The organism is Streptomyces neyagawaensis, from assembly GCF_023516595.1.
GTDB classification, from domain to species: Bacteria; Actinomycetota; Actinomycetes; order Streptomycetales; family Streptomycetaceae; genus Streptomyces; species Streptomyces neyagawaensis.
Genome location: NZ_JAMGBG010000019.1, coordinates 229,218 through 282,842, shown reverse-complemented (window position 1 = coordinate 282,842; position 53,625 = coordinate 229,218). Strand labels below are relative to the sequence as shown.

Below are 53,625 nucleotides of genomic sequence, written 5' to 3'. Positions count from 1 at the left end.
CGCAGGTCGGAGCGGCGATGGCGGAACGTCTCGCCTCGGATCTCGCGGCGCGTACGGGAACGCCCACGCCGTACGGCGTGCCCCCGGGCGCCTATCTCGCGGCCGTGGTGCACGAGCGCCAGACGCGTGAGGCACGCCGCGCCTTCGGCGGTGCGACGGGCCCCGGCGTGACGCCGAGCGGTCAGGCTCCGGGGGCCGGGTGGTCCGCCGCACCACCGGCCGCCCCCGCCACCATGCCTGGCGTTCCGGTGGCTTCCCCTCCTGCCTCGCCTACGGCGCCTGGTGCCTCCGCTCCCGTCGAGGCACCGCGGCAACCGCCGGCCGAGCGGCCGAGCACCGGGTTCGCGCCACCCGCCTAGGTACGCGTCACCCGGCCGAGCTTTGCCATCGGCCCGGTGCCGTCGCCACCGGCATCGGCACCGGCACCGGCACCGGCACCGGCACCGGGCGCATGACTGCCCCATCGGCACCCGCCGTTGCCGTGGCGCCGCCCCCGCCTCTCAGCCGAGCCCCCGGCCGAACCCCGCCGGCCGATCTCCGTCAGTCGAACGTCGACGGCGGTGATTCCAGATGTTCCAGCTCCACCCCGGGAGCCGCGAGGACCACGTCGCCCGCGATGTGAACGGTGTGCTGTTCGCCGGTGTCCAGGGCTGTGACCTGGTATTCGTCCACGGTCAGGGGGCCGTTGTCAGTGGCGTGTGCTTCTCTTGCGATCAAGGCCCAGGACTGGTCCACGGTGCGCGGGGCGAGGACCGGGTCGGTGAAGGCGACGAGGCGTACTCGGGTCGCGGGCTCGGAAGGGGTGAGGCGCAGGAGACGGGCGGTGGCGATGAGGAACGCCGGGGAGGTGCCGGTGAAGGCATGCGCGCGGACATTGCCTTCGGTGGCATGCGTGCCGGTGGGGTCGGTGCGGACCCAGGTGACGCCGTCGAGGGCGGCGCCGCGGACCTGCCAGCTCGCGGCGTGGAGTTCGAGGCGTAGGGGGCGGCCGAGTTCGTCGAGGGCGAGGTCGACGGAGCCGGTGTGGTCGCCGGAAGGAGCGGTCAGTTGGGACACATAGCGCCAGCCGGAGGGACCCGGCGCGCAGTGGAAGTGTTCTTCGGCGAGGAGGGTGTGGTCGTGCGGGTCATGAAGCGAATACCGGCCGCGGGGCATGGGCGTCCTGAGTCGTGACGGGCTGATCCGGCCGACGGGCGTACCACGGGCCGAACGGGCAGGCCCCCGGCACGGGGGTGCGGGGGCCTGCCTGTGAGCTGCCGCGGGAGTGCGTCAGCGGAGGTGCGTGATCAGTACCTGATCAGTAGCGGTAGTGGTCCGACTTGTACGGGCCCTCGACCTCTACGCCGATGTACGCGGCCTGCTCCGGGCGGAGCGTCGTGAGCTTCACGCCGAGCGCGTCGAGGTGAAGGCGGGCGACCTTCTCGTCGAGGTGCTTGGGCAGCGTGTAGACGCCGGTCGGGTACGCGTCGGGCTTGGTGAACAGCTCGATCTGGGCCAGGGTCTGGTCCGCGAACGAGTTGGACATCACGAACGACGGGTGGCCGGTGGCGTTGCCCAGGTTCAGCAGACGGCCCTCGGACAGGATGATGATCACCTTGCCGTCGGGGAAGGTCCAGGTGTGGACCTGCGGCTTGACCTCGTCCTTGACGATGCCGGGGACCTTGGCGAGGCCGGCCATGTCGATCTCGTTGTCGAAGTGGCCGATGTTGCCGACGATGGCCTGGTGCTTCATCTTGGCCATGTCGGAGGCCATGATGATGTCCTTGTTGCCGGTCGTGGTGATGAAGATGTCGGCCTTGTCGACGACCTCGTCGAGGGTCGTGACCTGGTAGCCGTCCATGGCGGCCTGGAGCGCGCAGATCGGGTCGATCTCGGTGACGATGACGCGGGCGCCCTGTCCGCGCAGGGACTCCGCGCAGCCCTTGCCCACGTCGCCGTAGCCGCAGACGACGGCGGTCTTGCCGCCGATGAGGACGTCGGTGGCGCGGTTGATGCCGTCGATCAGGGAGTGGCGGCAGCCGTACTTGTTGTCGAACTTCGACTTGGTGACGGCGTCGTTCACGTTGATCGCCGGGAAGAGGAGGATGCCGTCGCGCTGCATCTCGTACAGGCGGTGGACGCCGGTGGTGGTCTCCTCGGTGACGCCGCGGATCTCCGAGGCGAGCTGGGTCCACTTCTGGGAGCCCTCGGTGATGGTGCGGTGGAGGAGCTCCAGGATGACGCGGTGCTCGTCGTTCTCGGCGGTGTCGACGGAGGGGACCTCGCCGGCCTTCTCGTACTCGACGCCCTTGTGGACGAGGAGGGTGGCGTCACCGCCGTCGTCGAGGATCATGTTGGGGCCGCCGGTGGGGCTGTCCGGCCAGGTCAGCGCCTGCTCGGTGCACCACCAGTACTCCTCCAGGGTCTCGCCCTTCCAGGCGAAGACCGGGACGCCCTGCGGGTTGTCCACGGTGCCGTTCGGGCCGACGGCGATGGCCGCGGCGGCGTGGTCCTGGGTGGAGAAGATGTTGCAGGAGGCCCAGCGGACCTGGGCGCCGAGGGCGACCAGCGTCTCGATGAGGACGGCGGTCTGCACGGTCATGTGCAGGGAGCCGGTGACGCGGGCGCCGGCGAGGGGCTGGGCCTCGGCGTATTCCTTGCGGATCGCCATCAGGCCGGGCATCTCGTGCTCGGCGAGGGTGATCTCCTTGCGGCCGAACTCGGCCAGGGAGAGGTCGGCGACCTTGAAGTCCTGTCGCTGATCGACAGTCGTCATTAGGAGCTGCTCCTCGGTGTCGGGTCGAGGGTGGGTAGGGCTGGTCTGCGCGGCGGCGGACACAGGGGTGCCCGAAGAGGACACAGGCATGCCCGCGTGCGCGCAGCGCAGTCCGTCGGAGGCCCTCTCTCCCTCGGTCGGTCCTCGCTGGGACCGCCCGACCGCCATCAGCAGCGACGTCTGGCTCGGTCCCAAGCTACACCGGTCGACCCATGCGGCCCCAGTCCGCCCGGAGAAGGATCAAGACCTCACCGAGGGGCGGCGGGGGCTCGTAGGGCCCTGGCCTGGGGTGTCGGCGGTGCGGCGGTGCGTGGCCTGTGACGGGAAAGGGCCCGCCGTGTGATGCGGCGGGCCCGGTCCTGTGGGTGCGTGGGTCAGTGCTCGGCGGTAGGGGCGGGGCCGCCGGGGGTGGCCTCGGTGTCGGGGCCCTTGGCGGCCTCGGCCTCGCTGTAGATGTCGGGCTCGAGGTAGATGACGCGGGCGATCGGGACGGCCTCGCGGATGCGGGCCTCGGCGGCGTTGATGGCGTTCGCCACCTCGGCGGCGGTGTCGTCGTGCTGGACGGCGATCTTGGCGGCGACGAGGAGTTCCTCGGGGCCGAGGTGGAGGGTGCGCATGTGGATGACGCGGGTGACGGTGTCGCCGTCGACGACGGCCGCGGCGATCTTCTCGACCTCCTCGGCGCCGGCGGACTCGCCGAGGAGGAGGGACTTGGTCTCGGCGGCGAGGATGATCGCGATGAGGATGAGCAGGGCGCCGATGCAGAGGGTGCCGATGCCGTCCCAGACGCCGTCGCCGGTGAGCAGGGCCAGGCCGACGCCGCCGAGGGCGAGGATCAGGCCGACGAGCGCGCCGAGGTCCTCCAGGAGCACGACGGGCAGCTCGGGGGCCTTGGCGTGGCGGACGAACTCCGTCCAGGATTTCGTGCCGCGGAGGGTGTTGGACTCCTTGATGGCGGTCCGGAAGGAGAACGACTCGGCGATGATCGCGAAGACGAGGACGCCGACGGGCCAGTACCAGTGGTCGATCTCGTGCGGGTGCTTGATCTTCTCGTAGCCCTCGTAGAGGGCGAACATGCCGCCGACGGAGAAGAGGACGATCGAGACGAGGAAGGCGTAGATGTAGCGCTCGCGGCCGTACCCGAAGGGGTGCTGCGGGGTGGCCTCGCGCTTGGCCTGCTTGCCGCCGAGGAGGAGCAGGCCCTGGTTGCCGGAGTCGGCGAGGGAGTGCACGGACTCGGCGAGCATCGAGGACGAGCCACTGAAAAGGAACGCCACGAACTTCGCTGCCGCGATGGCGAGGTTGGCGCCGAGTGCCGCCACGATCGCCTTGGTGCCGCCTGACGCGCTCATCTGTCCGGGGTGTCCCTTCGCCTACGCATGTCTCTGTGCATGGGCATGGGTACCCACGCTTCCGTCCGTCACCGGCCGGGCTTGGGGCCTGTCGTTTGAATCACGCCTGGGCCGCGGGGCTCACCGGCAGCATCAAGGCGCCGCAGCCCGAAGCCGGCATGATCCAAACGACAGGCCCCAGCCCGCCTTTTGCAGGGGGCATTGTTGCAGCCCGGTCCGGTGTCGGTGCGCCGGGTCGCGGATCAGCAGGGGGTCACGCCGTTCACGCGACGACCGTGGCGCGGAAGACGGTGCCCGGTCCGGACACCTCGGCCTTCTCGTCCGCCGGGACGAACACGGACTCGCCGGGGGCGAGGATGTGTTCGCCCGCCCGTACGGAACCGGCCGTGCAGAGCAGGATCTGCGGGGTCGGGAGGGTGAGGTCGTGCGGGGCGGTGGCCTCGGGGAGGACATAGCGGGAGAGGCGGAACTCGTCGATGGGGGTCGCGTAGACCTCCTCGCCGTCGGGGGCCGCCTCGGGGCGCAGGACGCCCGGGTCGGTCGCCTCGAAGCGGACGATGCGCAGCAGTTCGGGGACGTCCACGTGCTTGGGGGTGAGGCCGCAGCGCAGGACGTTGTCGGAGTTGGCCATGATCTCGACGCCGAGGCCGTCGAGGTAGGCGTGCGGGATGCCGGCGCCGAGGAAGAGGGCCTCGCCGGGCTGCAGGCGTACGTGGTTGAGCAGCATGGCGGCGATGACGCCGGGGTCGCCCGGGTAGTGGTGGGCGATGTCGGCGTAGGGGGCGTAGTCGCCGCCGAGGCGTGCGCAGGCGGCCGCGGCCTGGGTGACCGTCTCGGCCATCGCCTCGGGGTCGGCGCTCAGGACGGCCGTCAACACCTCGCGGAGCGCGGCCTCTTCGGGGTGGGCGTGCAGGAGGTCGACGTACGGCTTGAGGGAGTCGACGTCGAGGCCGGCGAGCAGGTCGGCGGCGCGCAGTGGGTCGCGGAAGCCGCAGAGGCCGTCGAACTCCGTGAGGGCGCAGATCAGTTCGGGCTTGTGGTTGGCGTCCTTGTAGTTGCGGTGGCCCGCGTCGAGGGGGATGCCGCGGCGTTCCTCGTCCTCGTAGCCCTCCCTGGCCTGTTCGAGGTCGGGGTGGACCTGGAGGGAGAGGGGGGCGCCGGCGGCGAGGATCTTCAGCAGGAACGGCAGGCGGGGGCCGAACTTGGCGACGGTGCGCGGGCCCAGCTCGCTTTCGGGTGCCTCGTCGATCACCTCGGTGAGGGGGCCGCGCGCGGTGCGCGAGGGGGCGCCGGGGTGGGCCCCCATCCACATCTCCGCCTGCGGTTCGCCGGTGGGGGCCACGCCGAGGAGGTGTGGGATGGCGGTGGTCGAGCCCCAGGCGTAGGGGCGGATGGTGTTGTCGAGGCGATCCATGGTGTGTGTTCTTCTCCGTACGCCGTTCGGGGGTCTGCCGGGGCCAGGTAAGGATCAGGCTCCCGAGGCGAGCGAGAGGTAAACGGCGGCGAAATCCGTGATGGCGATCATCTCCGCGAGGGTCTCCAGGTCGCTGCCCTCCTCGGGTTCCAGCTCGCTGATCGCGGTCTCGTGGCCGAGGGCCAGCTCGCGGGCGGCCGGGGCGGCGCTGAGTCCGCCGGTGGGCCGGTCGCGCAGGAGGAGCACGCGCGCGTGGAGGGCGGGTGGCTCCTCGACGCGGTCGCGGAAGAAGGCCTCGGGGTCGGCGCTCGCGGCCAGGGGGCCGGACAGCACCACCGCGTGCGAGGCGAGGGCCTCGGGGAGCTGGGCGGCGAGGGCGGGGCGGCCCGCGAGCTCGGCGAGCGCGGAGGCGAAGCGGCGGCCCACGGGGCCCGCGGACTGGCCCTCCGTCCAGATCAGCGGGAGCGCGTCGGCGAACTCGGCGGCGAGCGTCTTGGCGGGGTTGCTGTACGTGGCGATGGCGGGGCCGCAGCGCTCCGCGACCTGGTCGAGGCGGTCGGCGACCTTCGCCAGGGCGTCCCGGTCGGCGGCGACGATCCCCATACGGTCGAGGAGCGCCAGCATCGGGGTGAGCAGGGCCCACAGGATGCCGGGAGCGGCGGCGCCGAGGGGCACCTCCAGCTCGTACGGGGCGGTCGCCATCGGTACGAACAGGCCGCGGGAGCCCGCCATCGCGTCGGCGACGGGGGTGCGGGGCGGGGCGACGGCCACGACGGTGCAGCCGCGCCGGTAGGCCTGGTCGACCAGGAGCGACAGGCCGGGTTCGGTGCCGTCGGCGGTGGCGATCAGGAGGAGGTCGACGGAGCCGGCCCAGCCGGGGAGGTCCCAGCGGAGGGCGCCCGGGGCGGGGGCCACGCCGGTGGGGTGGATGCGGGTGATCGGGCAGCTGGAGCCGGCGAGGGCGCCGAGCAGGTCGGCGACGCCGGCGGAGGCCATGCCGGGGCCCGCGATCATGAGGGCGCGGGGGCGGCCGTCGGGTTTGAGGTCGGCGATACCGGCCTCGGTGCCGAGGCGGACGGCCGTGCGGACCCGGGCGCCGGCCTCGGCGGCGCCGCGGAGCAGGCCGCCCCGGTCGGCCTCCGACAGGGCGTCGGGGGTGTCTAGCAGCGATTCGTCGAGCATGGGCGGCAGCCTCCGATTCGCCGGGTGCCCTTTTTCGCCTTCGCGCCGGGTTTCCCTACCCGCGCGGGGTTACGCCTTGCCGTGTGCCCGGAGCCGGGGCCCGGGGCGGGGGGTCACGCCGGGCGGCGGGCCTCGTCCACGAGGAGGACCGGGATGCCGTCGCGGATGGGGTAGGCGAGGCCGCAGTCCTGACCGGTGCAGGTCAGCTCGGTGTCCTCCTCGGTGAGGGGGGCGTGGCACGCCGGGCAGGCGAGGATCTCCAGGAGGCCGGCTTCGAGCGGCATGTCGGGGTCCCTTCGGGGGCGGGGTTCTGTTGTGCGGGGTGGTGCGGTGCGGCCTGGTCAGCGTACCGCCGGGAGGGGGTCGGCGCCGGGGTTGGGAGGGGCGTCCGGGCCGTGCGGGGCGGGTCCTCGCCCGGTGGGGAGCCCGGCCCGGGGGCGAGGTTCCGCCACCCGGGCTGGACCCGGGGAGGCCCCGATCGGCCGCGCGGGCGGCCCTCACCGCGCCGGGGGGCGCGGGCGGCGGCGCCGGGCGCGGCCCATCGTCCGCGAGGCCGGCGCGGTCACCCCCGGATGATCGCCAGGACCTCGTCGCGGAGCTTGGTCATCGTCGTCTCGTCGCGGGCCTCGGCGTTCAGGCGGAGGAGGGGCTCCGTGTTGGAGGGGCGGACGTTGAACCACCAGTCCGCGGAGGACACGGTGAGGCCGTCGAGCTCGTCCAGGGTCAGGCCCTCCTGGCCCTCGTAGGCGGCCCTGACGGCGGCGAGGCGGGCGGTCTGGTCGGCGACGGTGGAGTTGATCTCGCCGGAGCCCGCATAGCGGTCGTACTGGGCGACGAGGCCGGAGAGGGGGCCGTCCTGGCCGCCGAGGGCGGCCAGGACGTGGAGGGCGGCCAGCATGCCCGTGTCGGCGTTCCAGAAGTCGGCGAAGTAGTAGTGGGCGGAGTGCTCGCCGCCGAAGATCGCGCCGCTGCGGGCCATCTCGGCCTTGATGAAGGAGTGGCCCACGCGGGTGCGCACGGGGGTGCCGCCGCACTCCCGGACGACCTCGGGGACGGACCAGGAGGTGATCAGGTTGTGGATGACCGTGCCCTTGCCGCCGTTCTTGGCGAGTTCGCGGGAGGCGACCAGGGCGGTGATCGCGGACGGCGAGACGGGGTTGCCCCGCTCGTCGACCACGAAGCAGCGGTCGGCGTCGCCGTCGAAGGCGATGCCGAGGTCGGCGCCCTCCTCTCGGACGCGCTGTTGGAGATCGACGATGTTCGCCGGGTCGAGGGGGTTGGCCTCGTGGTTGGGGAACGTGCCGTCCAGTTCGAAGTACATCGGGACGAGGTCGAGGGGCAGGCCGGCGAAGACCGTGGGGACCGTGTGACCGCCCATGCCGTTGCCCGCGTCGACGACGACCTTCAGGGGCCGGATCGCGGTGAGGTCGACAAGACCTCGGAGGTACGCGGCGTAGTCCTCCAGGGTGTCGCGCCGGGTGATCGTGCCGGGGGTCGCGGCGGGCTCCGGGGCTCCGGTCTCGCTCCACTCCTCGGCGAGGGCGCGGATCTCGGCGAGGCCGGTGTCCTGGCCGACGGGGGCGGCGCCCGCGCGGCACATCTTGATGCCGTTGTACTGGGCGGGGTTGTGCGAGGCGGTGAACATCGCGCCGGGCAGGTCGAGCGCGCCGGAGGCGTAGTAGAGCTGGTCCGTCGAGCAGAGGCCGATCTCGGTCACGTGCACGCCGCGTGCCGCCGCGCCACGGGCGAAGGCGCGGGAGAGGCCGGGCGAGGAGGGCCGCATGTCGTGGCCGATCACGAGGGCGTCCGCGTCGGTGACCTGGGCGAAGGCGGCGCCGAAGAGTTCGGCCAGGGGCTCGTCCCACTGGTCCGGGACCACACCGCGCACGTCGTACGCCTTCACGATCGTCGACAGATCAGCAGCCACGGCCAAACCCTCCTGAAGTCCTCACCGGATCGCCCCAAACTACCCGGCCGGTGTTACGGCCGACTGCGTGACCTCCGAGGTCGTTGGCCCCTGCCAGGGGCCGGCGCCCGACGCGGCGGGTCGGCCGGGGAGGCGGGCGGGGAGGTGGGCGGACGCGGCGAACCGGGTGTCGGCGAGGGCGGAGCGTCGGGAGGGAGCGCCCCGGTGGGCGACGGCGAGGGACGTGGGGCACCGCGGGGGCGGCGGCAACGCCACCGAACGAGGTGTCAGTTGTCGGGTGAGCGCAGGACGCGGAGGTGACCCCGGCGGGCGACCTCCATCGGGTCGGCCGTACGGGCACCGCCGCCGGCCTCCGCGGCGCGCTGCTGCGGGCGGGCCGCCTCACGCACGGCGTTGGCGAGCGCTTCCAGGTCGTCACCGCTGGGGCGGGCGGGAGCCGAGGCGTCCAGCAGCCGGACGACCTCCCAGCCGCGCGGGGCGGTGAGGCGCTCGGAGTGCTCGGCGCACAGGTCGTAACAGTGGGGTTCGGCGTAGGTGGCGAGCGGGCCGAGGACCGCGGTCGAGTCGGCGTAGACGTACGTCAGCGTCGCGACGGCGGGACGGCCGCAAGCGGTGCGCGAACAGCGACGTACAGGGCTCACGATGTTGGACGGTACCGCACTCTTGAGCGGGCCGCGACGACTCTCCACCAGGTCACTCCACCGTGTCGTCATGTGAGACGCCCCACACGCCTCTCCGAACCCACCTCGCTGACCTGCGAGTAACTCCTCGTCCGGCATTCCGAACGACTCGAAAGGCGCTCAATTATCGCTACAAACCAGGTCATTTGATGCGAGTTCATCGGTCCGGGAGAGAACGGATTCGAGCCCAACCTTGGCTGGATTGGTCATCCGGCGTCGGGCCGTACGGCCCTGCGGCGCACCCGTGTTCGGCGCGCCGGTTGGACGTACCAGGTCAGCGGTGTCGGAGCGGGGGTGCGGCGCGGGGTGTGGAGCCGGGCGCGCGCACCTCGTGAGGACTACGCTTCACAGGTGATGGACAACCTCGTACCGCCGCCCGCCGCCTCCGCACCCGGGCCCCGCCGTCGTGATCGGCACGGCCGGGGGATGCGCGGCCCCATCGCGCCGCCGCAGGTGCCGCTCGCGGCGAGTCGCGCGGAGGTCTTCGCCGACCTCGTGCAGGACTCCGTGGAGCGGCTGGAGCGACGGTGGCCGCAGCTGGCCGACATCGACTTCCTCGTCCTTGAGGTGCCGCGGCTGGACGGGCCGGGGGACGGGGTGTGGAACGACGAGGCGGTGCCGCTCGGCGGGATCGTGCCGGCTCGGGAGGGGCGGGTCGCGCGGGTGGTGGTGTACCGGCGGCCGGTGGAGATCCGGACGAAGGGGCGGGACGAGCGGGCGGCGCTGGTGCACGAGGTGGTCGTGGAACAGGTCGCCGAGCTGCTGGGACTGAATCCGGAGACCGTGGATCCCCGGTACGGGGAGGACTGACCCGGCTGGGGCGCCCGGGAGGCCCCCAGCCCCCTAGGGCCTGTCGTTCGGATCCCGCCTGGGCCGCGGGGCTTGGCACGCACCAAGCCCCGCTCACCGGCAGCGTCAAGGCGCCGCAGCCCGAAGCCGGCGTGATCCGAACGACAGGCCCTAGTCCTGGAGTACTGCCACGTCCTCGTGGGCCTGGGGGACCGCTACCGTTCCTCGGTCGTCGGGGAGGGTCTGGATGGTGAAGGCGGGGATGGCGTCGACCTTGGACTCCAGGGTGCGGGCGGCGTAGACGGGGGTGTCGGTGAGGGGTTCCACCGTGAGGGCGTAGGGGCCCTTCAGGCCCGCCGGGACGGGGAACTCCACGTTCTGGGTGGTGCCCGCCTTGATCGTGAACGTCTTGGTCGAGGGCTCGCCGGCGGTGCCGCCCGCGGATGCCGTCACCTTGACCTCGGCCGCGCGGCCGGGGGCGGTCAGGGCGAGGGTCGTGCCCTTGGCGCGGTTGTCGGCGACCGTGGCGCGCTTGCCGACGGGGCGGGTGGCCGGGATGAACGCCGTCTCCTGGTTGGCGCCCTTGCCGCGGACGACGCGGAGGGCGGCCACCACCGGGATCGACTCGTCGGTGGGGCTCAGCAGGAGCGATCCGGCCTCGCCGCGGGTGATGGCACCGAGGTCGGCCGTGGCCGTCATCCCCGCCTTGACGTGCAGGGTCTCGCTGCCGGCCGGGGTGATCGTCCCGGAGGGCGAGGCGAGCCGGAGCTTCAGGTCGGCGTCGGTGTCACCGGGGGTGAAGGCGATCAGCTGGACGGACGTGGCGTCCTCGGGGATGCCGGGGAGGACCGCGGTGGCGGCCGGGTCGGCCACGGCGGCCAGCCAGTCGCCGCCCTGCTTGTCGTCGAGGGCCTGCACGGCGGCGCCGACGCGACCGCTGCGGACGCTGACGTGGATCGTGAGGTCCGCCTGCTTCTCCGTGGTGAGCGTCGACAGCAGAACGGGTTCGGTGGAGCGGGGCCGGACCGTGATGCCCTCCCCCACCGTCGACTTCAGCTCGCCGTCCTTGCCGTACAGCTCGATGTCGACGACGGCCGCCGCGTCGTCCGGGTTGGTGAGGTGGACGTAGTCGGTGCGACCGGCGGCCGTGCTGACGCCCGGGAACCAGAACTGCGTGTCCGGGGCGGTGCAGTTGACGCCGAGCAGGCCACGGCCGGTGCCGGCGGCGACCTCGGTGGTCTCCTGGACGGTCCAGCCGGGCGCGAACTTCCCCTCGGCGGTACCGATCAGCGCGGGCGCGTCACCGCCGTCGGTGCTCCCGGTGGCGGGCTTGCCCGGCTCCTTCGGCTCCAGGACGGGCTTGGCCTTCTTGCCCTTCTCACCGCTGTCCGCCGACTCCTCGCCCGCGGAGGCCAGTTGGGCGCCGCCCTTGCCGGAGACCCCCTTGGTGGCGGGCGTGAAGGACGTGTACGCGGTCTCGGCGACGTCCGAGGAACTCGGCCGGGGGCAGAGCAGACTCGTTCGCTCCACGGGGAGTCGGGCGGCCGCCTCGACGGCGGTGTCGCCGCCGGAGGCGTCGGGCGCGCTGAGCACGGCGAAACCGGTGACGGCGGCGAGGGCGGTCGTGCCGGCGATCAGGGACAGGGTCGTGCGGTTCACTGCTGGCTCCCGTCGGGGCGCTCGGGGTCGGCGCCGGTGCCGTGCGACGGGTCGTACGTCGCGTCGTAGCCCTGGGTGTACGTCTGGTCGTAGGAGGCCGTGTCGCCCCCGTAGGAGGCGTACGGGTCGTACTGGCCGCCCTGGTAGGGGTCCGCCTGGTAGTGCTGCTGGTCGTAGGTGCCCGCCGGGTACTGCTGGGCGGCCTGGTACTGCTGGTCGTACTGGCCGTACTCGGCGCCCGCGTAATTCGGGGTGTCCCACTCGCCGTACGCCTGCTGCTCCGGGACGGGGACGGCCACCGGGGCCTCCTCGGCGGGCGGGGGCGGGGTGCCCGTGGACTGGTCGGCCTCGGCCTCGGCCTCCGCCTGGGCGCGCAGGCGGCGGGCGCGGCGGCCGTCGCCGGTGGCGTCCTGGGAGGGAACCGCGACCGGCTCCTCGGGCAGGTCGTCGTCGACGTCCCGGCGGCGGCCCGGCAGGGCGAGGACCACGAGGACGACGGCGAGCGAGCCCTGCGCCCACAGCCAGCCGGTGTGGCTCACGGGCTCGTCGAAGGTGACGTCCAGACGGCCGCCCCCGGTGGGGAGTTGGAAGCCCTGGGCCCAGCCGTCGACCGTGGTCGGGGTGAGCGGCTTGCCGTCGAGGGTGGCGGTCCAGGACTCGTCGGCGGTGTCGGCGAGGCGCAGGACGCGGCCCGAGCCGCCGGCCGGGAGGGTGGTGTGCACGTCGACGGGGCCGGCCGCGACGGACTTCGGGTCGCCGGAGCCCGTCTCGACGGTGACGCGGGCGACCTCGCGGTCCACGCGCCACAGGGCGCTGCCGTCCTTCTGGCTGAGCCGGCTCAGGCCGGGCGTGGCGTCCAGGACGCGGCTCATCTCGCGGGGGGCGCCCGGGCGGACGAGGACGTAGCGCACGGCGAAGCCGCCGAGTTCGTCGGCCTGGTCGGCGCCGGAGCCGGCGACGAGGTTGGCGACCACCTTGTCGAGCTGCCGGTTCCGTCCGGCGGCGGCCGTGAGTTCCGCGTCGCCGAGGCGGACGCCGGAGCCGCGGACCAGGGTGTAGGAGACCTCGGCGGGCGAGTCGCTGTCGAGGACGAGGGTGCGGGCCTGGTCGCGGGTACCGCTCTCCTCGGCGACGAACGCGGGGACCTGGACGGGGTCGCGGCGCTCCAGGGGCCCGTCGGCGCCGCCGATCATCCAGCCGGCGGCGGCGAGGAGCGGGCCGACGGCGGCGGCGAGCGCGATCAGCGCGGCCACCGGCTGACGCCAGCCGAAGCTCTGCTCGGCCACACGCGCGCGTGCCCCGTCGGCGCCCAGGGTGGCGGCGGCCAGGAGGGCGATGCCGTAGACCAGGGTCGCGGGGCCCGCCCAGGTGGAGTTGTTGGACAGGACGGCGAAGACGAGTCCCACCAGAGCCGCCGTCCAGGCGGTCCCGATCGCCAGTCGGCGTTCCGAGCGCAGCAGGGCGGCCAGCGCGGCGAGGACCACGCCGACGAGGGTGAGGCCGCCGACCGTGCCGGGGCCGCCGGGGCTGATGCCGAGCAGATCGGTCGGGGAGGCCGCGCTCGCCCCGTACTCCAGACCGGCCTGCTGGAAGAAGCCGAACGGCAGCAGGGTGAGCGACCAGGGGGCCAGGATCAGCAGCGGGGTGCCCAGCTGGGCGAGGAAGCGCGGGCCGTACGCGGTGATCTCGCGGCGGCGCACACCGAGCACGGCCAGGCCGAGGAGCAGCGCGATGGGCCACACGATCGGGGTGAACGCGGTGGTGATCGTCAGCAGCAGCGCGTACGCCCAGGTCGCGCGCCAACTGCCGCGCGCCCCCGTGCTGTTCGTGAGCCCCGCTGCGGCGGCGCCCGCGCGGGCGATCAGGGGGAGCAGGATCGCGAGGACGGCGGTGCCGACGCGCCCCCCGGCGAGGGCACCGGTGACGGCGGGCAGGAAGGCATAGACGACGGCCGCCCAGGCGCGCAGCAGCCGGGACTCGACGAGGGGCCGTGAGGCGAAGTACGCGGTGAATCCGGCCAGCGGCACGGAGGCCACGAGGAGCACGGTGACGGCGAGGCCGGTCGAGCCGAGCAGCAAGGAGGCGAGCATCGCGATGATCGCCAGGTAGGGCGGGGCGGCCTCGGCGCCGCCTGCGCCGATGGGGTGCCACGCGTCCAGGTAGCGCGACCACAGCTCGGCGGAGTCGGCGGGCGCGGGCAGCAGGGCGCCGCCCGCGAGGGCGCCGCCGCCGAGGAGCGCGCGGCACGCGGCGAGTGAGGCGAGCAGCAGGACGAGGAAGAGCAGCGGGCCCGGTTTGCGCGCGACGCGCTTGAGCCGGGCGAACTGCTCGACCTCCAGGAAGTCGGCGTCGTCGTCGCCGGGCCCGGACTCGACGGCGCCGCCGTGCCGTCCGGCCGAGGAGGGCTCGGCGTCGGAGCGGCCGAACAGATCACCGGCTGCCTGCTCGACGGTGGCGCGGACGGTCGCGCCGGGCGGCGGGAACAGCGCGCGCAGTTCGCCCTTGTCGATCTGCGCCCCGCCTCTTCTGCGGCGTCCGGCGATGATCCGCTCGGGCCGCAGCAGCGCGCTCAGCAGACCGCGGATCTCGTCGACGGCCTGACCGGGGACCTTGCCGACGAGGTAGGCGACGGTCCGCAGCAGGGTGCCGAGGACGATACGGAACAGCACCCAGGGGAGCTGTGCGGTGCGGGAGTTGACGAGGAGGGTGTAGACGGCGCCCGCCTTGTCGACCATGTGCGGGGAGGCGGCGGAGCGGCCCACGCAGTCGACGGTGCGGCGCTCGCGGGAGGACGCCTCGGCGTGCCGTACGACCGCTTCGGGGGCGACGAGGACGCGGTGGCCGGCGGCGGTGGCGCGCCAGCACAGGTCGACGTCGTCCCGCATGAGGGGCAGCCGTCGGTCGAAGCCGCCGAGTTCCTCGAAGACGTCGCGGCGGATCAGCATGCCGGCGGTGGAGACGGCGAGGCTGGGCTTGACGTGGTCGTGCTGGCCCTGGTCCTGCTCGCGGCGGTCCAGGCCGGTCCAGCGGCGGCCGGAGGCCGCGATGGTGACGCCGACCTCCAGGAGCTGACGGCGGTCGTACCAGCCGCGCAGCTTGGGGCCGACGACGGCGACGTCGTCCCGGCCCAGCTCGCGTTCGTTCTCCACGACGCGCAGCAGCTGGGCGAGGGCGTCGGGCTCGGGGGCGCAGTCGTCGTGCAGCAGCCACAGCCATTGCACCGGCTCTCCGTGCGGGAGCTCGGGCATGTCGTACGCGTCGTCGCGCCAGGTACGCGTGACGGGGTCCCAGCCGCTGGGGCGGCGGAGGTAGGCCAGGTCGTCCTGGGTGAGCACGCCCGCGGTGCGGTTGGCCTCCTCGACGGCCTGGCCGAACCCGGTGCGCCGGGCGAGGTGCAGGACGCGGTCGGCGCCGAGGGCGTCGGCGAGGAGCTGGGCGGAGTCGTCCGCGCTGCCGGTGTCGGCCGCCATGGCGCTCTGCACGGGGCGCTCCTGGCCGAGCAGTCCGGCGAGCGCGTCGGGCAGCCAGCGGGCGCCGTCGTGCGCGACGAGGACCGCGGTCACCACATGACGTGGGAACTCAGGGGTGGCAGCGTCGTGGGCTGCGGTGTGGCTGTGCACGGACATCGAGGTACGGGCCCCGGTTCGATGGACTGCGGTGGACGTCTGTGTCCGGCGGGGACAGCGGGACGTCTCGGACGAGGGCCCACACTAACGGCTGAGCACCACGGCGGCCCGCCGCCTGTGGACAAGCCACCTGCGACGGGCCGTTGGTCACCCGGTTCCGCTGGGACGTGCTGCGGACTGCCGACTTCCTGTGGTGTGTGGTGTGCGGAAGGTGCGTGCGGTGAGCGCCGCGCGCGCTCAGACGGCGGCCTTCTTGAGGCGGCGGCGTTCCCGCTCGGACAGGCCGCCCCAGATGCCGAAGCGCTCGTCGTTGGCGAGGGCGTACTCGAGGCACTCGGAGCGGACCTCGCAGGCCAGACAGACCTTCTTGGCCTCGCGGGTCGAGCCGCCCTTCTCGGGGAAGAAGGACTCGGGGTCGGTCTGGGCGCACAGCGCGCGCTCCTGCCAGCCGAGTTCCTCGTCCGCGTCGTCGACCAGCAGTTGCTGCACGAGCTCGGTCATGTGCGCCCCTCGTCCGTCTTTCGCGTCCCCGTCGTGCGGCCGTTACCGATTTCGGCTGAACGACACGAGTGAAATTACAAGTGTGCTGCTACGGGCGAGTCAAGCCGAGATCTGCTATTGGGCCCCTTATTCACTCTGCGGAACCAAGGCTATGCGGAAAGTGTTCAAATCGGCATAAACCCTGACAGCAGCTTGACGGTGGGTGGAAGTCCCGTACGGTCTCCCTCTCTTACGAGGGAAGACGTCCAGGAGTTCGATCTCGTTCCGGCCCGCTCGCACTCACCCGTATCGGGTTGTGCGCCATGTGTCCCCGACTCCCCATGCACAAACCTTTCACCGGGGTGATGCACCGAAAGAGGTGAAGCGGCATCCACATACCGGACGTGAAGTTGACAGCAGAGGTGTGAACCGCTGTCCTAGTGGGCATGCTCGCGAACTTGGCACTCACCTCGACCCGCTCCGCCGGGTCCCTCGGTGCTGCCCGCGCTCGCTGTAGCTGTTGCTGTCCCAGCTGTTGAGCCCAACGCGCTCCGGCTGCCACTGAGCCCATCGCGGCTCGGCTGCTGTTCCCCTCCGCCCGCACCCGGGCATCCGCCCCGCCCGTGACCCGGGCGGACGGCACGCGACACCCAGCCATCCCCCACACTCTTCGCCGAGGACCACCTCATCCCATGAACAGCGACAGCGACCTCCAGATCGCCGGCGACATCCTCGAGGTACCCCACCTCCTGCGGACGCCGCGCCAACATCCGGTCACCGTGGCCGAGTTCGCCGGACTGGCCCGCTCCATCGCCGAGGACCGAGCCCAGTGGGAGCACCTCGTCGAGTACGACGCGACGACCCGCTGGTACCACCGGCTGCGCACCGGCCCCGGGTACGAGGTGTGGCTGCTGTCCTGGGTGCCGGGTCAGGGCACCGGGCTGCACGACCACGGCGGCTCGTCCGGGGTGCTCACCGTCCTGGACGGCACGCTGACCGAGCGCACCGACCGGGGGACGCGGGTGCTGGCCGCCGGCGCGCAGCGGGTCTTCGCGCCGGGCTACGCGCACGAGGTCGTCAACGACACGCTGGAACCGGCCATAAGCCTGCACATCTACTACCCGGGCCTGACGGACATGCCGATGCACACCAAGGCCTGCGCGACGCGGACGGCGACCGCCACGGCCTGACGCCGGGCCCGGCCGAAACCGTTCGTGGTCGGGGGCGGGCGCGCGGTCCGTTGTCATGGGCGCCTGCGAGACTGACTCCCATGCGCATTGTGGTTCTGGCGGGTGGCATCGGTGGTGCCCGGTTCCTGCGCGGCCTGAAGCGGGCCGCTCCGGAGGCGGACATCACGGTCATCGGCAACACGGGGGACGACATCCACCTCTTCGGCCTGAAGGTCTGCCCGGACCTCGACACGGTGATGTACACGCTCGGCGGCGGCATCAACGAGGAGCAGGGCTGGGGCCGGGCCGACGAGACCTTCCATCTGAAGGAGGAGCTCGCGGCGTACGGCGTCGGACCGGAGTGGTTCGGCCTGGGCGACCGGGACTTCGCCACACACATCGTGCGGACGCAGATGATCGGCGCCGGATACCCGCTGAGCGCGGTCACCGAGGCGCTGTGCGACCGGTGGAAGCCGGGGGTGCGGCTCATCCCCATGACCGACGACCGGGTCGAGACCCATGTCGCCGTCGACCTCGACGGCGAGCGCAAGGCCGTCCACTTCCAGGAGTACTGGGTGCGGCTGCGGGCCTCCGTGCCCGCCGAGGCGATCGTGCCGGTCGGCGCCGAGCAGGCCAAGCCCGCGCCGGGCGTCCTGGAGGCCATCGCGGAGGCGGACGTGATCCTCTTCCCGCCGTCCAACCCCGTCGTCTCCGTCGGCACCATCCTCGCCGTGCCCGGCATCAGGGAGGCGATCGCCGAGGCCGGGGTGCCGGTCGTCGGGCTCTCCCCCATCGTCGGGGACGCGCCCGTGCGGGGCATGGCCGACAAGGTCCTCGCCGCCGTCGGTGTCGAGTCCACCGCCGCGGCCGTCGCCGAGCACTACGGCTCCGGGCTGCTCGACGGCTGGCTCGTCGACACGGTCGACGCCGGCACCGTCGAGCGCGTCGAGGCGGCGGGCATCCGCTGCCGGGCGGTGCCCCTGATGATGACCGATCTCGACGCCACCGCGGCCATGGCCGGGGCGGCGCTGGCGCTCGCCGAGGAGGTGCGGGCCGCGTGAGCGAGGAGACCGCGGGAGAGGCGTCCCCGGCCGCCGGGTACCGGGTGTGGGCCGTGGCCGGCCTTCCCGAGATCCAGCAGGGGGACGACCTCGCCAAGCTGATCGCCGCGGCCGAGCCGGGGCTGCGCGACGGGGATGTGCTGCTCGTCACCTCGAAGATCGTGTCCAAGGCCGAGGGCCGGACGGTCGAGGCGGCCGACCGGGAGGCCGCGATCGACGCCGAGACCGTCCGGGTCGTGGCCCGGCGCGGTGCCCTGCGCATCGTGGAGAACCGGCAGGGCCTGGTGATGGCCGCCGCCGGCGTCGACGCCTCCAACACCCCCGCCGGGACCGTCCTGCTGCTGCCCGAGGACCCCGACGCCTCCGCGCGGGCCGTCCGGGACGGGATCAGGGACGCGCTCGGGGTCGAGGTCGGGGTCGTCGTCACCGACACCTTCGGGCGGCCCTGGCGCAGCGGGCTCACCGACGTGGCCATCGGCGCGGCCGGGGTACGGGTCCTCGACGACCTGCGCGGCGGCACGGACGCGCACGGCAATCCCCTCAGCGCGACCGTCGTCGCCACCGCCGACGAACTGGCCGCCGCCGGTGACCTGGTGAAGGGCAAGGCCGCCGGGCTGCCGGTCGCCGTCGTGCGGGGCCTCGCGCACGTCGTCGCCGAGGACTCGGGCGAGGGCACGAAGGCCCTGGTCAGGGGCGCCCGCGACGACATGTTCCGGCTCGGGACCTCGGAGGCCGTACGGCTGGCGGTGACTCAGCGGCGGACCGTGCGGTCGTTCACCGACGAGCCGGTCGACCCCGGTGCGGTACGGCGTGCCGTGGCCGCCGCCGTCACCGCGCCGGCGCCGCACCACACCACGCCGTGGCGGTTCGTGCTGCTGGAGTCCGAGGAGTCGCGGGTGCGGCTGCTCGACGCGATGCGGGACGCGTGGATCGCGGACCTGCGGCGGGACGGCAAGAGCGAGGAGTCCATCGCGAAGCGGGTGCGGCGGGGGGACGTCCTGCGCAACGCGCCGTACCTCGTGGTGCCGTGTCTGGTGATGGACGGGTCGCACACCTACGGGGACGAGCGGCGGGACGGCGCCGAGCGGGAGATGTTCGTCGTCGCCACCGGGGCCGGGGTGCAGAACTTCCTGGTCGCGCTGGCCGGGGAGCGGCTCGGGTCCGCGTGGGTGTCCTCGACGATGTTCTGCCGGGACGTCGTACGGGACGTGCTGGCGCTGCCGGAGCAGTGGGACCCCATGGGTGCCGTGGCCGTCGGGCACCCGGCGGCGGAGCCGCCCGCCCGGGGCGAGCGGGACGCGGGGGCGTTCATCGAGGTGCGGTGACGGGGGCCGGATGCCTCCGCCTCCGCCTCCGGGGGCTCTCGGCCTCGGTGGAACCACCGCCTCCTATGCTCATAAGGCGCCCCATAGCTTCCTAGGACCTCACCGTGGCCGGACGTTTCTCCCCCCGACCTACTCGTACGACCGTGCGAGGCGGGCATGTCGTGGTGCCCGGTGGGGTGCCCCGTCCCGCGCCCGCGCCGGGGCTTCGGCGGACGTGGACGCCTGAGGGGCCGTTCGATTTGGGGCTGGTGCTCGGGCCGCTCAAGAGGGGGCCCGGCGATCCGACGTTCAAGGCGACCCCCGACGGGGCCGTGTGGCGGGTCTGCCGCACACCTGCCGGGGCCGGCACCCTCAGGGTCGCCGTGCGCGGCGGGGCCGTCGAGGCGGAGGCCTGGGGTCCCGGCGGCGAGTGGCTGCTCGACCGACTGCCGCCCCTGCTGGGGGCGTCGGACGAACCCGACGCGTTCGTGCCCCGGCACCGGATCGTGGCGGCGACCTGGCGGCAGCGTCCGGGACTGCGGCTGACGCGGACCGGGCTGGTGATGGAGTCGCTGATCCCGTCGATCCTGGAGCAGAAGGTCACGACGGACGAGGCGTACCGGGCGTGGCGGCTGCTCGTACGGAAGTTCGGGGAACCGGCGCCGGGGCCCGCGCCCGCGGGCATGTCCGTGATGCCGACGGCCCGCGAGTGGGCGTTGATCCCGTCGTGGGAGTGGCACCGGGCCGGGGTCGACAACAAGCGGGCGTCGACGATCCTGCGGGCGGTGCGGGTGGCGGGGCGGCTGGAGGAGGCCGTCGGGATGTCACCCCAGGACGCGCGGGCACGGCTGGAGCTGGTGCCGGGGATCGGGCCGTGGACGTCGGCGGAGACGGTGCAGCGCAGCCACGGGGCGGCGGACGAGGTGACCGTGGGGGATGTGCATCTGCCGGGGATCGTGGGCTACGCACTGGCGGGCGACCGGGACGCGGACGACGCGGTGATGCTGTCGCTGCTGGAGCCGTATGCGGGGCAGCGGCATCGGGCGGCGCGGTTCATTCTGCTGTCGGGGCGGGTGCCGGGGCGGAGGACTCCGAAGATGCCTCGCTGGGACATCGGGCGCCTATGAACTCGGGCCGGGGGGTGCGTTGGCGGGTGCGGGTGAGTGGGGGCTTGTCGCGCCCACGCGGCGGAGCCGCATATGTCACCGCCCCGCGCCCCTGAAGGGAACGGGCCTGCGGCCCGCCCTTCATCGGAAAAGCACGGGGCCGCAGGCCCCTGCTTTTCCAGGGGCGCGGGGAACTGCGCGACCAGCCACACACCACCCGCACCCGCCGAACCAACAGCGCGCCCCCGAGCTACTGGGCGCCCTCGTCCGACGAGAAGCGGAGCGCCCCCGTGGGGATCTGGGCGTCGCACCAGACCCTTACCCCGGCACGGAGTTCGTTGTCCGCGCCGATGACCGCGCCGTCTCCGACGACCGTGCCCGTGAGGACGGAGCGTTCGCCGATGCGGGCCCGGGCGCCGATCAGGGAGTCGGTGATGACCGCGCCGGGTTCGACGACGGCGCCCGCGAGAACCGTGCTGCCGAAGACCCGCGCGCCCTCGCCGACGAACGCGCCCTCGCCGACGACCGTGCCGCCGGTGAGCTTGGCGTCGCCGGCCACCCGGGCGGTGGGCAGGACGAGACGGTCGCCGCAGCGGCCGGGCACCGCCGGGGACGGGGCGCGGCCGAGGACGAGGTCGGCGGAGCCGCGGACGAAGGCCGCGGGGGTGCCGAGGTCCAGCCAGTACGTGGAGTCGACCATGCCCTGGAGGTGGGCGCCCGCCGCCAGCAGGTCCGGGAACGTCTCGCGTTCCACCGAGACCGGGCGGCCCGCCGGGATCGTGTCGATGACCGAGCGGCGGAAGACGTACGCCCCCGCGTTGATCTGGTCGGTGACGATCTCCTCGGGCGTCTGCGGCTTCTCCAGGAAGGCGAGGACGCGGCCCGTCTCGTCGGTGGGGACGAGACCGTAGGCGCGCGGGTCGGTCACCTGGGTCAGATGGAGCGAGACGTCCGCTCCGGTCGTCCGGTGTGTGCCGACGAGGCGGCGGATGTCCAGGCCGGTGAGGATGTCGCCGTTGAAGACGAGGACGGGGTCCTCGGGGGCGGAGTGGAGGTGTGCGGCCGCGTTGCGGATGGCGCCGCCCGTGCCGAGGGGCTCCTCTTCCGTGACGTACTCGAGGTGGAGGCCGAGGGCGGAGCCGTCGCCGAAGTGGGGTTCGAAGACCTCGGCCAGATAGGAGGTGGCGAGGACGATGTGGTCGACGCCCGCCGCTCTCGCCCGCGCCAGTTGGTGTGTGAGGAAAGGGACTCCGGCCGCCGGGAGCATGGGCTTCGGAGTGTGCACCGTGAGCGGACGCAGTCGGGTGCCTCTGCCGCCGACCAGGAGGATCGCTTCTGTCACCTGTCGTCTCTGCTTCCTGCCGGGACCGGCCGAACTGTCTTTCGGCCGGCCAGTGTATGCAGACCGTTCGAGGGCGCCTTCATGGACGTGCGGAACCCCGCCGGTCTGCCACTTCGCAGGTCGGCGGGGTGTTGCGCGGGGACACGGCGGGCGTGCCCCCGGCCTTGCTGTGCTGCCGTGCGGTGGCCTCCGGCCGGCTCACCGGTGTGCGGTCGGGGCGGTGGCGCCCCTGGTTCCCCTTCAACCTGCCGCTGTCCTACCGCCCTTGGTACCGGGCGGCTTCCGAGCGGGTCGTACCGAGCTTTCCGTAAAGGCGCCCCCCCGGGCACTCGGTCGCGAACCCGTCACGGTGGCCGGAGATCACGTTCAGTCGTACCTTCTTACCTTTTGCGTACAGATTGCCACCCCCGGAGATGAGATCCGTCTTGCCCTTGGGGTTCGCCCGGTAAAGACCGAGTTTCCAGGCGGTGAGTTGCGCGATTCCCGTCACAGCGGCGGCGGGCGGATTGGTGCTGCCGAAGCTGCCAATGACCGCGACCCCCATGCTGTTCGTGTTGAAACCGAGGGTGTGGGCACCCATGACGGCCTTCGCTACGCCACCCGCGCGCCCCTCGTAGATGTTTCCGCACTTGTCGACGAGGAAGTTGTAGCCGATGTCCCGCCAGCCACTGCTCACCACGTGGTAGCGGTAGATACTGCGGATGACGGAAGCCGCCTCGTTACAGCTGTAGTTGTTGCCGGAGGCGGTGTGGTGCACGAACGCCGCCTGGACCTTCTTGGTGTAGAGGAAGTCCCGTTCGCGGAGCTTCTCGTCGGCGCCCCAGCCGCGGCGCGTGACGATGCGTGGACGCGGCCCGATGTAGGGCTTCATGCCCGGCTCCAGGTCGGCCAGCCCGGCCTCCGTCGCCTTGCGCGACAACGCCGGGATGACGGTGGCGCCGAGCGGCGCGAGGTCCGCGTTGACGGCGGAGGCGGCGGCGGACTCCACGGTCAGCGTGCCGAGCCGAGAGGCGTCCACGGGCGTGCCGACGGGCGGGGGGTCGGCGGCCGGCCCGGCCCCCGGGGTGGTCGCCTGCGTCGACACGGCCTCCGGGACGCCGGTGCCGGGGTCGACCAGTTCGAGGCGTAGGCCGTCCGGGAGCGTCTGGACGCCCGGCGCGGCCGTACGACCGCTGACCTCGGCCCGTACGCGGACCTCGACGCCGTCGGACTCGCCGACCCAGAGCGGGGCGGTGGAGCCGCGGACCCGGCTGGAGGCGCGTTCGGCGGTGTCCGGGTCGGCGGCGTGCTCGTGGTTGTGGGTCTCGACGTCCTGCCAGCCGGACCAGTGGGTGGTGCCGCGCGCACGGGCGCGGACCTGGACGCGGCCGTGCAGTTCGGTGTCGGGGTCGTCCCACACGACACCGACCAGCGAGAAGGACCGTACGTCGCGGCGCCCGAGGCCCTGTTCGGCGGCGGTCGGGGGAAGGCTGCGGTCCGTCGCGAGCGGGACCAGGGGGAGCGACTGGGTGCGGCCGGACGGCGATGCGGTCGCTCTGTCGACGGCCGGGGCACCGACCGAGGCGGCTTGTGCGGAGGTCGCGGACTGTTCGGAGGCGGAGGTGTCGAGGGCCGGGGCGGGGGTCGCGGCCGCGGCGGGCAGCGCGGCGGGGAGGGCGAGGACCGCAGCGCAGGCGACACCGATCGAGGAGGCGAGGAAACGAGAGCTACGCATACGCCCGATCTTGGACATAGTCATACATATCTGTCCATCGCGGAACTGACGGACCGTCGGCTCCGCTCCGCCGAACCGGTGGGTGGCACTGGGCCGAACCGGTGGCCCCTCCGCTTCGCCCCGCACCCGCCCCGCGCCCGGCCCCGCGTACGCTTACGCGGATGAACGCCACCGATCGCACCCCTGCCGACCTGCTGCGATCCGCGCTCGCCGCGGACCCCGCGCGCCCCCTGGTGACCTTCTACGACGACGCCACGGGCGAACGCGTCGAATTGTCCGTGGCCACCTTCGCCAATTGGGTGGCCAAGACGGCGAATCTGCTCCAGGGCGACCTGGCCGCGGAGCCCGGCGACCGGCTCGCGCTGCTGCTGCCCGCGCACTGGCAGACGGCGGTGTGGCTGCTGGCGTGCTCGTCGGTGGGTGTCGTCGCCGATGTCGCCGGGGACCCCGGCGCGGCCGATCTCGTGGTGAGCGGGCCGGACACCCTGGAGGAGGCCCGGGCCTGCTCCGGGGAGCGGGTCGCCCTCGCGCTGCGGCCGCTCGGCGGGAGGTTCCCGCAGACCCCGGCGGGTTTCGCGGACTACGCCGTGGAGGTGCCCTCGCAGGGGGACCGGTTCGCGCCGTTCGCGCCCGTGGACCCCGAGGAGCCGGCGCTGATCGTGGCCGGGCGCGAGTTCAGCGGCGCGGAGGTCGTGGAACGGGCACGCGCCGAGGCGGGCGACCTCGGGCTCACGGGGCCGGGGTCGCGGCTGCTGTCCGGAGCGGGCTACGACACATGGGAGGGCCTGCTGGCGGGCCTGTACGGGCCGCTGGCGACCGGGGGTTCCGTGGTGCTGTGCCGGCACCTGGACCAACTGGCGGAGGACGCGCTGGCCAAGCGCGTCGAGAGCGAGCGCGTCACGGCCGTCGCACGCTAGCGGGCCTCGGACCGCAGCCGCCGTCCCCTCCGGCGGGCCACCGGCCCCGTCGGAGGGCCTCGGACCACAGCTCCCGTCCCCGTCGGCGGGCCGCAAGCCACCGGCCCCGTCCCCCGTTCGGCCTACCCCCGGCCGCCCCCGCGCCCCCTCTCGCGCCATCGTCGTAGGAGCACAGCTCGCTCGTACCTCGTACGCCGTGAGGGGTGGCCGACAGTGAACGACGCCGGAGGCAGGACGGGGGTGCTCGGGCCCGGTGCGGGTGGTTCCGCCACCGGGGACGGGCTTCTGCGCCGCCGTCGGCGGCGGTGGCTGCGCTGGACCGCGGCGGGCGCCGCGACGATGCTGCTCGGGGGCATGGCGGTGGGGTGGGCCGCCTACCGGAAGCTGGACGGGAACATCACGTCGGACCAGACGGCGGCGGACGAGCTGGCCCGGTACGAGCGGGAGCGGCCGACCGCGCTGGTGCGGGACGCGCAGAACATCCTGATGATCGGGTCGGACTCCCGGTCGGGGAACGAGAACGGCAGATACGGGCGGGACTCCGGCACTGAGCGGTCGGACACGACCATCCTGCTGCACCTGGCGGCCGACCGGCGCAGCGCGACGGCGGTGTCCCTGCCGAGGGACCTGATGGTGGACGTGCCCGGCTGCCGCAGGGCGGACGGCACCCGGTCCGAACCGACCTTCGCGATGTTCAACTACGCCTTCCAGGCCGGGGGTTCGGCCTGCACCATCCGGACGGTCGAGAAGATGACCGACATCCGCATCGACCACCACGTCGTCGTGGACTTCAGCGGCTTCAAGGAGATGGTGGACGCCGTGGACGGCGTCGAGGTGTGCGTCGAGGCCCCCATCCGCGACAAGGCCGCCAAGCTCCGGCTGCCCGCGGGCAGGGTGACACTGAACGGCGAGCAGGCGCTCGGCTATGTGCGGGCCCGCAAGACGCTGGGCGACGGCAGCGACACCGAACGGATGGACCGCCAGCAGCGCTTCCTCGCGGCGCTGGCCGCGAAGGTGCGCAGCAACGGCGTCCTGCTGAATCCGGTGAAGCTCTATCCGGTCCTGGACGCGGCCACGTCCTCACTCACCACCGACCCCGGTCTGGCGAGTCTGCGCGGTCTCTACGACCTCGTCCGCGGGATGCGCGGCATTCCCATGGAAAGGGTGCAATTCCTGACCGTTCCCAGGAAGTCGTACGCACAGAACGCCAATCGTGACGAGCTCGTCGAGCCGGCGGCACACCGGCTTTTCGCCCGGCTGCGTTCCGACGCACCCGTGGCCGTGGCCCGGGAACTCCCGGAAGGGGGACCCGAAGGACATGCGGACGCGCTCTCGGACGGCTCTTCTCTCACCCCCGATCCGGTGCCCACTTTTCGCGGTCGCACGGCCGCCGAAGGGGCCTGCGAGTGACCGGACCGGGTCCCCGCAGGTAAAACGCACGTCAACACGAGGAACAAATGCTCTAGGAAATGGGCAGATTGCCCACATGTAGGGACGTGCAATTTGTCACCGCCGTCGCTTGACGCCTGATCGTGCGGCTAGTGTGAGCGATCCGGTGGGGCAGGCCTTCTCGGTCACGCACCACTTGCAGCGAGACCCGAGCGTCTTTTGAGGGGGAAGGCGCCGCGTGGCCCCGACGGAGGAATCAGACAACCGTGGACGCGCAAGGCCGTGGGCGGGCGGAAGACATCGATCCCGCAGACCAGTGGGTACTCAACCCGAACACCGGTGAATACGAACTGCGACTGAGTCCTTCCGCACCGCAGTCGGCGGTGCCGCGGCCGCGCCGGGCGGCGCCCGCCAGGGCAGAGGCCAAGGTGACGGCGGGCGCATCCACGCGCTCCGCGTCGGCGGGCACGGACACCCGGGAGATCCCCGACACGCTGCCGGGACCCCGGCGTCGGCGGGGCACGCCCGAGGAGGACCCGCTGCCGGGCCGCCGTGGCGGCCGGGGTAGGACCAAGGCGAAGCCCAAGAAGTCGACGGGCAAGCGGATCCTGGTGTGGACGGGCGGCACGCTGGCCTTCGTGCTGGTGGGCGTGAGCGGCGCGGCCTACCTCTACTACCAGCACCTCAACAACAACATCCAGAAGATCTCGGACGACGGCGCCGGCACCGGCGGCTTCAGCAAGGACCGGGCGATCAACCTGCTGGTGATCGGCACCGACAAGCGGACCGGCGCGGGCAACGGCAGCTACGGCGACAAGGACAGCGTCGGCCACGCCGACACCACGATCCTGCTGCATGTCTCCAAGGACCGTTCGAACGCGACCGCGATGAGCATCCCGCGCGACATGATCGTGGACGTCCCTGACTGCCTGACCACGCAGGAGGACGGCTCCCAGAAGAACATCCCGGGCACGCCGAACGTCCGGTTCAACACGAGCCTCGGACAGTACGACCGCACCCCGAGCTGCACCATGCGCACGGTCACCGAGCTGACCGGGATCAAGCCCGACCACTTCATGGTCGCCGACTTCAACGCCGTGAAGACGCTCTCCACGGCGATCGGCGGCGTCGAGGTCTGCCTCGCCAAGCCCATCAAGGACTCCAAGTCCAAGCTGGACCTCTCCGAGGGCAAGCACACCATCCAGGGCGAGCAGGCGCTGGCGTTCCTGCGCACCCGGTACAGCGTGGGCCTCGGCAGCGACCTGAGCCGGATCGAGCTGCAGCAGCAGTTCCTCAGCTCGATGATCCGCCAGATGAAGTCCGAGGACACCCTCACCGACCCGGGCAAGGTCATCGACCTGGCGGAGGCGGCCACGAAGGCCCTCTCCGTCGACGACAAGATCACCGACATCAAGAAGCTGGCCTCGCTCGGCCAGGAGGTCGGCAAGGTGAACACGAAGAACATCACCTTCACCACGGTGCCCGTCGTCGACAACACCGACGGCGCGACCGTGCTGCCGATGCCGGGCAAGGCGGAGCAGTTGTTCGAGACCATCCGCGACGACGTCTCGCTCAGCGACGTGAAGAAGAAGGCCAAGGAGAAGCAGGCCGCCAAGCTCAAGGGCAAGCGTGCCGACGCCTCCGAGGTCCGGGTCAACGTCTACAACGGCGGTGCCGAGGCCGGCAGCGCACAGGCCACTCTCAACTGGCTGCAGAATGATGTCGGCGTGACGAAGTCCAGCCAACTCGGCAACGCGGGCAAGACGTTGTCGAAGACGACTCTCGAGTACGACCCGGACCAGGCCGACCAGGCGCGCAAGCTGGCCGACCTCATGGGTCTGTCGGCGTCCGCGCTCAAGCCCGGCGAGGGCAACAGCGAGACCAACTCCCAGGGGCTGCCCGCGATGGTGCTGACCCTGGGCAAGGACTTCAAGGGCGCCGGGGTGAAGATCAGCGGTTCGTCGTCGGCGGCGGACCTGGACGTCGAGAAGAACACGGCGGACAAGGAAAAGTGCGCCAGTTGATGACCTGACGGGGTCTTCTCGCGTCTATCAGGACGCAACACGAAGTACAGACGCCGGGTGGGCGCGAGGATGCGCCCGCCCGGCGGGCTCCGGTGGTCATGCGGCGGCACCCGCCGCCGTAGCGACCCATGTGCGCGTCCACGTCCACTGTTCGACCGGGCGCACAGACGCGGTACCGGTCGTACACACGGGTGGCTCATGTCATCCGGGCAGGGCGCAGTACGCGTTCAAGAGAACATGCGTACATCCCAGTTGGGGTCTCGGAAGTCCAACAGGAGGCGGGGGCGGCCCCGTCGGCACAGCAGGGTGGGGAGGGGCAGGGAGATGGTACGGAGCGACGTACGCGGGGACGGGGGGCGGCCGCGCGTCGAGGAACCCGGCGAGCGGGGCGGTGGCCTCGGATCGCCGGACGGCTCGTCCGGCGACGACGGGAGCGCCAGAGTCCCGGAACAGCGGGGACGGGGCGGCGGCCGCCAGGGCGGCGCCGGAGGGCGCAGGCGGGCCGGTACGGCCACGCCGCGCAGGCGCAGGCGTGTGCTGCGCTGGTCGGCGACGGTGCTCGCGGTGGTGATACTCGGGACCGCGGGAGCCGGTTACCTCTACTACCGGCACCTGAACGGCAACATCAAGAAGGAGAAGCTCAACCTCGGCGACACGAAGATCGCCGAGCCCACTCCGAACGCGGCGGGCCAGACCCCGCTGAACATCCTGCTCATCGGCTCCGACGCGCGGGACACCAAGGAGAACCAGAAGCTCGGCGGCGCACGGGAGACCTTCGGCGGCACCCCGCTCGCCGACGTCCAGATGCTGCTGCACCTGTCCGCCGACCGCAGCAACATGTCGGTGGTGAGCATGCCCCGCGACACGCTGCTCGACATCCCCAAGTGCACCGACCCCGACGACGGCAAGGTGTACGCGGCGAGCAGCCGGGCGATGACCAACGAGTCGCTCGGCCGCGGCGGCCCCGGCTGCACGGTCGCCACCTGGCAGGAGCTGACCGGCATCCACATCGACCACTTCATGATGGTCGACTTCGCCGGTGTGGTCTCGATGGCCGATGCCATCGGCGGCGTACCGGTCTGTGTCACCGACAACATCGAGTCCCGGGACAGCCTGGGCCACGGCTCCGGTCTGAAGCTGGAGAAGGGCACCACGTACATCCAGGGCAAGCAGGCCCTGCAGTGGCTGCGCACCCGGTACGGCTTCGAGGACGGCAGCGACATCGCCCGCGCCAAGGCGCAGCACATGTACATGAACTCGATGGTCCGCGAGCTGCGCGAGAACGCCACCATCACCAACCCGAACAAGCTGCGCCGGCTCGCCGAGGAGGCCACGACCGCCCTCACCGTCGACCCCGGCCTCGGTGACGTGGCGGCGCTCTACGACCTCAGCAAGGAACTGCGCAAGGTCGAGCCGGCCCGGATCACGATGACGACGATGCCGTTCACCTATGTCGGCGCGCGTGTGGTGCCGAAGGAGGGCGACGCGGAGAAGCTGTTCCGGCTGGTGCGCGAGGACATCGCCCTCGACGGCAAGGACGCCAAGAAGGCCACCTCCGAGGAACCGACCTCCGACGACCCGGCGGCGGCGGAGGACGAGATCGGCGTGCTCGTGCAGAACGGCACCCTGACGTCCGCCCTCGGCGCGGCCCCCGGCCGGGCCCACACCGTCTCCCAGCTCCTCGTCGGCGAGGGCTTCACCAAGGCGTCGGCGGACACGACCACCGCCACCACCGAGGACAAGACGGTGGTGCGCTATCCGAGCGCCGAACTGGAGGGCGACGCCCAGGCGGTCGCCAAGGCGCTCGGCATCCCGCTGAGCCAGGTGGAGAAGTCGACGAACGTCAGCGGCGTCACGCTCGTCGTCGGCGCCGACTGGCGCGAGGGCGACGCGTACAAGGCCGAGAAGAAGGACGACAAGACCCCCAAGTCGGCGGACGCGCTGAACGGCGCCGACAAGGACGCCTGCATGAAGGTCAACCCGAACTTCACCTGGTAGTACCGGAGCGTGTGTGGGGCCCCTCCCGAAGCTCGGGAGGGGCCCCACACGTACGCGTAGGGTCCGGTTCAGCTCTCGGTGAGCACGGCCGGGCGGCGGGACGCGATGACCTTCTTCGCCAGCGACTTCGGGCTGGTCAGGAAGCCGAAGCCCCACGACATGTGCATCGTGGCGAGGGCGACGGGGATCTGCAGCCGTGCCTTCAGCGGCAGGCCCCTGCCCGCCGGGACCGAGCCCGCGACGATCGCCGCGAGATAGCCGCCGGGGACGACGAACCCGATCGGCGTGAGCAGTGCGCCCACCAGCAGACCGGCGGCTATCGCGCACACGGCGGTCGGCGGGGCGAGGTAGCGCAGGTTGATGGAGCCCTCGTGGTAGCGGGCGACGACATGGCGCCAGCGCCCGTAGTCCTTGTACTGCTTGGCCAGCGCCTTCACGCTGGGCCGGGGCCGGTAGGACACCTTCAGCTCCGGCGAGAACCAGATGAGGCCGCCGGCCTCCCTGATCCGGAAGTTCAGCTCCCAGTCCTGGGCGCGGATGAACTCCACGTTGTAGCCGTCCTGCCGCTCCAGCGCCTCGCGCCGGAAGACGCCCAGGTAGACCGTCTCGGCCGGACCGGCCTGCCCGCCCGTGTGGAAGGCGGCGTTGCCCACGCCGATCTTCGAGGTCATGGCGGCGGCGACGGCGCGCTCCCAGTCGTTCTCGCCCTCGGCGTGCATGATGCCGCCGACGTTCTGCGCGCCGGTCTCCTCCAGGAGGCGTACGGCGGTGGCGATGTAGTTCGGCGAGAGCATGCCGTGGCCGTCGACGCGGACCACGATCGGGTGGCGGGAGGCCTTGATTGCGGCGTTCAGCGCGGCGGGGGTACGACCGGTGGGGTTCGGCACGGTGTGGACACGCGCGTCTTCGGCCACGAGCTGGGCCGCGATCTCGTCCGTACGGTCCGTGGACGGACCGAGGGCGATCACGACCTCCATCTCGCCGGCGTACTCCTGCGCGAGGATCGCTTGGACGGCCCCGCGCAGATGCCGCTCCTCGTTGAGGACGGGCATGATCACAGACACGGCGGGGAGCCGCACGTCGGGCTTGGCGTTCATAGGGGGCTCACGTTACCGCGAACGGGGGACAGCGACGCGCGCCGCCCGGTCGCCGGTACGGACCGCGCGACGACTGCGCCTACGGTGCTCAGCGTTCCCCCCGTCTCCCCGACCGTGTCACGCGGAGGTGTCCCCCATGCCCGCACCGCCCCGCCGCCCCGCACGGCCGCAGCAGCCCAGGCCCCCGGTACGCCCGCGGAAAAGGGGCTGGGCCCTGCGTGCGGCGACCACGCTGTCGGTGGTGGTGCTGGCCGCCGCGGGGATCGGGCACGCGGTGGTCACCGGCCTCGACGAGAAGATCGCCCGCGTCGACCCCTTCAAGGACATGAAGAACCGGCCCGAGGCGGGCCATGGCATGAACGTCCTACTGGTCGGCACCGACGGCCGCGACGGCATCACCGAGGAGGAGCGGCGCGCCTACCGGCTCGGCGGCGCCCCCTGCCACTGCACGGACACCATGATGATCGTCCACATCTCGGCGGACCGGGAGCGGGCCAGCGTCGTGAGCCTGCCGCGCGACTCCTACGCCGAGGCGCCCGCGCACATCGACCGCGCCACCGGGAAGAAGCGCCCCGCCCACCCGATCAAGCTCAACGCCGCGTACGCGGAGGGCGGGCCCCCGCTCACGGTCCGCACGGTCGAGCACATGACCAAGGTGAAGATCGACCACTACGTCGAGGTCGACTTCACCAGCTTCATGCGGACCGTGGACGTCCTCGGCGGGGTCAGGATCTGCACCGCCCAACCGCTGAAGGACTCCTACACCGGCCTCGACCTCGCCGCGGGCTCCCACGACCTCGACGGCGGACAGGCCCTGCAGTACGTCCGCTCCCGCCACGCCGACGGCTCCTCCGACCTCGGCCGCATGAAGCGCCAGCAACGCTTCATGGCCGCCCTCATGGCCCAGGCCACGTCCTCCGGGGTGCTCCTCAACCCGATCAAGTTCCGGGACGTCACCCGTGCAGTGCTCGGTTCGGTCCGCGCCGACAAGGAGTTCGGCACCGGGGAGCTGATCGACCTCGGCCGTGCCATGCGCAACCTCACACCCGCGTCCTCCGAGTTCACCACCGTCCCCATCGGCCGCATGGGTCACGTCGTCGAGGGGCTCGGCTCGACCCTCCAGTGGGACGCCGCCAAGTCGCGCCGCCTCTTCAAGGCCCTCCGCGACGACCGCCCCCTCGCCCCCTACCGGAGCCGCGGCAAGCGCGTCCTGGTCGAGGTGGCCCCGCAGCAGATCCGCGTCCAGGTCGAGAACGGCACGGCCGTCGCGGGCCTCGGCCGCCAGGTCGACCGCGAGCTGGCCGCCACCGGCTTCCGCACCACCCGCGCCCCCGTGAACGCCGGGCGCACCGACGTCCGCCGGACGGTCGTCGTGCACGACCCGCGCTGGGACCGCTCGGCCCGGTCCCTGGCGACCGCCCTGCCGGGCGCGGAGCTGCGGGAGGCGCCGGGGCAGGGCCCCGTCCTGCGGGTGATCGCCGGGACGGACTTCAAGAAGGTCCGCAAGGTACGGGCCGAGGACCCCGACCAGGGTGAGTTCGGCGTGGTCACGGGTGACGAGGTGACCTGCTCCTGAAGGGCGCGGGCGGTGCTCGGCGGCCGGGGGCGGCTCAGTCGCCCAGGCCCTCGGCGATCCTCTTCTCCCGCAGTTCCAGGATCGCCCTGCGGCGGGCCAGCCGGTGCGTCCGGCGGATCTGTGCCTCCTGGTAGCGCCGCCGGTCCCGCTCGGTCTCCGGCATCACCGGCGGCACCCGGCGCGGCTTGCCGTCGGCGTCGACCGCCGCGAACACCAGATACGCCGACCCCACCTGCTGCGGCGGTGTCGACTCGTTCCACCGCTCCGCGAGCACCCGGACACCGATCTCCATGGACGTCCGGCCCGTCCAGTTCACCTGGGCCTTCACATGGACCAGGTCGCCCACGCGGACCGGCTCCAGGAAGGCCATCTCGTCCATGGAGGCGGTGACGGCCGGCCCTCCGGAGTGACGTCCGGCCACCGCGCCCGCCGCGTCGTCGACGAGCTTCATGATCACACCGCCGTGCACCGTCCCCAGCAGGTTGGTGTCGTTGTGGGTCATGATGTGGCTCAGGGTGGTCCGGGACGCCGAGGTCGGCTTGCCGGGTATGCCGGATTCCGCTGCGGGGGCCTGCTCTGTCATGGCGTCCACCTTAGGGGTCCTTTCACTATGCCCGTCCGGGGCGCTCACAGTGAAAGGACCCCTTATGCGTGACCTCGTAAGGTCCGCTTTGCATCAGCTTGGCAACAGCCGCGCTGCGAAATTCCGGCGACCCTTGTACGGCCCGCAGGGGAGCCCTGCACACTGGGGCGCATGAACGATTGGCCCGAGGGATGGTCCGACAGAAACCGCGGCGGCGGGTACGGACAGGGAAGCGCCGGCGCACACCCCGATGGGGCGCGCGTGATGCGCCAGGTCCGCCGCGGTCCGTCGGCGCCCCCTCAGGGCGGTGTGCCGCAGCAGCCGGCGTACGGCGACACGTACGACAGCTACGGCGGCGGCCCCGAGCAGTACGACAGCGGCTACAACACCGGCCAGGTGTACGGCGGCGGTCCGGGCGGCCCCGGCGGCTACGACGGCCGGGGTGAGCGCCCCGCGCCGAACTGGCGGCGCCGGATCAAGTGGACCGCGATCGTCGTCACCGTCGTCGTGCTGGGCACGACGATCGGCACCTACTTCTGGGCCGACTCCAAGCTGAACCGCGAGGTCGACCTGTCGAAGGTCATCGACCGGCCGGAGGAGGGCGAGGGCACCAACTACCTGATCGTCGGCTCCGACAGCCGCGAGGGCCTCTCCGACGCGCAGAAGAAGGAACTGCACACCGGTTCCGCCGACGGCAAGCGCACCGACTCGATGATGATCCTGCACACCGGCTCCAACGGCCCGACGCTGATCTCGCTGCCCCGCGACTCGAACGTGGAGATCCCCACCTTCGTGGGCTCCGAGTCCGGCAAGACGTACAAGGGCACCGGCCGTCAGGTGAAGCTGAACGCCGCGTACGCCGAGGACGGGCCGGAGCTGCTGGTGCGGACCGTCGAGGCCAACACGGGTCTGCGCATCGACCACTACGTGGAGATCGGCTTCGCCGGCTTCGCGAACATCGTCGACGCGGTCGGCGGCGTGGAGATCGACATCCCCAAGGGCGGCCTGAAGGACACCAAGTCGGGTGCCGACTTCGAGGCGGGCAAGCAGACGCTGAACGGCGAGCAGTCCCTGGCCTTCGTCCGCACCCGCTACGCCCTCGCGCGCAGCGACCTCGACCGCACGAAGAACCAGCAGAAGTTCCTCTCGGCCCTCGCCAGTCAGACGGCGACGCCGAGCACGGTCCTGAACCCCTTCAAGCTGTACCCGACGATGAGCGCCGGTCTCGACACGCTGATCGTCGACAAGGACATGGGCCTGTTCGACCTGGCCGACATGTTCTGGGCGATGAAGGGCGTCACGGGCGGCGACGGCAAGTCCATGAACATGCCGATCTCGGGCAACGCCGGCAACGGCAACCTCCAGTGGGACACCGCGAAGGTGAAGAAGCTGGTGGAGGAGCTGAAGAACGACGAGACGGTGACCGTGTCGGGCAACTGACGGCGCCGACGCGCGACACGGAAGAGGGGCATCCCGTACGGGGTGCCCCTCGGTCGTACGGGTCGGGCCGGCCTCGTCTCAGGCCGCCGCGCCCGACATCGCCCGGCACATCTCGGAGCAGCGGCGACACGCCTCGGCACAGCGCATCATCTGCGGATCGTCCGGCATGGACATACACGCCTCGGCGCACATGTCACAGGCGCGGGCGCACATCGCGCACATCTCGGCGCTCATCGGGGAGCGGCGCATCATCATGTCCGCGCACATGCGGGTCATCTCGGCGCAGTCCATCAGGGCGCGCATGATCTGCATCTGGGCCTGACCACCGGCCTGCATGCAGGAGCTCATGGTCTCCTCGCACACCGTGTGGCACGTCATGCACGCGTTGACGCAGTCCTGCATCTCCTTGCTCATCGCGGTCATGGTTCCGGTCTCCTGCATGGCTCCTCCAGGGGTGGGAGCGGGGGTCCGGGGCGGACCCCGTGCACTTCCGTCCTACGCCCCCCTGCCGCCACCCGCCATTGGGCGGACGCAAACATTCCGCACCATTCACCCCACAAGTCAACGGCCCCCGGCGGGGTGCCGGGGGCCGTTCACAGGTTGCGCCGAAGGAGTTACGGCAGGTTGCGGGCCATGACGATGCGCTGGACCTGGTTGGTGCCTTCGTATATCTGCGTGATCTTGGCGTCGCGCATCATGCGCTCCACCGGGTAGTCGCGGGTGTAGCCGTAGCCGCCGAGGAGTTGGACGGCGTCGGTGGTGACCTCCATGGCGACGTCGGAGGCGAAGCACTTGGCGGCGGCGCCCTGGAAGGTGAGGTCGCTGTCGCCGCGCTCGGAGGCGGCGGCGGCCTGGTAGGTCAGGGCGCGGGCGGCGGCGATCTTCATGGCCATGTCGGCGAGCATGAACTGGATGCCCTGGAAGTCCGCGATGGGCTTGCCGAACTGCTTGCGCTCCTGGACGTAGCCCTTGGCGTAGTCGAGGGCGCCCTGGGCGACACCGAGGGCCTGGGCGGCGATGGTGATGCGGGTGTGGTCCAGGGTCTTCATCGCCGTGGCGAAGCCGGTGCCCTCCTCGCCGATCATGCGGTCGGCGGGGATGCGGACGTTGTCGAGGTAGACCTCGCGGGTCGGGGAGCCCTTGATGCCGAGCTTCTTCTCCGGGGCGCCGAAGGAGACGCCCTCGTCGGACTTCTCGACGACGAAGGCGGAGATGCCCTTGGAACGCTTGGCGGGGTCGGTGACGGCCATCACCGTGTAGTACTCGGACTCGCCGGCGTTGGTGATCCAGCGCTTCACGCCGTTGAGGATCCAGTGGTCGCCGTCGCGGACCGCCTTGGTCTTCATACCGGCCGCGTCGGAGCCCGCGTCGGGCTCGGAGAGGCAGTACGAGAACATGCCCTCGCCCTTGGCGAGCGGGCCCATGTACTTCTTCTTCAGCTCCTCGGAGCCGGAGAGGATCACCGGGAGCGAGCCCAGCTTGTTGACAGCCGGGATGAGGGAGGAGGAGACACAGACGCGGGCCACCTCCTCGATCACGATGACCGTGGCGAGCGCGTCGGCGCCGGCGCCGCCGTACTCCTCGGGGACGTGCACGGCGTGCAGGTCGTTCGCGACGAGCGCTTCGAGCGCCTCTCGGGGGAAGCGGGCCTCCTCGTCGACCGCGGCGGCATGGGGCGCGATCTTCGCCTCGGCGAGGGAACGGATGACGTCGCGGAGCATGTCGTGCTCCTCGGACGGGCGGTACAGGTCGAAATCAGCCGATCCGGCCAAGGTCTCTCACGCTCCCGATGCTAACTACCGTTAAGTAACTCAAATTTTAAAGGGCCTGCCCATGCGAGAGATACGTGAGCTTGGCGACAGATGCGGGGCCGGTGACGGCACCCAGGGGGAATCTGCCCGGCGAGAGGCCCGGACACGCCCCGACTATGCTCAGGCAGCGCACCCGCCGCGCACGTCGCGGCGCACCCACGGCCGTACGTCCCAGGAGCATCCATGGCCCTCAAGATCACCGTGATCGGCACCGGCTATCTCGGCGCGACCCACGCCGCGGCCATGGCCGAGCTGGGATTCGAGGTGCTCGGGCTCGATGTCGTCGAAGAGAAGATCGACATACTGCGCCGGGGCGAGGTCCCGATGTACGAGCCGGGTCTGGAGGAGCTGCTGCGTCGGCACGTCGCCGGGATCGAGGGCTCCACCGGGCGGCTGCGCTTCACGACGGACTACGCGGAGGTCGCGGCCTTCGGCGACGTCCACTTCGTGTGTGTGAACACCCCGCAGCGGCACGGCGAGTACGCCTGCGACATGTCGTACGTCGACGCGGCCTTCGCCTCGCTCGCCCCGCATCTGACGGGCCCGGCCCTGGTCGTGGGCAAGTCGACCGTGCCGGTGGGCTCCGCAGACCGGCTGGCCGCGTATCTCGCCGAGCACGCCCCGGCGGGGGCGGACGCAGAGCTGGCCTGGAACCCGGAGTTCCTGCGCGAGGGTTTCGCCGTGAACGACACGCTGCACCCGGACCGGATCGTGGTGGGCGTCCGCAGCGAGACGGCCGAGAAGCTGCTGCGCGAGGTGTACGCGACGCCGGTCGAGGAGGGCTCCCCGTTCGTCGTCACCGACTTCCCGACCGCCGAGCTGGTGAAGACCTCCGCGAACTCCTTCCTCGCCACCAAGATCTCCTTCATCAACGCCATGGCCGAGGTCTGCGAGGCCGCCGGGGGCGATGTCGCGAAGCTGGCGGAGGCCATCGGGCACGACGACCGGATCGGGCGGAAGTTCCTGCGGGCGGGCATCGGGTTCGGCGGCGGGTGTCTGCCGAAGGACATCCGGGCGTTCATGGCCCGCGCCGGTGAACTGGGCGCCGACCAGGCGCTGACGTTCCTGCGCGAGATCGACTCCATCAACATGCGGCAGCGCGGTCAGATGGTGGAGCTGGCCCGGCAGGCGCTGGGCGGCGGCCCCTTCCTGGGCAGGCGGGTCGCCGTGCTGGGCGCGACCTTCAAGCCGGACTCCGACGACGTACGGGACTCCCCCGCGCTCAACGTGGCCGGCCAGATCCACCTCCAGGGCGGACAGGTCACGGTCTACGACCCGAAGGGCATGGACAACGCGCGCCGACTGTTCCCGACGCTCGGGTACGCCGACTCGGCGCTGGAGGCCGTGCGGGGTGCCGACATCGTGCTGCACCTGACGGAGTGGCGCGAGTTCCGGGAGCTGGACCCGCAGGCGCTGGGCGAGGTCGCCTCCCGGCGGCTGGTGCTGGACGGCCGCAACGCCCTGGACCCGGAGCTGTGGCGCCGGGCCGGCTGGACCTACCGCGCGATGGGCCGGCCGACGGCCTGACCCGGGGGCCGGGCCCGTTTCCGGGCCACGACGGGCCCGGAGTTCGACCGGGCCGGTAGCGGGCGACGCCGTTCCGGCCGAGGCTCAGTCGGCCGGAACGGCGTCTGTGCTCATTCTCCACCGTTCCGGTCCCCCGTGGGTGCGAAGCGCTTACTTCACCGGTGACTCATGGGGTGATGTCCGGCTCATCCACCTCACTCGGCCGGCTCACTTGGCGCGGTAGCGGCGCATCTTCGCGCGGGCTCCGCACACTTGCATCGAGCACCAGCGGCCGCGCCCGGCGGGGCTGCGGTCGTAGTACGCCCAGTGGCAGTCGGCGGCCTCGCACGCCTTGAGGCGCTGCCAGGTGCCCGCCGTGAGGGCCTCGGCGACGGCCGCGGCCACGCGGGCGAGCAGGAGAGCGGGATCGGCGGCGGGGCGCAGGCTCGCCGAGCCGTCGTCGGCGCGGACGTCGACGACGAGCGGCGCCGCCGCCAGCAGGTCACCGAGCGGGGTCACCGCGCGGTGCGGCGGGTGTCCCGCGTGCGCGAGGCAGACGGCCCGGAGCGACTCCCGCAGTTCCCGTACGTCCGCGAGGTCCTCGGCCGCGGTCAGGGCGAGGCGGGCCCGGCCCTCCGGGGTGTCGAGGGCGTCGGCGCCCGACTCCAGGTCCAGCGTGTTCACCAGGCTCTCGACGAGTGCCAGGCCGCCGGGTGCGGGCACTCTCTCACTCATGCGTGCGACCTCATGCTTGCGACGTTACCGCCTATAGGGAAGCATGCAGTAACCGTTACTGGTTACCCGCCTCTACGGGTAACCGGATCGCAGAGCGAAGGAGAGCAGTCATGGCCATCGCCAAGCTGGATGTCGTCGTCCTGGACTGTCCCGACCCGGCCGCGCTCGCCGGGTTCTACGCCGAGCTGGTCGGCGGGGAGGTCTCGGGTGAGGGCGACTGGGTGGATCTGAGGGTGCCGGACGCGGGTGTCCGGCTGGCGTTCCAGCAGGCGCCGGACTTCGTGCCGCCCGAGTGGCCGTCGCCGTCGCGTTCGCAGCAGTTCCATCTCGACGTGAACGTGGAGGACATGGACGCGGCGGAGAAGGAGGTACTGGCGCTCGGGGCGAAGCCGCTGGACACGACGGACCGGGAGCGGGGCTTCCGGGTGTACGCCGACCCGGCGGGGCATCCGTTCTGCCTGTGCCGTGCCTGAGGGCGGGTACTGATACGAGCGTGAGGTCCGGCCAGTGGGCCGGGCCGGCCCGGCTTCGTGCTCGGCCGGTGAGGGCCCGGGGGCTGTCGCCCGGTCAGGCCCTCACCTCCGGTGTCAGCCGTCCAGGTCGGCGATCCGCGCCGTCGAGGCCTCGCGGCGGTCCCGGGCCGCTCGCGCCGTGAAGTCGGCGCTGCGCAGGACGCGTTGGACGTTGCCCCAGGTGAGCAGGGCGAGGTCGTCGTGGGACCAGCCGCGGTGGAGGAGCTCGGCGACGAGGTGCGGGTAGCAGGAGGCGTCGATGAGGTCCTCGGGGTGGGCGGCGCCGGAGTCGTAGGTGCCGGAGAGGCCGACGCTCTGGGGGCCGGCGATCGAGCGGACGTGGTCGAGGTGGTCGGCGACGTCGCGCACGGAGGGGCCGGTCTGCTCGGAGGTGAGCGGCACCATGCACAGGCCGTGCGCCTCGCCCAGCGCGGCCAGCAGGTCGTCGCTGAGGTTCGCGGGGTGGGGGCGCAGGGCGTGGGCCGCCGAGCGGGTGCACAGGACCGGGGCGCGGGAGACCGCGAGGGTCCGGCGGATCGTCTGTTCGGAGGCGCCGGAGAGGTCGGCGAGGACGCCCACGCGGTTCATCTCGCGGACCACCTCCTCGCCGAACCGGCTGAGCCCGGCCTCGCTCGCCCAGGAGACACCGGCGAGAGTGAGGGCCTTCAGGCCGAGCGCGTGCAGGGCGCGCAGAATGGCGAGGGAGTCACCGAGGGCCGGGGCGCCGGCGGGGCCGAGCAGGATGGCGACGCGACCGCGGTTGCGGGCGTCGGTGACCTCGCCCGCGGTGCGGACCAGTCGCAGATGCTCGGGGTCGGCTTCGACGGCCTTGTGGACCAGGTCCAGCTGCTCCAGGGAGGCGCCGACGGCCCGGTCGCCGGTCAGCGGCTCGGACAGGTGCAGCGACCAGAACAGGGCGCCGATGTGTCCCTCGCGCATCCGCGGCACATCCGTGTCCACGCCGCTCTCGCCGAGTTCCAGTTCGTACCAGGGCAGGTGGCGCAGCACCCACGGCAGCCCGCTGTAGCCGTCGGCCACGGGGTGGTCGGCGAGGAAGGCGTGCGCCTCCTCCAGCCCGTCCGACTGCTCGGCGCCCTCCGGGTCCGCGAGCCGCCCGGCGGCCTCCGGGGCGGCCTCGGGAGCCTTCGCACCGTCGGCGGTGCCGGGCTCGGTGGTGCCGGGCTCGGTGGTGCCGTCCGGCGGGGCTATCGGCTCGGCCGCCCCGAACCGACGGCTCGGCTTCGGCTTCCGCTTCGCGGGGGCGTCGAGCCGCCCCGCCTCCGCTGTCGCTTGCAGTTCGTCCTGCAGGTCTGCCATGGCGGACCTCCGTACCCGGTCGGTGAACGCAGTCACCGTCACCGTGCCACGGGTGCCGCCCGGATTCCTGGTGGGTGCGGCGTTCGGGGGTACGGCCGCCCGTCCTCGCCGGACGAGGGGCCGTACCACCGGCCGGGTGTCACCCGTCCAGCTGCTCCAGGGTCGCGTTCGACGGGGCCGTACGGGACTTCAGGTCGCGGGCGACGTCCTCGGCGGCGCCCAGCACACGGACCGCGTTGCGCCAGGTGAGCTTGGCGAGGTCGGTCCGGGACCAGCCGCGGTCGAGGAGCTCGGCGATCAGGTTCGGGTAGCCGGAGACGTCGTTCAGGCCGTCCGGGGTGAAGGCGGTGCCGTCGTAGTCGCCGCCGATGCCGAGGTGGTCGACGCCGGCGACCTCGCGCATGTGGTCGAGGTGGTCGGCGACCGTGGCGACCGTGGCGACGGGGCGCGGGTTGCGCTCCTCGAACTCGCGGTGGACCCGCATGGCCTCGGGGGTGGTGTCGAGGTGGTGGAGGCCGTGGGCGCGCATGTTCTCGTCGGCGGCGGCGGTCCAGTCGACGGCGGCCTGGAGGACGAACTTCGGTACGAAGGTCACCATCGCCACTCCCCCGTTGGCGGGGAGGCGTTCGAGGACGTCGTCCGGGATGTTGCGGGGGTGGTCGCAGACGGCCCGCGACGAGGAGTGGGAGAAGATCACCGGTGCGGCCGAGGCGTCCAGCGCGTCGCGCATGGTGGTCGCGGCCACGTGGGAGAGGTCGACGAGCATGCCCTCGCGGTTCATCTCACCGACGACGGCGCGGCCGAAGGCGGACAGGCCGCCGACGGCCGGTTCGTCGGTCGCGGAGTCCGCCCAGGCGATGTTGTCGTTGTGGGTGAGCGTCATGTAGCGGACGCCGAGCGCGTACAACGCGCGTAGCGTCGCGAGGGAGTTGTCGATGGAGTGACCGCCCTCGGCGCCCATCAGGGAGGCGATACGGCCCTCGGTACGGGCCGCCTCCATGTCGGCGGCGGTCAGCGCGGACCGCAGCCGCGCCGGGTAACGGTCGATCAGCTGCCGTACGCAGTCGATCTGTTCGAGGGTGGCGGGGACGGCGCCCGGCAGGAACGCGGAGTTCGAGGGCACGTACACCGACCAGAACTGGGCGCCGACGCCGCCGGCGCCCAGCCGGGCGAGGTCGGTGTGCAGATAGGCGCTCTGGTCGGTGGCGATGTCGCGGGCGCCCAGGTCGTAGCGGACCTGTTGACGCAGCGCCCACGGCAGGTCGTTGTGCCCGTCGGCGATCGGGAACTCGCGCAGCAGCTCCCGGGCCTCCTCCAGCGAACCCGTCCCCGTCATCCCGGTCACTTCCTCTTCCCCCGTCGTCCCCGTCACTTGCCGTACTCCCCCGTCCTCCCGGTCGCCCGGGTCGTCGCGGCTCTCGCGGTCAGTGGTGCGTCACTTGCCGAAGCCGAAGCCGCCCGAGCCCTCGACCTTGTTGCGCAGGCGCTTGCCCTTCTCGGTGGCCTGGTCGTTCAGTTCCTGCTGGAACTCCCGCATCCGGCCGAGGAGTTCCTCGTCCTGGGTGGCGAGGATGCGGGCGGCGAGCAGTCCGGCGTTGCGCGCGCCGGCCACGGACACGGTCGCGACGGGCACCCCGGCCGGCATCTGCACGATCGACAGCAGCGAGTCCATGCCGTCGAGGTACTTCAGCGGTACGGGCACACCGATGACCGGCAGCGGGGTCACGGAGGCGAGCATGCCGGGCAGATGGGCGGCGCCGCCCGCCCCGGCGATGATCACCTTGAGGCCCCGGTCCGCGGCCTCCTCGCCGTAGGCGACCATCTCGCGCGGCATGCGGTGCGCGGAGACCACGTCGACCTCGTAGTCGATCTCGAACTCGTCGAGGGCCTGCGCGGCGGCCTCCATGACGGGCCAGTCGGAGTCCGACCCCATGACAATGCCTACGACCGGGCTCATTCGGTGATCGTGCCTCTCAGGTATCCGGCGGCGTGACGGGCGCGCTCCAGCACGTCGTCGAGGTCGTCGCCGTAGGTGTTCACGTGACCGACCTTGCGGCCGGGCTTCACGTCCTTGCCGTACATGTGGATCTTGAGCTGGGGGTCGCGGGCCATGCAGTGCAGATACGCCGAGTACATGTCCGGGTAGTCGCCGCCGAGGACGTTGACCATGACGGTCCACTTCGCGCGGGGGCGCGGGTCGCCGAGCGGGAGGTCCAGGACGGCCCGGACATGGTTGGCGAACTGCGAGGTGACCGCGCCGTCCTGGCTCCAGTGGCCGGAGTTGTGGGGGCGCATGGCCAGCTCGTTGACCAGGATGCGGCCGTCGCGGGTCTGGAACAGCTCGACGGCGAGGTGGCCGACGACGTCCAGTTCCTTGGCGATGCGCAGGGCCATCTCCTCCGCCTGGAGGGCGAGGGCCGGGTCGAGGTCGGGCGCCGGGGCGATCACGGTGTCGCACACCCCGTCGACCTGCCGGGACTCCACGACCGGGTAGGCCACGGCCTGGCCGTGCGGGGACCGGACGACGTTGGCGGCGAGCTCCCGTACGAAGTCGACCTTCTCCTCGGCGAGGACGGGAACTCCGGCGCGGAACGGCTCGGCGGCGTCCTCGACGGAGCGGACGACCCACACGCCCTTGCCGTCGTAGCCGCCGCGGACGGTCTTGAGGATGACCGGAAAACCATCGCCCTCCGCCGCGAAGGCCGCCACGTCCGCCGGGTCGGCGACGATGCGGTGCCTCGGGCAGGGCACGCCGATCGCGTCGAGCCTCGCCCGCATCACGCCCTTGTCCTGGGCGTGCACGAGGGCGTCCGGGCCCGGGCGTACGGGGATGCCGTCCGCCTCCAGCGCCCGGAGGTGCTCGGTGGGTACGTGTTCGTGATCGAAGGTGATCACGTCGCAGCCCTGCGCGAACGCACGCAGCGTCTCCAGATCGCGGTAGTCGCCGACGACGACATCACCGACGACCTGGGCCGCGGAGTCCTGAAGGGTGTCACTGAGGAGCTTGAACCTGATGCCGAGCGGGATGCCAGCCTCGTGCGTCATACGAGCGAGCTGACCGCCGCCGACCATGCCGACTACCGGGAACGTCACACCCCCAGAGTATCGGCCATGGAATCGGCCACTCCCCGGTGTCCGGTTTCCGCCCCCTTCCGCTGCGTCGGCGGCCCCTGTGAGGTGCTGCACAGGCGTTGCCCGGGGGCGCTGGTTAGCATGGCGGAACCAGTGGATTTCGATCGAAGATCAACTGTTTTCGGACCGACAGGACCCGACCGGGTACCGACCGGGGTACGACAGACCACCGAGCGACGGGGGCCGGCAGACGATGGGAAGCACCACCTCGGGGCCTCAGCCGAAGCCCCGCGGCGTCCTGCGCCGACGGATCGACCTCCTCGTCCGCGAGGTCGCCAAGTTCGGTGCGGTGGGCGGTGCCGGGCTGCTGGTGAACCTCGCCGTGTTCAACCTCGTACGGCACACCACCGACCTCCAGGTCGTCCGGGCCAGTGTGATCGCCACCGTCGTCGCCATCGCCTTCAACTACGTGGGGTTCCGCTACTTCACCTATCGGGACCGCGACAAGAGCGGCCGGACGAAGGAGCTCAGCCTCTTCCTGCTGTTCAGCGCGGTGGGCCTGGTCGTCGAGAACGGCGTCCTCTACACCGCGACCTACGGTTTCGGCTGGGACAGCCCGCTGCAGAGCAACATCTTCAAGTTCCTCGGCATCGCCGTCGCGACCCTCTTCCGCTTCTGGTCGTACCGCACGTGGGTGTTCCGTGCCCTGCCCGCCCGCGAGGCGGTGGCGAGCGCGGAATCGTTCCTGGAGGCGGGAGCCGCCCACCCGCCCGCGCTGACCGCAGGCGGCCCGGGCAAGCGCCCGGACGGCCGGCGCTAGGGCCCTTGTGATGGATCTCCGTGGGAGAAGGAGCGGCGTTCGGTGCGTGCTCTCGGTATGCCGCGCGGAGGCCCTCGTAGCGGAGCCACCAGGGCTTTAGTCCGGTGCGGCGAGTGGGGGTACCCCTGCTCGAAGAGCTTGGGGGAGCGTGCCGGGCGTCGCGACGCCGCGGAGATCCATCAGAAGGGCCCTAGAGGCCCCAGGGACTCGCCCTCTGTCGCTCCTACCGCACGGGCCGGTCGTCGCCGGCCGGGGTTCTCACCGGGGTGCGTGACAGGAACAGGCCGAAGACCGGGGGCTGGGCCTGGAGCATCTCCAGACGTCCGCCGTCCGCCTCCGCGAGGTCGCGTGCGACGGCCAGCCCGATCCCCGTGGAGTTCCGCCCGCTGATCGCCCGCTCGAAGATCCGCGCCCCGAGGTCGGCGGGGACGCCTGGCCCCTCGTCGGTGACCTCGATGACCGCCTGGTTGCCGGTGACACGGGTGCGCAGCGCCACCGTGCCGCCGCCGTGCATCAGCGAGTTCTCGATCAGCGCGGCCAGCACCTGCGCGACCGCACCCGGCGTGCCCACGGCCTGGAGGTGCCGTTTGCCAGAGCTGACGATGGCGCGGCCGGCGCTGCGGTAGGCGGGGCGCCACTCCTCCAGCTGCTGCTTGATGACCTCGTCCAGCTCGAACGCGACGGCGGAGCCGTTGCGCGGGTCGCGGGAGTTCGTCAGGAGCCGCTCCACGACGTCCGTCAGCCGCTCGACCTGGGCGAGCGCGATGTGCGCCTCCTCCTTCACCGTGGCCGGGTCGTCGGTGAGCGTGATCTCCTCCAGCCGCATCGACAGCGCGGTCAGCGGCGTGCGCAGCTGGTGGGACGCGTCGGCGGCGAGGCGCCGCTCGGCGGTCAGCATGCGGCCGATGCGCTCGGCGGAGGCGTCGAGGACGTCCGCGACCCGGTCCAGCTCGGGGACGCCGTACCGCTTGTGCCGGGGGCGGGGGTCGCCGGAGCCGAGGCGCTCGGCGGTCTCGGCGAGGTCGGTGAGCGGGGAGGCGAGGCGGTTGGCCTGCCGTACGGCGAGGAGGACCGCGGCGACGACGGCGAGCAGGGCGACCGCAGCGATGATCAGCAGCGTGCGGCCGACCTCGCGGCTGACCGCCGAGCGGGACTCCTCGACGGTGACGACCTCGTCCTTCTCGCCCTTGGCCTCGTGGCGGATGACGTCGCCGACGGGCTTCACGCCGATCTCGATCGTGCGCTGGCCGGGGATCTGGATGCGCGCGTAGCGGTCGTCGCCGACCTGGTCCTCCAGGACCTCGACGGTGATCCGCTCGTCGCCGATGATCCGGCTGTCCACGATGCTGGTCAGCTGGACCGCCTCGGACTCCACGCGTTCCTGGGCGCTGTTGCTGATCGTCCGCGTCTCGACGATGACGAGGGAGACGCCGAAGACCGCGATGACCACGAGGACCACGGCGAGGGTGGACTGGATGAGACGGCGACGCACGGCTGCCCTCCGGGCGGGGCGGGGTGTTCTGGGACCTTCGATTGTGCGGCACCCGGTACGGGGCCCGGGCGGCGCCCGGACCCCGGGGCCGCCAGGCGCCCGCCCGGGTTCCTCAGAGCCTGTGAACAAACCCGCGCCCGGGCCCGAGGTGCCTGGCACCTCCGCCTCCGGCGTTGTCGTCAGTCGCGATGGCTCCGCCATCACTCCTTCCTCCGCCGTGGATCCGAAGGCGCCAGGCGCCTCGGGCGGATCCGGACGGGGGTTTGTTCACAGGCTCTCAGTTCTTCTCGAACCGGAAGCCGACGCCCCGCACGGTCGCGATGTACCGGGGGTTCGCCGCGTCGTCGCCCAGCTTCTTGCGCAGCCAGGAGATGTGCATGTCGAGGGTCTTGGTGGAGGACCACCACGTGGTGTCCCACACCTCTCGCATCAGCTGGTCACGCGTGACGACCCGCCCCGCGTCCCGCACCAGCACCCGCAGCAGGTCGAACTCCTTCGCGGTGAGCTGGAGCTCCTCGTCGCCCATCCACGCCCGGTGGGACTCGACGTCGATCCGCACGCCGTGCGTGGCGGGCGGCTGCTGCGGCTCGGCCGCGCCGCGCCGCAGCAGCGCCCGTACGCGGGCGAGCAGCTCGGCGAGCCGGAACGGCTTGGTGACGTAGTCGTCGGCGCCCGCGTCGAGGCCGACGACGGTGTCCACCTCGTCGGCGCGCGCGGTCAGGATCAGGATCGGCACGGTGTGGCCCTCGGCACGCAGCCGGCGGGCGACCTCCAGACCGTCCATGCCGGGCAGCCCCAGGTCGAGGACGACCAGGTCGACGCCACCCTGCATTCCGGCGTCCAGCGCGGTGGGGCCGTCCTCGCGGACCTCCACCTCGTACCCCTCCCGGCGCAGTGCGCGGGCCAGCGGCTCCGAGATGGACGCGTCGTCCTCGGCGAGCAGTACACGGGTCATGCGCTGATGGTAGTCCGCCGAGAACCGCAGGTGGAGGGTGATCGCCAAGCCTGATTCACACCTTCGTCCGGCGGAATTCTTACTCCTGACGGCCATGATCGAATAGGTCGGGCATTCCACCCCCGTCCGGTGAAGATCCAGCTCCGGCCGTCGAGGGTCCATGGAGATCAGGGACTGTCCGTGCGGATTTCCGCGGCGGTTTCTCCTCCCTGAATGCGCACCCCGCACCGTGGGGAGGCAATTCCCGGGCCTGCCTTCGAATGCGCGAGCGCTATCGCATTCTTACCTGTGATCCGGCTCTCAATCCCTTCCATTCCCTTGTCTACTCTGGCGTATGGTGATGGAACGCTCGTAGCGACACGTGGGGACCTTTGGCGGCTTATATGCGCTGAAGGTCTCTTTTGTGCGCGGGGCCGGATTCTCCGGCCTCGCGGGAACGACCTGTGGCCGGCCCCCCGCGCCGACGGAATCCCCTGCCGTCGACGCGCGTAGAGGGCGTGGATCCCCCGGTGGTGCCGGCCGCCCCTCCGACCGGGCGCCGCACACCCCGTGCGGCGTCCCGAAGCGCAAGGAACGACCATGGCGTCCAGCCTGACGAAGGACTCGGCCGACCGGGGGACCCCCGGCGACGAGCGCACCTTCTTCGGCCACCCCCGAGGACTGGCCACTCTCTTCATGACCGAGATGTGGGAGAGGTTCTCCTACTACGGCATGAAGGCCCTTCTGCCGCTCTACCTGGTCGCGCCGAACGGCCTGGACCTCGGTGCGGCGGCGACGATCACCATCACCGCGGTGTACGGGTCGATGGTGTACCTGCTCACCCTCCCCGGCGGGTGGATCGCGGACCGCTTCCTCGGCCCGCGCAGGACGGTCGCCGTCGCGGGCGTCGTCATCATGCTCGGCCATCTGACCCTGGCCCTGCCGTCGGCCGGCGTCTTCTACCTGGGCCTCGCCCTCGTCGCCATCGGCTCGGGCCTGCTGAAGGCCAACATCTCGACCATGGTCGGCCACCTCTACGACGGCCCGAACGACCCGCGCCGCGACGGCGGCTTCACCGTCTTCTACATCGGCATCAACGCGGGTGCCTTCGCCGCGCCGCTGGCCATCGGCACGGTCGGCGAGAAGGTGAGCTGGCACCTCGGCTTCGGCATGGCCGCGGTCGGCATGGCTCTGGGCCTCGCGCAGTTCCTGCTGGGCAGCCGCCATCTGAGCGAGCGCAGCGACATCGTCCCCACGCCGATGCCCGCCGCCGAGAAGTCGGCCGTCCTGCGCAAGGCCCTGCTGTGGCTGGCCGTCCCTGTGGTCTTCTACGGCGTCGTCGGCCTGTCCGGTCACTACACGGTCAACTGGGCGGTGATCCCGGTCACCCTGATCGGTCTGATCGTCCCGATCTGGGTGATCGCCCGGATCAGGCGGGACCGCGACCTGGACGCCGCCGAGCAGTCGAAGATGTCGGCGTTCGTCTGGTTCTTCGTGGCCGCCGCCATCTTCTGGATGATCTACGACCAGGGCGCCTCGACGCTGGCCGTCTTCGCCAGCGAGTCCGCCGACAACAGCGTGCTCGGCTGGGAGTTCCCCGTCTCCTGGTACCAGTCCCTGAACCCGTTGATGATCATGGCGGCGGCGCCCGTCTTCGCCTGGCTGTGGGTGTGGCTGAACCGGCGGGGCAAGGAGCCGAGCACCATCGTCAAGTTCTCGGCGGCGCTGCTGCTGATCGGTGCGTCGTTCTTCCTCTTCCTGGCGCCGCTGGCGATCGCCGGGGACGGCGAGAAGGCCGCCGCGCTGTGGATCGCCGGGATCTACTTCGTGCAGACGCTCGGTGAGCTGACGCTCTCCCCGGTGGGGCTGTCCGTCACGACGAAGATGGCACCGGTGAAGTACGCCTCCCAGATGATGGGCGTCTGGTTCCTCGCGGTCAGCGCGGGCGACTCCGTCACCGCGCTGCTGTCCAACGAGGCCGTCGGCGGCGTCAACCTCGACCGGACGGGCTTCGTCGCCGTCGAGGCCACCCTGGCCGCGCTCGCCGGTGTCGCGCTGTACATGTACCGCAACAAGGTCAAGCGGCTCATGGGCGACGTGCACTGAGCCCGCCGCCCCGGCTTGTCGCGCAGGGCCGCCGCACCTCGGGGTGCGGCGGCCCTGCGGGCTTCCGCGGACGTGCCCATGCGGGCTTCCGCTGACGTTCCCGCCGTGGGCGCGGGGCTCAGCGCAGGTAGCGGCGCGGCATGAAGGTGAAGACCGCGCCGCCGAGCAGCGCCGCCGTGCCGGCGACGAGGCCCAGCGCCTTGAGCGTGCCCTGGCCTCCGTCCGCGCCCGTGTCCGCGAGTCCACCGCCGGTGGCGCCGCCGGAGGCCGTGCCCGAGCCGGACGCCGAGCCGCCGCCCGCGGAACCGGAGGACGAGGAGCCGCCCGCCGCGCCGCCCGGCTGTTCCTCGGTGTCGAGGGTGAGCGAGACCAGCGACTCGGCGGGGGTGCACGTGGTGGTCGTACCCAGCGCCTTGATCGTCAGCACGCCGGGGGCCAACGTGGACTCACCGCTCGCACCCGGCTTGTAGGTGCCGGTGAGGTCGGGGATCTCCATGGGGTCGCCCGCCTTGATCGGCTCGGCGTTCGTCGGTCCCTCGACCCGGACCGAGCCCTTGTCGGCCCCGCCGAGGACGATCTCCATGGCGGGCTTCACCGAGTCCGCGGGGATGTCGGCGGGGCTGTCCATCACGGACTTCTTGAACCGCACGGTGAGGTCGAAGCTCCCGCCGTCCTTCGTGGCGTCGATCTGCACCGGCGAGACCACGCTCCGGTCACCGATGGGCGTCACGCAGTCGTACGGGACCCTGACCTCCTTGCCGGGGAATTCGGTCTGCCCACCACCGCCGCCGGTCGAGCCACCGCCGGTCGAGCCGCCGGAGGTCGTGCCCGAGGTCGTCGTGCCGCCCGCGGTGGTGCCCGAGGTCGTCGTACCGCCGGTCGTGCCACCCGCCGTCGTGCCGCCCGTGGTGGTCCCGCCCGACGACGTGCCTCCGCTCGTGCCGGTGGTGCCGCTCGTGCCGCTGCCGCCCGTGGTGCCGCTCGTACCGCCCGAAGTACCGCCGCCGCCCGTGACGTCGATGGTCGCCCCGGCGGCCACCGGTACGGTCGGCGCGCACGTGGTCTGGGTCGAGAAGACGTCGATGGCGTACCCGCCGGGGGTCAGGGTCACCGCGCCGGGTGCCGTCAGTTTCAGGGTGCCCTTCATCGTGGAGAGGACCATGGCGGCGCCCTTGGGGATCGCGGGGTTCTCGCGCGGGCCCTTCATGGCGATGTCGGCGGTCTGCGCCCCGGCGGCCTTGAGCGTGCCGCTCGGCTGGACGGTGTCGGCGGGCAGGTCGATGAGGTCGGGGTTCTTGGACGCGGCCTGGACGAACTTCCACACCACCTCGACCTCGTCACCGACCTTCGCCGTCTTCGGGGCGGTGATCTCCACCTTGGTCGTGCCCTCGACGGGCGGCAGTCCGGAGATCGGCGGCGGCACGCACTTCGTCGCGTACGACACCTCGCCCGCGTACGCCGGCACGGCCGCCGCCCCCAGCAGGGCACCGGCCCCGCCGAGCATCAGGGCGACCCCGAGTGCACTGGCTCTTCGCTGCGCTCTCACGCGCTTCCCTCTCTGGTCGGAGTCGTGGGGCTGTCTTCCCTCGGTGCGGAGAGCGCCCCGGCCGCCGTGGCCCCCGGATCGGTGTCCGGGGTGAACCACGGCAGGGCCGGGGTCGTACGAGACGTGGTGCGGGCCCCGGACGGCGACGGGCGGGATTCGGCGTGCGCGCCCGTCGAGGCGCCCCACCGGGGGAGCCGGCGGGTGAGTCCGGGGAGCGGTGGCCGACGGCGGGACCGTCGGCCGGAGACGGTGGGGCGCGGCCGGAACCGGTCCACCACCGCCAGTCCGACGCGGAACAGCGCGGCCGGGACGACGAGGCAGAGCAGGAGCCAGAAGAGGGTGACGCCCCAGGGGCGGCCCACGTCCCAGGGGTGTTCGGCGAGGACCTTGCCGCCGTAGGTGAGGGAGACGGTGTAGTCGCCGTGCGCCCCGGCGGCGAGTTGAACGGGCAGGGAGACGCGGGCCTTGCGGCCCGGCTCGATGGTGCCGCGCCACTGGTGGTCCTCCCACTGCGGCGCGTACACCCCGTGCGAGGTGCCGACCTGGAAGACGGGGTTCTCGACCGGGGAGGCGCCCACATTGCCGACGGTGAGGACGAGTTCGCGGGTGGCCGGGGCCCCGAACCAGGTCAGCAGCCCGCTCGTGCCCCTCAACTCCGTGTCGGTCAGCACGGAGAGCCGTCCGCCGGTGGCCTCCGGGGGCAGCGGCTCGACCGAGTGCCCGGCGACCTGGAAGGCCGCGAAGGCCTCCGCCTTCTTCCCGGTGATGGTGGCGACGCGCACCACGCACGGGCACGGCACCGGCGGCTCCGCCACCGGCACCCTCCGGCTGAAGTCGCCCTCGGCGTCGGCCGTCACGGCCCGGCCGTCGGCGTTGGCGCAGGAGTCGGTACCCCCCGACACACCCCGCGACGGCGTCGACCGACCGCAGATCAGAATCATCAGCAGCACCCTCGACCGCCAGCCGCTGCCGGTGACGGTGAGGGAACCGCCCGTCCCCGCCTGCGACTTGGACAGCGTCACGGCCGGCCCGTCCGCCGCGACGGCCGGGCCGGCCCCGCCGCCGAACGGCACGGCGACGAGCGCGAACGCCAGCGCGAGCACGAGCACGACCGGCGCCGCCGCGGGAACCCGCGCACTCCTCACGTCATGGCTCCCGTCAGCGGCGCGCGGCCTGATTCCTGCGCGTCAGCCACAGCGTCCCCGCGGCGCCCGCGAGCAGCACCGTGCCGCCGAGCGTGCCGAGGGCGACCGCCGAGTCCAGGGGGCCGGTCTGCGGCAGTTCCCCGCCCGACCCGCCGGCACCGTTCGTCCCCCCGGAGGCCGACCCGCCGGAGCCGCCGGACCCGCCCCCGCCCGCCGCGGTCACGTCCAGCGTCAGCGACGGCCCCGGATCGTTGCCCGGGGTGCAGGTGGTGACCGTGCCGAGGGCCTTGATGGTGAGCACACCGGCGGTGAAGTCGACCTTGCCGGTCTTCTTCGGGGTGTACGTCCCGCTCAGGTCATTGATCTTGATGGGGGTGTTGGCCGGAATGGCCTCCTGGTTGGCCGGTCCCGCGACCGTGAGGGTCCCGCTCTCGGCGCCGCTCAGCTTGATCGTGGCGCTCGGGCTCATCGCGCCCTTGCCCAGCTCCACCGGGCTGGACGAGACGCCCTTCTGCCAGGACATGGTGATCCGGTAGCCGTCGCCCCGCTTCACGCCCTTGATGTCGATGGGCGAGACCGCGGACTTGTCCCCGATCGGCGTCTTGCAGTTGTACGTGACGTCCACGACCTCGGCATGGGCCACCGGGGCGGCCATCAGCACCGCCGAGCCGGCCAGGGCCACGAGGGACGTGAGCGCGGCGGTTCGTTTCTGGTACGTCCGGTACGACACCTCGGCACCCCACATTCTGACGGAACATCAGATCGGCCGCTCAAGGTACGCCGGGGGTCATGAGGAGGGAAGACACACGCAAGTGTCAGATGTGTGCCGATGCGCCGGGCAACGCTCCGGGCCGACGGGGCGATCGGAGCCCCTTCGGACTCGGGTCGGGGCGAGCGGAGCCCCTGCCGGACCCGGGCCGGGGCGATCGGAGCCGCTGCCGGGGCTCAGGCCGGGGCGCGAGCGGAGCCGCTGCCAGGGCTCAGGCCGGGGCGCCCAGTTCCGCCCACACGGTCTTGCCGGCGGCACCCGGCGTCCGCACGACCCCCCAGTCGAGGCACAGTCGCTGCACGATAAACATGCCGTGCCCTCCGGGCCGTCCCGCCCGGTGCGGTGTGCGCGGCGCCGGATTCCCGGCTCCCCGGTCGGCCACCTCGATGCGCAGCACCTTGTTGTCGCAGCTGATCCACAGCTCGGCGGGCCCCCCGGCGTGCAGGCAGGCGTTCGTGACCAGCTCGGACACCACCAGCAGCACGTCCTCGGCCGCGGCCCGCTGGTCGGCGGTGGCGGCGGGCAGCCATCCCCACTCGTACAGCGCCTGGCGGGTGAAGTCACGGGCGAGCGGGACCACGCCGCTCTCGCCGTCGAAGCTCAGCCGGCGGGACCGGCGACCGGCGGCCGTCGCCGCGGGCCGGTCCTCTCCGGGCGCTCCGGAAGCGCCGCCGACGCCCGGTTCCGGGCCGCGGTCGCCCGGCGAGACAGGCCGGGTGGTGCTCATCAGCGCTTCACCTCACCGATTCACCAGTTCAGGTATCAGGACTCAAGAGTGCGGGAACGGAGCCCGCCGCACGTGCTTTTTCCTGCTGTCATCCGTTGTGCCATCCGTCTTTCCGTCATGCCCGTCGAGCCGTCGGCCGGTGCTTGCGACCCGTTCAGGATGTCTCCTGCCCGAGCGAACCGTCAGAACACCCACGTTTTCGGCACGAAACCTGTGACGCCAGTAACCCACCGGTCGCTGTGTGACACGCGGGCAGGGCCCGGCGGGCGGTGGCCGACCGGGGGGCGGCCCTCCGGCCCGGCCCAGGGGGCATCCCCTAGGCGGACAGGGCCGCCTCGACCGTGTCGTGGACGGTGAAGACGGCCTCGGCGCCGGTGATCTCGAAGACCCGGGCGACCGCCGGCAGCATCCCCGCCAGATGGACCCCGCCGCCCGCGGCCTCCGCCCGGAGGCGGACGCCCAGCAGGACGTTGAGTCCGGTGGAGTCACAGAACTCCAGTTGTGTGCAGTCCACCACAAGGCGGGCGAAGCCCTTGTCGAGGCACCCCT

The 53,625-nt window shown here is 72.0% G+C and carries 44 protein-coding genes (1 of these 44 cut by a window edge); 15 read left to right on the top strand and 29 right to left on the bottom strand.

The window, feature by feature from the left end; genetic code table 11:
• Nucleotides 1-540: 540 nt before the first annotated feature.
• From M8J73_RS11320 to M8J73_RS11285, 8 genes are all read right to left on the bottom strand, one after another.
• The gene (locus M8J73_RS11320) at nt 541-1,155 is read right to left on the bottom strand and encodes a hypothetical protein (protein WP_249828547.1); all 615 of its coding nucleotides are present in this window, start codon (nt 1,153-1,155) and stop codon (nt 541-543) included.
• Between the two features lie 142 nt (nt 1,156-1,297).
• Complete coding sequence (gene ahcY, locus M8J73_RS11315; RefSeq protein WP_055717644.1) at nt 1,298-2,755, bottom strand: adenosylhomocysteinase; 1,458 nt, start codon at nt 2,753-2,755, stop codon at nt 1,298-1,300.
• Nucleotides 2,756-3,129: 374 nt separating this feature from the next.
• A complete protein-coding gene (locus tag M8J73_RS11310; protein ID WP_249828546.1) occupies nt 3,130-4,107 on the bottom strand; it encodes a cation diffusion facilitator family transporter in 978 nt (325 codons plus the stop codon).
• Between the two features lie 262 nt (nt 4,108-4,369).
• Complete coding sequence (manA, locus tag M8J73_RS11305; protein WP_249828545.1) at nt 4,370-5,521, bottom strand: mannose-6-phosphate isomerase, class I; 1,152 nt, start codon at nt 5,519-5,521, stop codon at nt 4,370-4,372.
• A gap of 54 nt (nt 5,522-5,575) precedes the next feature.
• Nucleotides 5,576-6,703 carry an SIS domain-containing protein gene (locus M8J73_RS11300; RefSeq protein ID WP_249828544.1) on the bottom strand — a complete coding sequence of 376 codons (1,128 nt, stop codon included), beginning with the start codon at nt 6,701-6,703 and terminating at the stop codon, nt 5,576-5,578.
• Nucleotides 6,704-6,816: 113 nt separating this feature from the next.
• Nucleotides 6,817-6,987: a Trm112 family protein gene (locus tag M8J73_RS11295; RefSeq protein ID WP_099963864.1), complete on the bottom strand. Its 171-nt coding sequence runs from the start codon at nt 6,985-6,987 to the stop codon at nt 6,817-6,819.
• 278 nt (nt 6,988-7,265) lie between these two features.
• Entirely contained in the window at nt 7,266-8,630 is a 1,365-nt protein-coding gene (locus tag M8J73_RS11290; protein WP_055541395.1) for a phosphomannomutase/phosphoglucomutase, read from the bottom strand.
• Nucleotides 8,631-8,896: 266 nt separating this feature from the next.
• Complete coding sequence (locus tag M8J73_RS11285) at nt 8,897-9,319, bottom strand: DUF3499 domain-containing protein (protein ID WP_249828556.1); 423 nt, start codon at nt 9,317-9,319, stop codon at nt 8,897-8,899.
• Between the two features lie 345 nt (nt 9,320-9,664).
• Between M8J73_RS11285 and M8J73_RS11280 the strand changes: the two genes are divergently transcribed.
• Nucleotides 9,665-10,120, top strand: coding sequence for a metallopeptidase family protein (locus tag M8J73_RS11280; protein WP_055519820.1), 456 nt, complete (start codon nt 9,665-9,667; stop codon nt 10,118-10,120).
• A gap of 150 nt (nt 10,121-10,270) precedes the next feature.
• Here M8J73_RS11280 and M8J73_RS11275 read toward each other — a convergent pair whose 3' ends face one another.
• From M8J73_RS11275 to M8J73_RS11265, 3 genes are all read right to left on the bottom strand, one after another.
• Nucleotides 10,271-11,758 (bottom strand): DUF5719 family protein, encoded by a 1,488-nt coding sequence (locus tag M8J73_RS11275; protein WP_055540426.1) that lies wholly within the window; start codon nt 11,756-11,758, stop codon nt 10,271-10,273.
• Nucleotides 11,755-15,384, bottom strand: coding sequence for a glycosyltransferase family 2 protein (locus M8J73_RS11270; RefSeq protein WP_107424036.1), 3,630 nt, complete (start codon nt 15,382-15,384; stop codon nt 11,755-11,757). Before M8J73_RS11270 ends, M8J73_RS11275 begins: the two co-directional genes overlap by 4 nt.
• A 237-nt stretch (nt 15,385-15,621) precedes the next feature.
• The gene (locus M8J73_RS11265; RefSeq protein WP_003975777.1) at nt 15,622-15,885 is read right to left on the bottom strand and encodes a WhiB family transcriptional regulator; all 264 of its coding nucleotides are present in this window, start codon (nt 15,883-15,885) and stop codon (nt 15,622-15,624) included.
• A gap of 671 nt (nt 15,886-16,556) precedes the next feature.
• Between M8J73_RS11265 and M8J73_RS11260 the strand changes: the two genes are divergently transcribed.
• From M8J73_RS11260 to M8J73_RS11245, 4 genes are all read left to right on the top strand, one after another.
• Nucleotides 16,557-17,054 (top strand): cysteine dioxygenase, encoded by a 498-nt coding sequence (locus M8J73_RS11260; RefSeq protein ID WP_055540428.1) that lies wholly within the window; start codon nt 16,557-16,559, stop codon nt 17,052-17,054.
• An 80-nt stretch (nt 17,055-17,134) separates the two neighbouring features.
• Nucleotides 17,135-18,094: a 2-phospho-L-lactate transferase gene (gene cofD / locus M8J73_RS11255; RefSeq protein WP_055540429.1), complete on the top strand. Its 960-nt coding sequence runs from the start codon at nt 17,135-17,137 to the stop codon at nt 18,092-18,094.
• Nucleotides 18,091-19,419, top strand: a complete 1,329-nt coding sequence (locus M8J73_RS11250) for a coenzyme F420-0:L-glutamate ligase (RefSeq protein ID WP_055540430.1) — start codon at nt 18,091-18,093, stop codon at nt 19,417-19,419. The genes cofD and M8J73_RS11250 overlap by 4 nt, the downstream gene beginning before the upstream one ends.
• A gap of 104 nt (nt 19,420-19,523) precedes the next feature.
• Nucleotides 19,524-20,525 carry a DNA-3-methyladenine glycosylase family protein gene (locus M8J73_RS11245; protein WP_055540431.1) on the top strand — a complete coding sequence of 334 codons (1,002 nt, stop codon included), beginning with the start codon at nt 19,524-19,526 and terminating at the stop codon, nt 20,523-20,525.
• 229 nt (nt 20,526-20,754) lie between these two features.
• Here the strand turns inward: M8J73_RS11245 and manB are convergent, their stop codons facing one another.
• Both manB and M8J73_RS11235 read right to left on the bottom strand, forming a co-directional pair.
• Nucleotides 20,755-21,846: a mannose-1-phosphate guanylyltransferase gene (gene manB / locus M8J73_RS11240; protein ID WP_055538807.1), complete on the bottom strand. Its 1,092-nt coding sequence runs from the start codon at nt 21,844-21,846 to the stop codon at nt 20,755-20,757.
• Between the two features lie 256 nt (nt 21,847-22,102).
• Nucleotides 22,103-23,578, bottom strand: a complete 1,476-nt coding sequence (locus tag M8J73_RS11235) for a peptidoglycan recognition protein family protein (RefSeq protein WP_249828555.1) — start codon at nt 23,576-23,578, stop codon at nt 22,103-22,105.
• A gap of 143 nt (nt 23,579-23,721) precedes the next feature.
• Between M8J73_RS11235 and M8J73_RS11230 the strand changes: the two genes are divergently transcribed.
• The 4 genes from M8J73_RS11230 (at nt 23,722) to M8J73_RS11215 (ending at nt 29,888) form a co-directional block, all read left to right on the top strand.
• The gene (locus M8J73_RS11230; RefSeq protein WP_249828543.1) at nt 23,722-24,477 is read left to right on the top strand and encodes a TIGR03089 family protein; all 756 of its coding nucleotides are present in this window, start codon (nt 23,722-23,724) and stop codon (nt 24,475-24,477) included.
• A gap of 213 nt (nt 24,478-24,690) precedes the next feature.
• Nucleotides 24,691-25,887 carry an LCP family protein gene (locus tag M8J73_RS11225; protein WP_249828542.1) on the top strand — a complete coding sequence of 399 codons (1,197 nt, stop codon included), beginning with the start codon at nt 24,691-24,693 and terminating at the stop codon, nt 25,885-25,887.
• A gap of 245 nt (nt 25,888-26,132) precedes the next feature.
• The gene (locus tag M8J73_RS11220; RefSeq protein WP_249828541.1) at nt 26,133-27,890 is read left to right on the top strand and encodes an LCP family protein; all 1,758 of its coding nucleotides are present in this window, start codon (nt 26,133-26,135) and stop codon (nt 27,888-27,890) included.
• A 324-nt stretch (nt 27,891-28,214) separates the two neighbouring features.
• Complete coding sequence (locus M8J73_RS11215; RefSeq protein ID WP_249828540.1) at nt 28,215-29,888, top strand: LCP family protein; 1,674 nt, start codon at nt 28,215-28,217, stop codon at nt 29,886-29,888.
• A gap of 68 nt (nt 29,889-29,956) precedes the next feature.
• Here M8J73_RS11215 and M8J73_RS11210 read toward each other — a convergent pair whose 3' ends face one another.
• A complete protein-coding gene (locus tag M8J73_RS11210; RefSeq protein WP_055541616.1) occupies nt 29,957-30,985 on the bottom strand; it encodes a glycosyltransferase family 2 protein in 1,029 nt (342 codons plus the stop codon).
• A gap of 136 nt (nt 30,986-31,121) precedes the next feature.
• Here M8J73_RS11210 and M8J73_RS11205 point away from each other — a divergent pair, with 136 nt between their 5' ends.
• Nucleotides 31,122-32,561 carry an LCP family protein gene (locus tag M8J73_RS11205; RefSeq protein ID WP_249828539.1) on the top strand — a complete coding sequence of 480 codons (1,440 nt, stop codon included), beginning with the start codon at nt 31,122-31,124 and terminating at the stop codon, nt 32,559-32,561.
• Nucleotides 32,562-32,595: 34 nt separating this feature from the next.
• Here M8J73_RS11205 and M8J73_RS11200 read toward each other — a convergent pair whose 3' ends face one another.
• On the bottom strand, nt 32,596-33,144 hold the full coding sequence (locus tag M8J73_RS11200; RefSeq protein ID WP_055539454.1) for an acyl-CoA thioesterase: 549 nt from the start codon (nt 33,142-33,144) through the stop codon (nt 32,596-32,598).
• Nucleotides 33,145-33,315: 171 nt separating this feature from the next.
• Between M8J73_RS11200 and M8J73_RS11195 the strand changes: the two genes are divergently transcribed.
• A complete protein-coding gene (locus tag M8J73_RS11195; RefSeq protein WP_055539439.1) occupies nt 33,316-34,584 on the top strand; it encodes an LCP family protein in 1,269 nt (422 codons plus the stop codon).
• Between the two features lie 78 nt (nt 34,585-34,662).
• Here the strand turns inward: M8J73_RS11195 and M8J73_RS11190 are convergent, their stop codons facing one another.
• Both M8J73_RS11190 and M8J73_RS11185 read right to left on the bottom strand, forming a co-directional pair.
• Nucleotides 34,663-35,025 carry a four-helix bundle copper-binding protein gene (locus tag M8J73_RS11190; RefSeq protein WP_055539440.1) on the bottom strand — a complete coding sequence of 121 codons (363 nt, stop codon included), beginning with the start codon at nt 35,023-35,025 and terminating at the stop codon, nt 34,663-34,665.
• A gap of 173 nt (nt 35,026-35,198) precedes the next feature.
• Nucleotides 35,199-36,356, bottom strand: coding sequence for an acyl-CoA dehydrogenase (locus M8J73_RS11185; protein ID WP_055539441.1), 1,158 nt, complete (start codon nt 36,354-36,356; stop codon nt 35,199-35,201).
• A gap of 222 nt (nt 36,357-36,578) precedes the next feature.
• Between M8J73_RS11185 and M8J73_RS11180 the strand changes: the two genes are divergently transcribed.
• A complete protein-coding gene (locus M8J73_RS11180) occupies nt 36,579-37,922 on the top strand; it encodes a UDP-glucose dehydrogenase family protein (protein ID WP_055539442.1) in 1,344 nt (447 codons plus the stop codon).
• 207 nt (nt 37,923-38,129) lie between these two features.
• Here M8J73_RS11180 and M8J73_RS11175 read toward each other — a convergent pair whose 3' ends face one another.
• Nucleotides 38,130-38,636 carry a CGNR zinc finger domain-containing protein gene (locus M8J73_RS11175; protein WP_055539443.1) on the bottom strand — a complete coding sequence of 169 codons (507 nt, stop codon included), beginning with the start codon at nt 38,634-38,636 and terminating at the stop codon, nt 38,130-38,132.
• Nucleotides 38,637-38,746: 110 nt separating this feature from the next.
• On the opposite strand from M8J73_RS11175, the gene M8J73_RS11170 reads away from it, so the two are divergent.
• The gene (locus M8J73_RS11170) at nt 38,747-39,109 is read left to right on the top strand and encodes a VOC family protein (RefSeq protein WP_055539444.1); all 363 of its coding nucleotides are present in this window, start codon (nt 38,747-38,749) and stop codon (nt 39,107-39,109) included.
• Nucleotides 39,110-39,223: 114 nt separating this feature from the next.
• On the opposite strand, the gene M8J73_RS11165 is transcribed toward M8J73_RS11170, so the two are convergent.
• From M8J73_RS11165 to M8J73_RS11150, 4 genes are all read right to left on the bottom strand, one after another.
• Nucleotides 39,224-40,465, bottom strand: coding sequence for a dipeptidase (locus tag M8J73_RS11165; protein WP_055539445.1), 1,242 nt, complete (start codon nt 40,463-40,465; stop codon nt 39,224-39,226).
• Nucleotides 40,466-40,604: 139 nt separating this feature from the next.
• A complete protein-coding gene (locus M8J73_RS11160) occupies nt 40,605-41,801 on the bottom strand; it encodes a dipeptidase (protein WP_055539446.1) in 1,197 nt (398 codons plus the stop codon).
• A 99-nt stretch (nt 41,802-41,900) separates the two neighbouring features.
• Nucleotides 41,901-42,422, bottom strand: a complete 522-nt coding sequence (purE, locus tag M8J73_RS11155; RefSeq protein ID WP_079054912.1) for a 5-(carboxyamino)imidazole ribonucleotide mutase — start codon at nt 42,420-42,422, stop codon at nt 41,901-41,903.
• Entirely contained in the window at nt 42,419-43,558 is a 1,140-nt protein-coding gene (locus M8J73_RS11150) for a 5-(carboxyamino)imidazole ribonucleotide synthase (protein ID WP_055539448.1), read from the bottom strand. The genes purE and M8J73_RS11150 overlap by 4 nt, the downstream gene beginning before the upstream one ends.
• A 232-nt stretch (nt 43,559-43,790) precedes the next feature.
• Between M8J73_RS11150 and M8J73_RS11145 the strand changes: the two genes are divergently transcribed.
• Nucleotides 43,791-44,357 (top strand): GtrA family protein, encoded by a 567-nt coding sequence (locus M8J73_RS11145; protein ID WP_055539449.1) that lies wholly within the window; start codon nt 43,791-43,793, stop codon nt 44,355-44,357.
• 223 nt (nt 44,358-44,580) lie between these two features.
• Here M8J73_RS11145 and M8J73_RS11140 read toward each other — a convergent pair whose 3' ends face one another.
• Together M8J73_RS11140 and M8J73_RS11135 are read right to left on the bottom strand one after the other, a co-directional pair.
• A complete protein-coding gene (locus M8J73_RS11140; RefSeq protein ID WP_055539450.1) occupies nt 44,581-45,849 on the bottom strand; it encodes a sensor histidine kinase in 1,269 nt (422 codons plus the stop codon).
• A 277-nt stretch (nt 45,850-46,126) separates the two neighbouring features.
• Nucleotides 46,127-46,804: a response regulator transcription factor gene (locus M8J73_RS11135; protein ID WP_048819934.1), complete on the bottom strand. Its 678-nt coding sequence runs from the start codon at nt 46,802-46,804 to the stop codon at nt 46,127-46,129.
• Between the two features lie 579 nt (nt 46,805-47,383).
• Between M8J73_RS11135 and M8J73_RS11130 the strand changes: the two genes are divergently transcribed.
• A complete protein-coding gene (locus tag M8J73_RS11130) occupies nt 47,384-48,889 on the top strand; it encodes a peptide MFS transporter (protein ID WP_055539451.1) in 1,506 nt (501 codons plus the stop codon).
• Nucleotides 48,890-49,007: 118 nt separating this feature from the next.
• On the opposite strand, the gene M8J73_RS11125 is transcribed toward M8J73_RS11130, so the two are convergent.
• From M8J73_RS11125 to M8J73_RS11105, 5 genes are all read right to left on the bottom strand, one after another.
• Nucleotides 49,008-50,393, bottom strand: coding sequence for a hypothetical protein (locus M8J73_RS11125; RefSeq protein ID WP_055539452.1), 1,386 nt, complete (start codon nt 50,391-50,393; stop codon nt 49,008-49,010).
• 38 nt (nt 50,394-50,431) lie between these two features.
• On the bottom strand, nt 50,432-51,580 hold the full coding sequence (locus tag M8J73_RS11120; RefSeq protein ID WP_055539453.1) for a hypothetical protein: 1,149 nt from the start codon (nt 51,578-51,580) through the stop codon (nt 50,432-50,434).
• A gap of 13 nt (nt 51,581-51,593) precedes the next feature.
• Nucleotides 51,594-52,325, bottom strand: coding sequence for a peptidase (locus tag M8J73_RS11115; RefSeq protein ID WP_249828538.1), 732 nt, complete (start codon nt 52,323-52,325; stop codon nt 51,594-51,596).
• A gap of 235 nt (nt 52,326-52,560) precedes the next feature.
• Entirely contained in the window at nt 52,561-53,076 is a 516-nt protein-coding gene (locus M8J73_RS11110) for an ATP-binding protein (RefSeq protein ID WP_055540173.1), read from the bottom strand.
• A 316-nt stretch (nt 53,077-53,392) separates the two neighbouring features.
• Nucleotides 53,393-53,625 carry the 3' portion of an STAS domain-containing protein gene (locus tag M8J73_RS11105; RefSeq protein ID WP_055540172.1) on the bottom strand. 136 nt of this gene lie beyond the right edge of the window, so 233 of the gene's 369 nt are visible here — the last part of the coding sequence; its start codon lies off the right edge, out of view — the gene reads right to left on this strand; it ends in the stop codon at nt 53,393-53,395.

Excerpts from the sequence above, each read along its gene's own strand:
- M8J73_RS11230 (WP_249828543.1), top strand. The coding sequence starts at position 23,722 with ATGAACGCCACCGATCGCACCCCTGCCGACCTGCTGCGATCCGCGCTC.
- M8J73_RS11295 (WP_099963864.1), bottom strand. The coding sequence starts at position 6,987 with ATGCCGCTCGAAGCCGGCCTCCTGGAGATCCTCGCCTGCCCGGCGTGC.
- purE (WP_079054912.1), bottom strand. The coding sequence starts at position 42,422 with ATGAGCCCGGTCGTAGGCATTGTCATGGGGTCGGACTCCGACTGGCCC.
- M8J73_RS11195 (WP_055539439.1), top strand. The coding sequence starts at position 33,316 with ATGAACGATTGGCCCGAGGGATGGTCCGACAGAAACCGCGGCGGCGGG.
- M8J73_RS11160 (WP_055539446.1), bottom strand. The coding sequence starts at position 41,801 with ATGACGGGGACGGGTTCGCTGGAGGAGGCCCGGGAGCTGCTGCGCGAG.
- M8J73_RS11210 (WP_055541616.1), bottom strand. The coding sequence starts at position 30,985 with ATGAACGCCAAGCCCGACGTGCGGCTCCCCGCCGTGTCTGTGATCATG.
- M8J73_RS11110 (WP_055540173.1), bottom strand. The coding sequence starts at position 53,076 with ATGAGCACCACCCGGCCTGTCTCGCCGGGCGACCGCGGCCCGGAACCG.
- M8J73_RS11265 (WP_003975777.1), bottom strand. The coding sequence starts at position 15,885 with ATGACCGAGCTCGTGCAGCAACTGCTGGTCGACGACGCGGACGAGGAA.
- M8J73_RS11200 (WP_055539454.1), bottom strand. The coding sequence starts at position 33,144 with ATGACAGAGCAGGCCCCCGCAGCGGAATCCGGCATACCCGGCAAGCCG.
- M8J73_RS11260 (WP_055540428.1), top strand. The coding sequence starts at position 16,557 with ATGAACAGCGACAGCGACCTCCAGATCGCCGGCGACATCCTCGAGGTA.
- M8J73_RS11115 (WP_249828538.1), bottom strand. The coding sequence starts at position 52,325 with ATGTGGGGTGCCGAGGTGTCGTACCGGACGTACCAGAAACGAACCGCC.
- M8J73_RS11180 (WP_055539442.1), top strand. The coding sequence starts at position 36,579 with ATGGCCCTCAAGATCACCGTGATCGGCACCGGCTATCTCGGCGCGACC.
- M8J73_RS11205 (WP_249828539.1), top strand. The coding sequence starts at position 31,122 with ATGCCCGCACCGCCCCGCCGCCCCGCACGGCCGCAGCAGCCCAGGCCC.
- M8J73_RS11145 (WP_055539449.1), top strand. The coding sequence starts at position 43,791 with ATGGGAAGCACCACCTCGGGGCCTCAGCCGAAGCCCCGCGGCGTCCTG.
- M8J73_RS11300 (WP_249828544.1), bottom strand. The coding sequence starts at position 6,703 with ATGCTCGACGAATCGCTGCTAGACACCCCCGACGCCCTGTCGGAGGCC.
- M8J73_RS11125 (WP_055539452.1), bottom strand. The coding sequence starts at position 50,393 with ATGCTCGGCGGGGCCGGTGCCCTGCTGGGGGCGGCGGCCGTGCCGGCG.
- M8J73_RS11175 (WP_055539443.1), bottom strand. The coding sequence starts at position 38,636 with ATGAGTGAGAGAGTGCCCGCACCCGGCGGCCTGGCACTCGTCGAGAGC.
- M8J73_RS11130 (WP_055539451.1), top strand. The coding sequence starts at position 47,384 with ATGGCGTCCAGCCTGACGAAGGACTCGGCCGACCGGGGGACCCCCGGC.
- M8J73_RS11135 (WP_048819934.1), bottom strand. The coding sequence starts at position 46,804 with ATGACCCGTGTACTGCTCGCCGAGGACGACGCGTCCATCTCGGAGCCG.
- M8J73_RS11310 (WP_249828546.1), bottom strand. The coding sequence starts at position 4,107 with ATGAGCGCGTCAGGCGGCACCAAGGCGATCGTGGCGGCACTCGGCGCC.
- M8J73_RS11165 (WP_055539445.1), bottom strand. The coding sequence starts at position 40,465 with ATGGCAGACCTGCAGGACGAACTGCAAGCGACAGCGGAGGCGGGGCGG.
- M8J73_RS11190 (WP_055539440.1), bottom strand. The coding sequence starts at position 35,025 with ATGCAGGAGACCGGAACCATGACCGCGATGAGCAAGGAGATGCAGGAC.
- M8J73_RS11320 (WP_249828547.1), bottom strand. The coding sequence starts at position 1,155 with ATGCCCCGCGGCCGGTATTCGCTTCATGACCCGCACGACCACACCCTC.
- M8J73_RS11235 (WP_249828555.1), bottom strand. The coding sequence starts at position 23,578 with ATGTCCAAGATCGGGCGTATGCGTAGCTCTCGTTTCCTCGCCTCCTCG.
- M8J73_RS11215 (WP_249828540.1), top strand. The coding sequence starts at position 28,215 with ATGGTACGGAGCGACGTACGCGGGGACGGGGGGCGGCCGCGCGTCGAG.
- M8J73_RS11280 (WP_055519820.1), top strand. The coding sequence starts at position 9,665 with ATGGACAACCTCGTACCGCCGCCCGCCGCCTCCGCACCCGGGCCCCGC.
- manA (WP_249828545.1), bottom strand. The coding sequence starts at position 5,521 with ATGGATCGCCTCGACAACACCATCCGCCCCTACGCCTGGGGCTCGACC.
- ahcY (WP_055717644.1), bottom strand. The coding sequence starts at position 2,755 with ATGACGACTGTCGATCAGCGACAGGACTTCAAGGTCGCCGACCTCTCC.
- M8J73_RS11270 (WP_107424036.1), bottom strand. The coding sequence starts at position 15,384 with ATGTCCGTGCACAGCCACACCGCAGCCCACGACGCTGCCACCCCTGAG.
- M8J73_RS11170 (WP_055539444.1), top strand. The coding sequence starts at position 38,747 with ATGGCCATCGCCAAGCTGGATGTCGTCGTCCTGGACTGTCCCGACCCG.
- cofD (WP_055540429.1), top strand. The coding sequence starts at position 17,135 with ATGCGCATTGTGGTTCTGGCGGGTGGCATCGGTGGTGCCCGGTTCCTG.